This is a genomic window from Ectobacillus funiculus, from assembly GCF_004138295.1.
Taxonomy (GTDB): Bacteria; Bacillota; Bacilli; order Bacillales; family Bacillaceae_G; genus Ectobacillus; species Ectobacillus funiculus.
On record NZ_SCFM01000002.1, the window covers coordinates 57,672 to 115,342 of the forward strand.

47 protein-coding genes and 1 pseudogene (1 of these 48 only partly in view) are annotated in these 57,671 nt (G+C 39.0%); 28 read left to right on the forward strand and 20 right to left on the reverse strand.

Annotation, left to right across the window (positions count from 1 at the left end):
- Positions 1 to 392: 392 nt before the first annotated feature.
- The gene (gene yhfH / locus EP737_RS00570; RefSeq protein ID WP_129725986.1) at positions 393 to 521 is read right to left on the reverse strand and encodes a protein YhfH; all 129 of its coding nucleotides are present in this window, start codon (positions 519 to 521) and stop codon (positions 393 to 395) included.
- A 437-nt stretch (positions 522 to 958) separates the two neighbouring features.
- On the opposite strand from yhfH, the gene EP737_RS25270 reads away from it, so the two are divergent.
- Positions 959 to 1,096 (forward strand): hypothetical protein, encoded by a 138-nt coding sequence (locus tag EP737_RS25270; RefSeq protein WP_165350631.1) that lies wholly within the window; start codon positions 959 to 961, stop codon positions 1,094 to 1,096.
- Between the two features lie 86 nt (positions 1,097 to 1,182).
- Here EP737_RS25270 and EP737_RS00575 read toward each other — a convergent pair whose 3' ends face one another.
- From EP737_RS00575 to EP737_RS00585, 3 genes are all read right to left on the reverse strand, one after another.
- Positions 1,183 to 1,911 (reverse strand): amino acid ABC transporter ATP-binding protein, encoded by a 729-nt coding sequence (locus EP737_RS00575; protein WP_129725987.1) that lies wholly within the window; start codon positions 1,909 to 1,911, stop codon positions 1,183 to 1,185.
- Positions 1,908 to 2,552 carry an amino acid ABC transporter permease gene (locus EP737_RS00580; protein WP_129725988.1) on the reverse strand — a complete coding sequence of 215 codons (645 nt, stop codon included), beginning with the start codon at positions 2,550 to 2,552 and terminating at the stop codon, positions 1,908 to 1,910. The genes EP737_RS00575 and EP737_RS00580 overlap by 4 nt, the downstream gene beginning before the upstream one ends.
- Positions 2,553 to 2,728: 176 nt before the next feature.
- A complete protein-coding gene (locus EP737_RS00585; protein WP_129725989.1) occupies positions 2,729 to 3,514 on the reverse strand; it encodes a transporter substrate-binding domain-containing protein in 786 nt (261 codons plus the stop codon).
- Positions 3,515 to 4,169: 655 nt separating this feature from the next.
- Here EP737_RS00585 and EP737_RS00590 point away from each other — a divergent pair.
- The 5 genes from EP737_RS00590 to EP737_RS00610 all read left to right on the forward strand — a co-directional run bounded on the left by EP737_RS00590 (position 4,170) and on the right by EP737_RS00610 (position 12,075).
- Positions 4,170 to 5,699 (forward strand): Hsp70 family protein, encoded by a 1,530-nt coding sequence (locus EP737_RS00590; protein ID WP_165350632.1) that lies wholly within the window; start codon positions 4,170 to 4,172, stop codon positions 5,697 to 5,699.
- 3 nt (positions 5,700 to 5,702) lie between these two features.
- Complete coding sequence (locus EP737_RS00595; RefSeq protein ID WP_129725991.1) at positions 5,703 to 7,292, forward strand: Hsp70 family protein; 1,590 nt, start codon at positions 5,703 to 5,705, stop codon at positions 7,290 to 7,292.
- Between the two features lie 10 nt (positions 7,293 to 7,302).
- The gene (gene grpE, locus EP737_RS00600) at positions 7,303 to 8,343 is read left to right on the forward strand and encodes a nucleotide exchange factor GrpE (protein ID WP_129725992.1); all 1,041 of its coding nucleotides are present in this window, start codon (positions 7,303 to 7,305) and stop codon (positions 8,341 to 8,343) included.
- The gene (locus EP737_RS00605; protein WP_129725993.1) at positions 8,340 to 9,818 is read left to right on the forward strand and encodes an Hsp70 family protein; all 1,479 of its coding nucleotides are present in this window, start codon (positions 8,340 to 8,342) and stop codon (positions 9,816 to 9,818) included. Before grpE ends, EP737_RS00605 begins: the two co-directional genes overlap by 4 nt.
- Before the next feature lie 166 nt (positions 9,819 to 9,984).
- A complete protein-coding gene (locus EP737_RS00610) occupies positions 9,985 to 12,075 on the forward strand; it encodes a TcaA NTF2-like domain-containing protein (RefSeq protein WP_129725994.1) in 2,091 nt (696 codons plus the stop codon).
- 144 nt (positions 12,076 to 12,219) lie between these two features.
- Here the strand turns inward: EP737_RS00610 and EP737_RS00615 are convergent, their stop codons facing one another.
- Positions 12,220 to 13,122 (reverse strand): N-acetylmuramoyl-L-alanine amidase, encoded by a 903-nt coding sequence (locus tag EP737_RS00615; protein WP_246040127.1) that lies wholly within the window; start codon positions 13,120 to 13,122, stop codon positions 12,220 to 12,222.
- A 10-nt stretch (positions 13,123 to 13,132) separates the two neighbouring features.
- The gene (locus EP737_RS00620) at positions 13,133 to 14,050 is read right to left on the reverse strand and encodes a YARHG domain-containing protein (RefSeq protein ID WP_129725996.1); all 918 of its coding nucleotides are present in this window, start codon (positions 14,048 to 14,050) and stop codon (positions 13,133 to 13,135) included.
- A gap of 549 nt (positions 14,051 to 14,599) precedes the next feature.
- Here EP737_RS00620 and EP737_RS00625 point away from each other — a divergent pair.
- Positions 14,600 to 15,541: a lysozyme inhibitor LprI family protein gene (locus EP737_RS00625; protein WP_129725997.1), complete on the forward strand. Its 942-nt coding sequence runs from the start codon at positions 14,600 to 14,602 to the stop codon at positions 15,539 to 15,541.
- A gap of 787 nt (positions 15,542 to 16,328) precedes the next feature.
- Positions 16,329 to 16,490, forward strand: a complete 162-nt coding sequence (locus tag EP737_RS25275; protein ID WP_165350633.1) for a hypothetical protein — start codon at positions 16,329 to 16,331, stop codon at positions 16,488 to 16,490.
- Between the two features lie 554 nt (positions 16,491 to 17,044).
- Here EP737_RS25275 and EP737_RS00630 read toward each other — a convergent pair.
- Both EP737_RS00630 and EP737_RS00635 read right to left on the reverse strand, forming a co-directional pair.
- Positions 17,045 to 17,887 (reverse strand): cytochrome c oxidase assembly protein, encoded by an 843-nt coding sequence (locus EP737_RS00630; protein ID WP_129725998.1) that lies wholly within the window; start codon positions 17,885 to 17,887, stop codon positions 17,045 to 17,047.
- 15 nt (positions 17,888 to 17,902) lie between these two features.
- Positions 17,903 to 18,397 carry a DUF2243 domain-containing protein gene (locus tag EP737_RS00635; RefSeq protein ID WP_129725999.1) on the reverse strand — a complete coding sequence of 165 codons (495 nt, stop codon included), beginning with the start codon at positions 18,395 to 18,397 and terminating at the stop codon, positions 17,903 to 17,905.
- A 383-nt stretch (positions 18,398 to 18,780) separates the two neighbouring features.
- Between EP737_RS00635 and EP737_RS00640 the strand changes: the two genes are divergently transcribed.
- The 7 genes and pseudogenes from EP737_RS00640 to EP737_RS00670 form a co-directional block, all read left to right on the forward strand.
- Positions 18,781 to 19,866, forward strand: a complete 1,086-nt coding sequence (locus tag EP737_RS00640; RefSeq protein WP_246040130.1) for a sensor histidine kinase — start codon at positions 18,781 to 18,783, stop codon at positions 19,864 to 19,866.
- Positions 19,863 to 20,438: an ANTAR domain-containing response regulator gene (locus EP737_RS00645; protein ID WP_129726000.1), complete on the forward strand. Its 576-nt coding sequence runs from the start codon at positions 19,863 to 19,865 to the stop codon at positions 20,436 to 20,438. The genes EP737_RS00640 and EP737_RS00645 overlap by 4 nt, the downstream gene beginning before the upstream one ends.
- Before the next feature lie 105 nt (positions 20,439 to 20,543).
- Positions 20,544 to 21,989 (forward strand): ethanolamine ammonia-lyase reactivating factor EutA, encoded by a 1,446-nt coding sequence (locus EP737_RS00650; protein WP_129726001.1) that lies wholly within the window; start codon positions 20,544 to 20,546, stop codon positions 21,987 to 21,989.
- 18 nt (positions 21,990 to 22,007) lie between these two features.
- On the forward strand, positions 22,008 to 23,378 hold the full coding sequence (locus EP737_RS00655) for an ethanolamine ammonia-lyase subunit EutB (RefSeq protein ID WP_129726002.1): 1,371 nt from the start codon (positions 22,008 to 22,010) through the stop codon (positions 23,376 to 23,378).
- Between the two features lie 19 nt (positions 23,379 to 23,397).
- Positions 23,398 to 24,102, forward strand: a complete 705-nt coding sequence (eutC, locus tag EP737_RS00660; protein ID WP_129726003.1) for an ethanolamine ammonia-lyase subunit EutC — start codon at positions 23,398 to 23,400, stop codon at positions 24,100 to 24,102.
- A 17-nt stretch (positions 24,103 to 24,119) separates the two neighbouring features.
- Positions 24,120 to 25,484, forward strand: a complete 1,365-nt coding sequence (gene eat / locus EP737_RS00665) for an ethanolamine permease (protein WP_129726004.1) — start codon at positions 24,120 to 24,122, stop codon at positions 25,482 to 25,484.
- Between the two features lie 276 nt (positions 25,485 to 25,760).
- Positions 25,761 to 26,177 (forward strand): annotated as a pseudogene (locus tag EP737_RS00670) (polysaccharide deacetylase family protein); the annotation flags it as partial.
- An 852-nt stretch (positions 26,178 to 27,029) separates the two neighbouring features.
- On the opposite strand, the gene EP737_RS00675 reads toward EP737_RS00670, so the two are convergent.
- The 8 genes from EP737_RS00675 to EP737_RS00710 form a co-directional block, all read right to left on the reverse strand.
- Entirely contained in the window at positions 27,030 to 28,634 is a 1,605-nt protein-coding gene (locus tag EP737_RS00675) for an amidohydrolase (RefSeq protein ID WP_129726006.1), read from the reverse strand.
- Between the two features lie 204 nt (positions 28,635 to 28,838).
- Positions 28,839 to 30,671 carry a hypothetical protein gene (locus EP737_RS00680; protein ID WP_129726007.1) on the reverse strand — a complete coding sequence of 611 codons (1,833 nt, stop codon included), beginning with the start codon at positions 30,669 to 30,671 and terminating at the stop codon, positions 28,839 to 28,841.
- Between the two features lie 391 nt (positions 30,672 to 31,062).
- A complete protein-coding gene (locus EP737_RS00685; RefSeq protein WP_129726008.1) occupies positions 31,063 to 32,238 on the reverse strand; it encodes an acetylornithine transaminase in 1,176 nt (391 codons plus the stop codon).
- Positions 32,235 to 33,008 carry an acetylglutamate kinase gene (gene argB, locus EP737_RS00690; protein WP_129726009.1) on the reverse strand — a complete coding sequence of 258 codons (774 nt, stop codon included), beginning with the start codon at positions 33,006 to 33,008 and terminating at the stop codon, positions 32,235 to 32,237. The genes EP737_RS00685 and argB overlap by 4 nt, the downstream gene beginning before the upstream one ends.
- Before the next feature lie 17 nt (positions 33,009 to 33,025).
- Entirely contained in the window at positions 33,026 to 34,255 is a 1,230-nt protein-coding gene (gene argJ / locus EP737_RS00695) for a bifunctional ornithine acetyltransferase/N-acetylglutamate synthase (protein WP_129726010.1), read from the reverse strand.
- A 12-nt stretch (positions 34,256 to 34,267) separates the two neighbouring features.
- Entirely contained in the window at positions 34,268 to 35,302 is a 1,035-nt protein-coding gene (gene argC, locus EP737_RS00700) for an N-acetyl-gamma-glutamyl-phosphate reductase (RefSeq protein WP_129726011.1), read from the reverse strand.
- A 55-nt stretch (positions 35,303 to 35,357) separates the two neighbouring features.
- Positions 35,358 to 37,352, reverse strand: coding sequence for a hypothetical protein (locus EP737_RS00705; protein ID WP_129726012.1), 1,995 nt, complete (start codon positions 37,350 to 37,352; stop codon positions 35,358 to 35,360).
- Positions 37,353 to 37,370: 18 nt separating this feature from the next.
- Positions 37,371 to 38,591: an ATP-grasp domain-containing protein gene (locus EP737_RS00710; RefSeq protein WP_129726013.1), complete on the reverse strand. Its 1,221-nt coding sequence runs from the start codon at positions 38,589 to 38,591 to the stop codon at positions 37,371 to 37,373.
- 208 nt (positions 38,592 to 38,799) lie between these two features.
- On the opposite strand from EP737_RS00710, the gene EP737_RS00715 reads away from it, so the two are divergent.
- The 3 genes from EP737_RS00715 to EP737_RS25895 all read left to right on the forward strand — a co-directional run bounded on the left by EP737_RS00715 (position 38,800) and on the right by EP737_RS25895 (position 41,823).
- Complete coding sequence (locus EP737_RS00715) at positions 38,800 to 39,357, forward strand: GNAT family N-acetyltransferase (protein WP_165350634.1); 558 nt, start codon at positions 38,800 to 38,802, stop codon at positions 39,355 to 39,357.
- Positions 39,358 to 40,700: 1,343 nt separating this feature from the next.
- Positions 40,701 to 41,588 (forward strand): SDR family oxidoreductase, encoded by an 888-nt coding sequence (locus tag EP737_RS00720; protein WP_129726015.1) that lies wholly within the window; start codon positions 40,701 to 40,703, stop codon positions 41,586 to 41,588.
- A gap of 70 nt (positions 41,589 to 41,658) precedes the next feature.
- Positions 41,659 to 41,823 (forward strand): hypothetical protein, encoded by a 165-nt coding sequence (locus tag EP737_RS25895; protein WP_205650842.1) that lies wholly within the window; start codon positions 41,659 to 41,661, stop codon positions 41,821 to 41,823.
- A gap of 207 nt (positions 41,824 to 42,030) precedes the next feature.
- On the opposite strand, the gene EP737_RS26460 is transcribed toward EP737_RS25895, so the two are convergent.
- The gene (locus EP737_RS26460) at positions 42,031 to 42,162 is read right to left on the reverse strand and encodes a hypothetical protein (RefSeq protein WP_281278862.1); all 132 of its coding nucleotides are present in this window, start codon (positions 42,160 to 42,162) and stop codon (positions 42,031 to 42,033) included.
- Between the two features lie 134 nt (positions 42,163 to 42,296).
- On the opposite strand from EP737_RS26460, the gene EP737_RS26775 reads away from it, so the two are divergent.
- On the forward strand, positions 42,297 to 42,605 hold the full coding sequence (locus EP737_RS26775; RefSeq protein WP_129726016.1) for an IS3 family transposase: 309 nt from the start codon (positions 42,297 to 42,299) through the stop codon (positions 42,603 to 42,605).
- 88 nt (positions 42,606 to 42,693) lie between these two features.
- Here EP737_RS26775 and EP737_RS00730 read toward each other — a convergent pair whose 3' ends face one another.
- Together EP737_RS00730 and EP737_RS00735 are read right to left on the reverse strand one after the other, a co-directional pair.
- Positions 42,694 to 42,861 (reverse strand): helix-turn-helix domain-containing protein, encoded by a 168-nt coding sequence (locus tag EP737_RS00730; protein WP_246040131.1) that lies wholly within the window; start codon positions 42,859 to 42,861, stop codon positions 42,694 to 42,696.
- Entirely contained in the window at positions 42,854 to 43,075 is a 222-nt protein-coding gene (locus EP737_RS00735) for a PAS domain S-box protein (RefSeq protein WP_129726154.1), read from the reverse strand. The genes EP737_RS00730 and EP737_RS00735 overlap by 8 nt, the downstream gene beginning before the upstream one ends.
- 411 nt (positions 43,076 to 43,486) lie before the next feature.
- Between EP737_RS00735 and pruA (EP737_RS00740) the strand changes: the two genes are divergently transcribed.
- The 6 genes from pruA (EP737_RS00740) (at position 43,487) to EP737_RS00760 (ending at position 51,927) form a co-directional block, all read left to right on the forward strand.
- Positions 43,487 to 45,058 (forward strand): L-glutamate gamma-semialdehyde dehydrogenase, encoded by a 1,572-nt coding sequence (gene pruA / locus EP737_RS00740; protein WP_129726017.1) that lies wholly within the window; start codon positions 43,487 to 43,489, stop codon positions 45,056 to 45,058.
- A 268-nt stretch (positions 45,059 to 45,326) separates the two neighbouring features.
- The gene (locus tag EP737_RS00745) at positions 45,327 to 46,607 is read left to right on the forward strand and encodes a Glu/Leu/Phe/Val family dehydrogenase (protein WP_129726155.1); all 1,281 of its coding nucleotides are present in this window, start codon (positions 45,327 to 45,329) and stop codon (positions 46,605 to 46,607) included.
- Positions 46,608 to 47,115: 508 nt separating this feature from the next.
- Positions 47,116 to 48,525 carry an amino acid permease gene (locus tag EP737_RS00750; protein WP_129726018.1) on the forward strand — a complete coding sequence of 470 codons (1,410 nt, stop codon included), beginning with the start codon at positions 47,116 to 47,118 and terminating at the stop codon, positions 48,523 to 48,525.
- A gap of 36 nt (positions 48,526 to 48,561) precedes the next feature.
- Positions 48,562 to 48,723, forward strand: coding sequence for a hypothetical protein (locus tag EP737_RS25280; RefSeq protein ID WP_165350636.1), 162 nt, complete (start codon positions 48,562 to 48,564; stop codon positions 48,721 to 48,723).
- 635 nt (positions 48,724 to 49,358) lie between these two features.
- A complete protein-coding gene (pruA, locus tag EP737_RS00755) occupies positions 49,359 to 50,927 on the forward strand; it encodes an L-glutamate gamma-semialdehyde dehydrogenase (RefSeq protein ID WP_129726019.1) in 1,569 nt (522 codons plus the stop codon).
- An 85-nt stretch (positions 50,928 to 51,012) separates the two neighbouring features.
- Entirely contained in the window at positions 51,013 to 51,927 is a 915-nt protein-coding gene (locus tag EP737_RS00760) for a proline dehydrogenase family protein (RefSeq protein ID WP_129726020.1), read from the forward strand.
- A 215-nt stretch (positions 51,928 to 52,142) separates the two neighbouring features.
- On the opposite strand, the gene EP737_RS00765 is transcribed toward EP737_RS00760, so the two are convergent.
- Positions 52,143 to 53,870, reverse strand: a complete 1,728-nt coding sequence (locus tag EP737_RS00765) for a sigma-54 interaction domain-containing protein (protein ID WP_129726021.1) — start codon at positions 53,868 to 53,870, stop codon at positions 52,143 to 52,145.
- Between the two features lie 369 nt (positions 53,871 to 54,239).
- Between EP737_RS00765 and EP737_RS00770 the strand changes: the two genes are divergently transcribed.
- From EP737_RS00770 to EP737_RS25900, 3 genes are all read left to right on the forward strand, one after another.
- A complete protein-coding gene (locus EP737_RS00770) occupies positions 54,240 to 55,652 on the forward strand; it encodes a sigma-54 interaction domain-containing protein (RefSeq protein ID WP_129726022.1) in 1,413 nt (470 codons plus the stop codon).
- A gap of 405 nt (positions 55,653 to 56,057) precedes the next feature.
- A complete protein-coding gene (locus EP737_RS00775) occupies positions 56,058 to 57,362 on the forward strand; it encodes an aminotransferase family protein (RefSeq protein ID WP_129726023.1) in 1,305 nt (434 codons plus the stop codon).
- 182 nt (positions 57,363 to 57,544) lie between these two features.
- Positions 57,545 to 57,671, forward strand: partial view of a hypothetical protein gene (locus tag EP737_RS25900; RefSeq protein ID WP_205650843.1) — the 5' portion only. The gene runs 113 nt beyond the window's last position; the window shows 127 of its 240 coding nt (coding positions 1-127); its start codon is at positions 57,545 to 57,547; the stop codon falls past the right edge of the window.

A 57,671-nucleotide genomic window follows, 5' to 3' on the forward strand; every position in this document is an offset into this window, starting at 1 on the left:
TTCGCCCAAAAGCAGGGCTCGCCAGTCGGCGAGTTTTCTTTATAGTGGTACAACGAGAATCCTCTAATGCAGATTTGACAATCATGATGAGAAGATTCTTGGAGAATTCAAAAGTAAAAGGGAGCTTGAAAAAGATGAGTCAGAGCTTGCTTTCTATTTACTGTCTGAACAGATGTTGAGGAATAACATTGGTGTGATGAGATGACTATGCATAAGACTAATAAAGGCATCCTTTACTAAAGTCATAATAAAAATCCCCTATCCAACTCTGTTGTAAGAATTGAATAGGGGATTCATACGTCTGTGTCTGGCTCCATTTCTTTACCTCATGTAGTTTAATGACTCACGATTATTCGAGTTTGTTCTGTAATTACCCAGTAACATAGGCTTTCTTATTCTTCATGTTTTCCAATACATCTTTCGCACTCGTATAAATATGATTCATGTTGTTCCTCAATTGTATCTCCACATTCGCGGCAGCTTTTTTCCGGCAAGTTATGATAAAAATCTAAATCTAACATCTTTATTACCCCCTGTTATAGTTTAGTTGTTTGTTAAATTGATTGTATTATAACAGAGAGTCAAAGTCAATATCTGTTATATATATAATTGTAAAAAATTTACATAATATTAAGATTTAGCTTAGAGGACTCATAGAGAATTTTACTTATTACTTGGATAGGTGTTGATATATTGAGCGATATTAGATTGAAGGAAGGGGCGATTATAGGATTTCAAATGTAATTAAAGCCAATGCACATAGTGTCATAGTTTTCTTTATAAACCCCAAAAGCGATTGTATTTACTTATAATCTTAATTTTTTATATTGTGATATACAAAACAGAAAAATAACCAATAATTTAAAAAAAGAGTAATTATCAATAATGAAATTACCGAAAGGATTAGCAAAAGACCTAAAGGAAACAATTAATCTTGAATTATGGGGGGGAGATAGCTATGGATATATTTCGTTCAATTGGAAAAGGAGCTGGAACTGTTGGTGGAGGCTTGATAGGTGGTACGGTACGGTTAAGGTGGCAGGAAAGGCTGTCGGCAGTAAGTGGAAAGGTACTGGTGAATGGTTGGGGGATGTGAGCTTAATGACTAGAGTTTTATCATTTTCCAACAGAAGACCCCCACTTCAAGCACGTGGCGTTAGCGAGTAGGTGGGGGTAGTTCAATTATAGAACTTTGCTTAAAAATGCCTTTGTTCGTTCGTGCTTTGGATGACTAAATAATTCATTTGGCTCATTTTCTTCTACAATATAACCACCATCCATAAAAATAACACGGTTGCTTACTTCACGGGCAAAGCCCATTTCATGTGTGACGATAACCATTGTCATACCTTCGTTAGCCAGTTGTTTCATAACTTCTAGCACATCTCCAACCATTTCCGGATCTAATGCAGAGGTGGGTTCGTCAAAAAGCATGATTTTTGGCTCCATTGCCAATGCTCTAGCGATTGCAACGCGCTGCTTTTGTCCGCCTGATAATTCTCCTGGATAGCTTTGAGCTTTTGCGCGCAAGCCAACTTTATCTAACAGTTCCAATGCTTTTTCTTTGGCAATTTCTTTTGAGACAGAGCGTACCTTCATCGGGGCAATCATAATATTTTCTAATACGGTTTTATGCGGAAATAAATTAAAACTTTGAAAAACCATTCCTACTTCCTGTCTTACCTTATTAATGTCAATCTTTCGATCTGTGATGTCATAATTATTTATGACTACTTGTCCATCTGTAATATCCTCAAGTCGGTTGAGGCAACGAAGAAATGTGCTTTTGCCAGAACCGGAAGGACCTATTACGCAAACAACTTCTTTTTCCTCAATCTCTGCATTTATATCCTTTAGAACTTCAAGTTGTCCGAAGGTCTTTTTTAAATTCTTAACAATGATAATACTCATCTTAGTACAAGTCTCCTTTCAAAGAAATTGCCTAGCAGTGTTAACAAATAAATGAAGATAAAATAAATAACGCCTACTGTAAGCCAAATTTTAAATACTTCAAATGTGGCGGCTGCCTGAATTTGACCTTGTTGTGTTAAGTCGGCAATTCCGATAACCGATAGCAAAGATGTATCCTTTAAGCTAATAATGGACTGATTTGTAATGGTAGGGAGCATTCTTCTAAATGCTTGTGGTAAAACAATATAAATCATATTTTGAAAGCTTGTTAAACCTAGTGATCTGGCAGCTTCTGTTTGTCCCTTATCTACAGATTGGATACCTGCCCGAATAATTTCGGCAAAATAGGCGCCTGCATTAATTGCTACGGTAAAGATACCTGCTGAAGTATTATCTAATGAAATCAAATTTAAAGAGTTGAAACCAAAGTAAATAAAAAATAGTTGCACGATAAAGGGTGTGCCGCGAATTGCGTCAATAAATACTTTTGCAAACCCATTGAGGACTTTTAAAGAAGACAATCGAAATAAAGCTACTATTAAACCGATAAGAAAACCTAATGTAATTGCTACAACAAAAATATAAAGGGTTGTTTGAAGGCCATCCAATAAATAAGGCAAGACATTCTTAATTATATCCACGCTAATCATATCCTTTCAGAAAATAAGGCGTCTTGAGCAGCACGCCTTATTTTTATTTCAATTTAAGAAAGTATAAATTTCCAGCTAGAAGTTAATTCGACACAGCAGGGGATTTTAGGGACAAAGTGCAACTACGCCTCTGCCTTCGCCAATCGGCGAGTTTTCTTTAAAATTGTTTATTTGCTAAGATATTTACTTACAATTTCATCGTATTTTCCATTCTCTTTCAGCTCTTTGAGACCTTTATTAATTTTTTCTAGTAATTCTTGGTTTGTCCCTTTTAAAACAGCAATCCCATATTGATCTCCGTTTAGACGATCTCCAACCATTTTCAGCCCAAGATCTTTTTGAGCAATGGCATATGCAATAACAGGATAATCTTCTATAAGCACATCAGCATTTCCATTTGTTACTTCTTGAAACATTGCAGGGCTATCATTAAATTGAACAACTTTAAATCCTTTTTCACTAGATAGTTTTTGTACATATGTTGCACCAGTCGTCCCTTTTTTTACTGCTACTGTTTTCCCTTTTAGGTCATCAACAGTTTTGATTCTGTCATTTTCTTTTTTTACAACTAATACTAACCCTGCATCAAAATATGGTGTGGAAAAATCAACTACCTTTTTTCGTTCATCTGTAATACTCATACCCGCAATAGCGACATCCAGCTGCTTTGCCTGCATAGCAGGGATAATTCCTCCAAAGTCCATAGGTTTTAATTCGATTTTAAAACCTTGATTTTTAGCTATTTCATTAATTAAATCAATATCAATTCCTTTGTATTGTCCATTTTCTTGATATTCAAATGGAGGATATGTTGTGTCTACACCAACCTTGTAAGTTTTGTTCTCTGTATTACCATTTTCCCTGCCGGTTGCTTGTGTCTGCTTGCTGCTGTTACAAGCGGCTAACAGTAGGCTCAACATCAAACATAAAATAACCATATAAGATTTTTTCATAAAAACTCTCCTTTTCTGTATGTATAACGATAGTTGTCATATTTTATGACGTATATCGTTATTTGATATAACATTATCTTATTTATAAACTACATGAAAAAACAGAAAACTACAGAAATCTACATTTATTAAAAATAAAATAGGTTTTACATGTGTAAAAAATGTATTTGAATGAAAGTGTGTTAGGAAATATGACAAGAAGGTGGAATTGTAAAAGTGATTGCTTATAGCAGCGATTTCTCAAACATTATCTCTTTAAGCCTTCTTATATAGATGTTGGTTTGGATAAAGCTAGGAGAGAAATCTGCATGTTGTACCTCTCGGAGAAAGGAGAGCTCTTTTTAAACGGAATCCTAATATATATCAGTAGCCCACTCCGTAAATGATTGGAGGGTTGTTTGCGTAAATCACCATGCAAAGGAATAAAACAGCTATGATCGTTTTATTTTTCTTGGAATTACAAAGATGGTGTCATTAAAAAACGTAACAAAAAATGGAGTTTTTACCATTTAAAATATGGGATACGCACCCCCAACTTTTCATCAAAGTTTCATTAAAACCCATTAAGTTATTTCGTAGTGAAGCAACACATATGATAAGCAAAGTCATAGTGTGCTCACCTTATTGAAAAAATGGACAAAGGATGAGTGATTACATGGGAACCGCAATTGGAATAGATTTAGGAACGAGCAATTCTACAGCTGCTATTTACCGTAACGGGAAAGTGCAAAGCATTCCGATTGAAGGGAAAAGTATTTTGCCGTCAGTAGTATCTTGCAAAGACGATGGCCAGATCTTAGTAGGAAACTCAGCCAAGTCCCGGTTGTATATGGATCCGCAAAATAGTATGGCCTCCTCTAAACGATTCATCGGTAATCCAAGTAAGGTCTACCATATTCAAAATAAACAAGTAACACCTATTGATATCGCACAGTACATTCTTGAAAAAATAAAAAACGAAGCAAGCAAATATTTGGGAGAAGAGGTGACGGATGCTGTTATTACCATCCCTGCTTACTTTACTGAGGAACAGCGTGAAGCGACGAAACAAGCGGGGGAACGAGCTGGATTGAAGGTTCTTCGTCTTGTTGCGGAGCCAACAGCTGCTGCCATCGCATATGGCCTCGATAGAGAACGTAATCAAACCATTATGGTTTATGACTTGGGAGGCGGAACATTTGATGTTTCCATCTTAAAAGTAGAAAACAATTCGTTTAAAGTCATAGCCGTAGATGGAGATACTAAGCTTGGCGGTGATGATTTTGACGAAATGATTGTGCAGCATTTACTCCATAGCATTCAAACAGAAACAGGATCCAATCAATATACGGAAGGATCCTCGTCGCTGCAACGAATCAAAGAAGCTGCTGAAGAAGCGAAAAAAGAGCTATCGGATAGTGATTTAGTAGACATTGTCGTACCGGATATCTTTGGTACTCATATTGAAATGGAGCTAGATATTGCTACGTTCAATCAAACAGTTCAGCCGCTTATTCAGCGTACCATTGAAAAAATGGAGGAGGTGCTGCAATCAGCCGGTTTAAGCAAAAGGGAGATTAGCAGAGTCATTCTTGTAGGCGGCTCGACTCGAATGAGAGCAGTCCAAGAGGCAGTGACAAAGGAAATCAAAAAACCATATATTGCAGACAATGTTGATGAAGTTGTCGCACACGGTGCGGCCATTATGGCAGCTCATTTGTCGGCGCCTAGCAGGGATTCCCTACCCATTCCAATTGTCGTAGAGGAAGTGACGGCCCATTCATTTGGAGTGGACATGATTGATGTGCAAGACCAACAACTGAAGGTCTTTCATTTGATTAAAAGGAATACGAAACTTCCTTGTGTAGGCGCTACGATTGGTTCAACGCTGCGGCCTTACCAGCCGTCCATTCGGGCGGGAGTATTTCGGACAGAATCACAGGTACCGGCAGAAGAAGCGAAGCTTGGGGAATTAAAGATGCCCGTTAGCATTCGTCCATACTATGTAAATGTTGTATCGCTATTTGAGCTTGATGAAAACGGTATTCTAACATTTTCTACCGCTGAAATTGGGAGACGCTCATTGCTTCTTTCCCGCTACAGGGAAACCAAAGAAGTAGATCTTGATATGCTGAAGCTTATGATTGCTCAAGGAGAGATTACTCCGAAAAAAATTGTAATTGATACGAATAAAGTGGAGGTTTAAAACATGACGATTGTAGAAAAGAATAGCCCATATGTACTAGGAATCGATCTCGGTACTTCAAATTCAGCGGTTTCTATTTATCGAAAAGGAACACCGCATATTATCAGGTTAGGGAAGGAAAGCACGATTCCGTCAGTTGTTAGTTTTCGTTCCGAAGGGGATATCCAAGTTGGTGAAACGGCAAAACGGAGAATCTTAATCGATCCTGAGCATACGATTTCGTTTATTAAGCGTGAAATGGGGACAGAGTGGACGAGAGCATTTTACGGAAGATACTATCGACCTGAGGATATTTCAGCAGAAATTTTAGCGAAAATGAAAGAGTACGTTATGAATCAAGAGGAGATTGATTTAAAAGGGACACCGGCCTATGCAGTCATTTGTGTTCCGGCTAACTTTGATGACAATAAAAAGCGGGCCACAAGAGAAGCCGCGGAGTTAGCAGGATTTCATGTCACATATTTGCTTGAGGAACCGGTTGCTGCAGCGATTGCATATGGCATGGAAACAGGGCGAGATCAAACCATTATGGTGTATGATCTCGGGGGCGGAACATTTGATGTATCCATTTTAAAAGTAGATAGTGTTTCGGAGGAGACGCAAGCCGTATTTACAATCCTTTCAAAGGAAGGTGAACCGAAGCTTGGCGGATATGATATTGATAGAGTCATTATGAAGCTTGTAGCTGAGGACTTTAAACAAAAAAGTAAGTTAGATTTACTCGATCTAGAAGCAGATCAGGGAGTATCGGCTGCTGACTTGTTGGAAGCACAGCAAAAGCTGCAAGAAGCGTGTGAGCAAGCAAAGAAAGAATTATCTGAGACTGATGTAGCAGTGCTTGAGATTGCGAATGTCATTAAGGATGAGTTCGGTGTTATACACCATATCGAGTACGAATTAACAAGAGGAGCGTTCGAAAGAGCGATCGATCCATTAATTGAACAAACCATTCATACGATGAAAAAAGCTATTGAAAACGCAAAGCTTGATATCCGTGATATTTCCAGAGTTATTTTAGCAGGAGGATCTTCCCGTATTCCTTTAGTCAGTCAAAGGATTAAGCAATTATTGAATAAAGAACCGTATGCCAATATTGATCCGGATACAGTAGTAGCGCAAGGGGCAGCTATTTTTGGGGCAAGCCTTGGAGTGCCGACAGACAAACTGGATGAAACAACCGAGGTTGAACAAGAAGACAAACCGAATGCGGAGATTGAAATGAACAATATTGTTACCCATCATCTCGGCATTGAAGTTCGCGGCGGGCGTTTTAATCCAATTATTGAAAAAGGAATTGAACTCACGAAAGAGCATCCTGTCGTATCAATGGAGAAGGTTTATAGTACATCGGAGGATGATATGACAGAAATGAGGATTTCAGTTTTTCAAACCCCTGAGATTGTTGAATATGTGAGCGATCAACAATGTGTTTGTATCGGAGAATTTTTTCTAGTAGGGATTCCGTCGGCACCAAAAGGAACCCATCGGATTACGGTTCGGTTTGAAGTGAATCAGCAAAATGAAGTCATTGTCAACGCTGCCTTGAAAGGTGCAGAAGAAGTTACAAGTCAAATGACTATTCAAAGAGGCTAGGGACTTAAAGATGACAAATTTAAAAAGTTTAATAGAAAATTTTAATGAACTTCAAGCATTATATAAGCTAAAAAGAGAACGATTAGACAATTGGAAATATCAGTTTCAGCAGTTGGAGCAAGAAGTTAAGAGATTAATGATGTCTTTTGAACAGTATTATGAGCAGTGGGGAGTTAGTGAACAGTTTGAGGACGAGATAAAAGAAAAACTAAAAAATCGGCGTGAAGGCATTCGCTTATCTGTCAAAAGCGTAAACCGGCTGTTCCGGAAGCTTAATCCTGAAAAGCCGTTAGAGGCTGGCCATGCAGCATTCATATTCGAGGAAGGTTTGGCAGATAGACTATCAATCAACCAATGGAAGGTGCTAAAGGGGGAAACCTTACAAGAACCTCCATCAAATCCAGAAAAAGATGAGGTATGTAAAGAGTCCGTAGGCGATGTGAAAATTGACAGAGTCGTGGAGAACAAAGCTGCAAAGGTTCCGGTAGATGAACAAGAATATTTCGAGTTTACCCTAGAACAAGGGGACAATACAGTCCACAATATAATAGAAGAAGCTACTCTTTTCAATCGCAGCATAGTGGACGAGTTAGACAGTGCTATTGAAGCAGCTGAAAAAAGATTTGTGACATTCATGGAGAAAGGCGTAGCTCCGATTATGGATGGTTTATACAGCGGAAAGCATTATGCAATGGACTTAACAGCAGAGCTAAGAGAAGCTGGATATGAGCAGATTGAAAAAGTAGAAGCGTGGCTCATGATTTATAATGTATTGCTATCAGAGCTTCAAGTTCTTTTTGATCAATTTGCTGTTACATTATTTGCGCCAGTTGTAGGGGATATATTTGATGAATATCATCATGATCCAATTGGAGTAGTGGAAGACTTTAATTATCAAGACGAACAGATAAAAGAAGTTGTTCGATATGGTTTGCTGTATAAGAAAATGATTTTTAATCAAAACGCCTTTCTCATTCGACCTGCTCAGGTGATTGTTGTTAAAAATAAAGTGCAAAACATATATAGAGGAGCAAAGAGGGACGAGCGATGAGAGTGGACAATGAAAAGAAACCAGTCCTTGGCATTGATTTAGGCACGACCTATTCGGCAATTGCGAGGTGGACGGAGAAAGGTCCAAAAGTATACCAGAATCCAAGAAGAGAATATACATGGGCATCGGCTGTTTACTATGACGAGCGCCAAGATAAGCCATTAGTCGGAAACCTTGCATTAAAACGCGCACTGATCGACCCGGAAAATGCAGTAATCGGCGTGAAGCGAATGATGGATAATGGTACACAAAAAATCCGTCTTGGAAGTAAAGAGTTTACACCGATTGAAATTTCTTCCATGATTTTGCGAGATGTGTATGAGTATGCGGAAAAAACAACACCTGGATTTAATCCTGCAGGTGTTGTTGTAACTGTTCCATACTATTTTACAGCTCTTCAATGTACAAACACATCAGAGGCGGCTTCGTTAGCCGGACTCAATGTGTTAGGCATCATTCAGGAACCTGTTGCAGCAGCACTTGCATACGGAATTCATGAAGAAGAAACCATGCGCGATGAGGTAATTATGGTATTTGATTTAGGCGGAGGCACTTTTGATTTAACGATCTTCCGTTTACTAAACAGTAAAGAAAAATTAACGTTTGAGGTGCTTGCGACAGGGGGAGATGACCGTCTTGGAGGCTTGGATTTTGATAAAAGCTTTGCAGAATTGATTAAAGAGAAGGCGGGAATCGATGTTTCAGGACTTTCTCATGAAAGCAAGATTAAAGTAGAAGCGGCTTTTATGGAAGCGGCAAAAGAGGCAAAGGAAATATTATCTTATGAAGAATACACTGATATTATTAAACCAAATATATTACCGGGACAGCATATTGAAATAGAATTTGAACGAAAAGAGTTTGAGCAGTGTATAGAGAGTTACTTTGCCAAAATGGATGTAATTATCGACAACGTGATTGAGAACGCTTCGTTGTCTAGAAATGATATTAACCGTGTGATAAAAGTTGGAGGATCAAGCCGCATTCCCAAAATTGATGAGCTGCTTTCCAAAAAGATTGGTGCGGATAAAATCTTCGGAAATATCGATCCAGATCTTTGTGTTGCGGAAGGAGCAAGTATTTATGCAGCTTTTTTAGACGAACGGATTCAATGGGCAAAAAAAATTGATATTAAGACGGCCACTGCTCATGCACTTGGCGTAGGGTTAGGGGACGGGCGGTTCAGTGTGTTAATCCCGAGCAATCGGCAAACTCCATGTGAAGCCTCGCGCATATTTACAACGAATGTTGATTATTGTGAGGAAGTAGACATTGATGTGTATCAGGGTTCTTCACAATTTACGAAAAACAACAAAAAAATCGGAACCATTCGTGTTTCCGGGTTAAAGAAATATCCCGCAGGAGAGCTGGACATTCATGTTACGTTTCGGATCAACCAGCAGCAAAGCGTTTCGGTGACTGTTGTACAAAAGGAAAGCAATATTCGGAAGGTTGAAAACGTTAAACTGACATAAATGAATATGAGTGGATCGTGGATGAAAGGCATCAATAATCACACGAGTGTACTAAGCCTTTTATCGAGATACTAGCTATTGTCAGATATATGGAGAAATAGAGAGACAGGTACTTTGAGATGTTCCTTTTCTAAAATGTTCTGCCTAAAAGGTGTGGTGATGCAAGTTGAGAATAGATGATTATAAGCTAGAAAGGGAGATTTTTGCGAATAAACACGGCTTGTCCGTATATGAAGTAACGAGTTTGGCTGATGGACAACGTTATATTTTAAGATTACTAGATGCATCCAGCCAACGAAATGGTTTTCAGCCGGATAATTGGTATAACATTTATGAGCGATACCAATTGACCATTACAAACTTTAAACATCTGCCTCGGGTTTTTTCTATTAATATGATAGATGAGTTTCGGTTATATACCATACTGGAAGGGGAGCAAGGGAACACACTAGAGAGGAAAGGAACCATTGGACGAGATGGAATTCTGCAGCTAATCGATGCTGTGTATCATCTTCATCAAAAGAAAATGGTTCATGGATCGGTTTGTGCTGAGAATATCTGGCTTACGAATAAAGGACGCGTTATTTTGTATGGTGCCGGAGAATCAAAAGCCATTTATGGAAGCGGACAAGCCGATATGATTTCAGATATTAGGCAACTAATCAATGTAATTAATCAATACGCTAGCTTACATCCCGAGATCATGCGAAATCTAAAGACTGAGAATCCAAAAACCATAGAAGAAGTCGAAGCAATAATATGGAAGGAGGAGCAGTCAAGAGCTATAAAGAACGAGCAAGTAAAAGGTGGGCTCGTTGAAAAAGGGGAGCTAAGCTTATCAGAGGAAATATCAAGTCTAGCTTCGAAGGGAGAAAGCGAGCATGTTTGGCAGTCTGAGGAGGTGCGTATGCCTCTTCATAAAACGGGGTCTCCTCAGGCTGCAGGAAAACGAACCAAACCAGAGGAATTATCAGGTCTAGCTTCGGAGAGGAATGAGGAAGTACGTATAGCTCCTAATAAAACAGGACCTTTTCATGATACAAGAAAACAAATCAAACCAGAGGGAATATCGGGTTTGGCTTCGAAGAGGAAAGACGAACAGAGTTGGCAGCCCGAGGAGATACGTAGCCCTTTGAATAAAACGAGCTCCCCCCATGAGGCAAAAACACGGACTAAACAGCGGGTGAAACGGAAAAATCCCTGGTCATGGATTTTTGTTGCCGGTATAGCAGGAGCCCTCGCTTTATTATCAGATCATGGATGGTCCCCTAACTCGATTTTTCCAAGGGTAAAAACTTCAGAGGAACTGCCCGTTGCTGTAGAGTCGTTACCTTCCTTTGAGGAGCAAGAGCAACCAGTTACAATACCGAATGAACAAACAGAGGAAAATGATGATGAGGAACAAACAGATATACAGGAGGAAGAAGCTGAGGAAAAGAGTGCTCCAGTTGTGTATACAAAAAAGGATGTAGAAGCATTTATGCAGGAATATGCTACTTTAAGAATGAAAGCATTAAACGAACACAATTTCTTTATTGTGGAACATTTGCTAGATACAGATGGTCCTGTTTATCAAGAATTGTTCGATGATCAAAATCAGGTCGAAAGCAATGGGATAAAGGAAAAAATGTTGAACTTTGACATAAGTGCTATTTTGCAGATCGATTCGTCAACTTATCAGGTTTCAACATCTGAAAAGTATGATTTTATCGATAGCAATAGTCAAAAAGAAACGAAAGTATTTAATGGTGTTTATATCGTAAAGGTATTAGCGGATGATCGATTAGCTATCAATAAGAGATCATATAAACAGGAGACGGATTCTGTTCAAGACAGCATGGGGGAATCAGAATCCGCCAGTGAGGAAGCTATTACAAAAGAGGCTATTTCTGCGTTTATGGCAGAATATATGAAGACATGGGGAGAAGCGCTTGGGCAGCGTGACTTTTCTTACGTAGAAGAATTACTTGATCCCAATGCAGCAGTCTATCAAAATGTCTCTAACCATATTCAAGCCTTACGCAGTAATGACACTTCGGAAGAGTTGCTGACATATGGAATTGGTGATTTTACCAAGCTAGATGAGACAAGCTATAAAGTGATGGTTTCTGAGAAGTATCGTCTTACGGATAGTGATGGAAAAAAGGAAGTGAAAACCATTAATAATGAATATGTACTCATACAGTCCGATGGTCAGCTGCTCATCCATGAACAGTTGAAAACCGGGCCGGTGGATGAAGAGAGTGCAGATCAGTAGTTTCATTCTGGACCTTCCTACAGCGCCAAAAAGAACTCTCACCAGGAGAGTTCTTATCATTTTAATATATGTTTTGGCGGCTCAAACTTTAGTTACGGACTTGCTTATAGTTTTAAACAGATACCCCGAAAAGAAGCTCTCTTTTTACCTTTGCTTGGATAGTGCATATTCCTCTATTCCTGCTGCCATGAGTTCCATTAAGTTTGTTAAATATTTTGCGTCAGATAGCTTTTGATCTTCCTCAGGATTACTCATAAATCCAATTTCGGGTAAAATCACTGGAACGCGTGACCAGTTAAATCCCGTCATATCGCTTCTTTGAAAAATTCCTCCCTGATGGATAGGAATTTCCTTTGATATATGTGCTAATACAAAGTTGGCAGCTTGATAACTATCATCATAAATTGTTTTTGTATAAGGACTATCTTTTGCCGGAACTAAGATAGAAAATCCCTTTGTGCTAGTGTTTTCTGAACCATCAGCATGTAACCGGATAAATAAATCGGCCCCGGCGCGATTGGCGATTTCGGCACGTTCTAGGTTACTTAAATTAACAGTATGGGATGTACGTGTCATAATTACCTGAAAGCCCTTTTTTTCTAAAATGGTTTTTAATATTTGTGATGCTTCTAGATTCAGCACATATTCAGGCTTGTTTGTCGATACTCCTGTTGTTCCGCCTGTGACTTTATATTTAGTTTGACTTGCCCCTGGAGCGAAAGGCTCTTGTTCCAGGTTTGCTTTTTCCTGATGCCCCGGGTCAATACAGATAATAAAAGAACCTGTTATAGCTGCTGATTGGTTTGGCTGGCTTACTTGCTCCTCATTTGCTGCTGTATTCTTGGTATCTACAGTTGATTCTTCTGCAGCCTCCTCGGTGCTGGCGTGTTGTGCCTCTTCTGTACCGCTCTTAACAAGAGTGCTTTTCTCTGTATTTTTTGTAAATATAGCATTCAGTAATCCCTGCTCAGATTGTGAGTCAAATCGCAGAAGAATAAATGAAGCGATAGAGGTTATTAAAATTGCTACGAATACAAAACGTTTCATCAGTCTACCTCTATTCAGATAATTTCAGAAAATCTACATTAGCCTTTTCTATAGACGATAAATCACTGTCACTGTAATTTGGGTTCGGACTGTACCAGGATTGACTGCTAAAGTAGTTTTGCAGATCTTTTGAATTAAAAATGTAGCCATGGCGAGCGTAAATTTCATTTCTTGCAAGACGAAGCTCCTTTTGGGAAAGTCCGGCAATGTCGTCATAGGTCAAGTATTTATAATCACTGTTCGGAATTAAATAATACGAGGAACTTGGCTGTACCTCTCTAATAACTTCCCTTACAATTGTTTTTTCCTCCGCACCCTCACTGTTGGAGCTTATGGTTTTCAGTGTTGTTTCTGCCGTTGTTTGTGTTCCTGCCAAATCTAGAGTGACTTTATCTTCCTTGGCTCCAGTATTTGTTGTATACACACCCTTAACCGCATAGGAACCTGTTAAGAATGGACCAAATTCTTTTGATGCATCAGCTTTTTCAAGGACACCAATTTCACTTTCACCTAAATAAATTTTTGTCTGCTCTCCTGTGCTTTTTACGCTAATAAAGTAGCCAGATGTGTCTATAACATTTCGATTGAATAAACCAAAATGCTTGCCATCTGTGCGTAGGTAAAATGATTTATTAGCTAGCGATTCATTTCGTAACGAAGCTTCAATTTCTTGAATTAAGGATGGATTTTTGTCAATCAGGGCAAATAATGCATCCAAACTCTGGTTATTCACCTTAATACGTGAATCGCTAGGCTGAATTAATGTTTTTAGTGTTAATTTATCCTTTTGAATAAGCGCTTTTTTAAACTGTTCTATCGTCACTTCCTCACTATACTTTTTGGAGAGCATTTGATAGCTGGTAAACAAACAAATAATCAGAATTACTGCAATGGCTGAAATAATATATAGTCTGTTTTTGCTTTGCATGGTTTTCCCCCTGTAGATTTAGACTAGTATTTTCCTGATAAATTGATATTTAGATAACTAGAGTTTGAATGAAATAAAAGGTTCTATGTACGAGATTAATTATATATCCTGATATTTTTCATCCCCCATATATTGATAGTTTCATATTACTAAATCGCATGCTATTTTACAATGAAATCCTTATTTTCATATAGATATTGTTCAGTATGTACCTTGTTAGTTAGGGATAGATCTGAGTGTACGGATGATATATTGCTATATGGGTTTCTAGCCGAGGTTAGTAAACTGCTTTTAGGGATGAAATAACTGAAAGCTCAATGAGACTTTGATGTTTGGTATTGTGTTTTTTTGCATTAATGTTATTATCTTAATGTGCAAAATCTTAGGTATATAAAATCCGTATAACGCTATGATGAAATGCATATAAAACTACCAAGGAGAAAGTTATAATACTAGATGTTATGTTCTCAAGAATTCAGTTTTTATTGTCATTCTTTCATTGTAGTCAGACAGATTTTATAAGCTAGAATATAAATCTTAGGGGGACATATGAAACAATTATTAGCAGCACTATTCACAATTACACTTTTAGTTGGATGTAACAATGGTACATATGAGAAAGCGATGGAACAGGGCAAGTTGGCTTTAGCAAATAGGGAGTTTGATAAAGCATTGGCATCGTTTGAACTAGCGTTGAAGGAGGAACCAAAGGATAAGGAGGCAAAGGTGCTTTATGAAAGATTAGTAGTACTGAATCAAGTAAAAGAAGCTATAGAAAATGCCAAATGGGATGATGCCTTAACGAAAGCAAATAATCTACTGGGGAATGGAACATTAGAGAGCAGCGTGAAAAAGGAACTAGAGCAGTATGTAAAAACTGCAGAAGCCAGCAAAGCGCAATATAAAACTGTATCAGAAAAGGTAGCATACATAAAGGGATTAGTGAATGAAGGAAAATATGGCGAAGCTCAAACAGCCATGGGCGAGTTAAAGCAAGATGCTAGCCTTAAGCCTGTCTTGGATAACTTTTCTAGTGAAGTGGGTATGATTGAACAAACAGTAAATACAGAAATTATGAAACAAAAAGATGCAGAAGTCGCAGCTGCCAAAAAAGCGGCAGCAGCTGCTGTGACTGCGAGTAAGAGGCAGGAATACTTACAAAAGCTCGATGGAATTGCTCAAAGCTCGGAGCGTCTATTTGATAACGTGATTACAACAGTAGAAATAAGAGAAGCTGCGGGACAAGCTTATACAAGATGGGATGATGCGCTAAACGAAATTTATGGCATCTTGAAGACACAGCTTCCAACTGATGAGCTGGATACATTAAAAGAAGCACAGCGTAAATGGATTACGTATAGGGACAATACTGCAAAGGCTGAGTCAGCAGAATTTGAGGGAGGGACATTTGAATCGGTGCAATACCTAGATTCACTAGGACGCCTCACAAAAGAAAGATGCTATGAGTTAGTTAGATTGTATATGAAGTAGTTGTGGTTTTAGTGTTAGATAAAAGCAGAATAAAGAAGCTTACATGAGGTATACAAAAAAACAAGCTTGCCAAGGGGGGCACTGGGCTTGTTTTTTTGAATTGTATGAGTAGCCGTTTCCTAAAAGCAGTTGAGTATAATGTATGGATGTTAAATTTCGAGGTTATCGTTCACTTGACATAATTTCGATCCGCTAAAGACATATAGTTAAATTCCACAACTAAACCTTCTTTTAGGCTTATTAAATTTCTTCATCGGCTTTTATGTCAATAAAAGAAGTCGATTGGAGACAAATCATATTGACTTTATAAACTAATGTAATTTATAGCTGCGACTTTATATTGTCTGTATATAAATCCAGACTTGCAGCAAATGAACCTCTCTGTTTCTTAACAATCCTGCAAACAGAGTCCCTTTTTAAGGTATGTAAATGAAGTTTTTTTACACTATGGGAAAGTATAAATTTCCAGCTAGAAGGTTACTCGACGTAGTCGGAAATTTTAGGAATACAGTGTAAGTACAACTACACCTCTGTCTTCGCCCAAGAACAGGGCTCAGGGCTCGCCAATCGGCGAGTTTTCTTTAAAATAAGACAAGACCATGTAATTAATTGAAATAAAATTCAGGTTGACAAATATCAGATTAGAGCTATACTGAAATCGTGAGGTAACTTAGTAGACAAGATGACAAGGTTATAAAAAGATAGAGATTCCGTTTTCATTGACTTTTCTTGAACTTATCCAAAGATGTAATAATTAAAAAAACAAATCAAAAGGAGAAAAAACAAAATGGCAAAAATGGTTGCACTTATCACTAACGCTGGAGAAAACAAAATGGCAAAAATAGCTGCATTCATCGCTAATGCAATGGAAGTTTACGGAAAAGCGATGGATAGCTACGGAACAGCAATTATAAAAGTAAAAACGAAGTACAAGGATGATTCTAATTGAAAATCTATATGGAATATCAAACGATCCACTAACCGGTTCTCAGAGATAAAAAGGAGAATCGGTTTTTTGTTTAAACTGTCTACCACAATTAAGTCTGAAGCTGTTAGGGAAGGTAGATATTCTATTGATAGTTATATAATTAATGATGAGTTTGTGCTTTTGTCAAGGAGTCTATACGAGAAAAAGCGTGAGAGTGACCTGATATTGAATATTAGCAGCAATTGAGGGGATAGTTATCGTTCTGGTGAGGACGGGATTTTCCCCCCGTTTAATATAATATATATTATGTAAACTGTTTGTATGGGGTGGTTCTATTAATTTTTTATCCTTAAATGTACTGCTATGATTGGAGTTATCTGTTTTATTTGGCATATATTGCATTTCATAAAGCCAACTCTATAGGGCGTTCAGGTTATTCCATGAAAAGTGATAATAAGTTAACCGTCTTTATTGGAAATGCCACGGGCCCCTTATACAGTACTCCATTCATAAGGGATCCGCGGCATTTCATAGTTCCGTCTTATCTTTAATAGAAGACAATGAAAAAATTAATATCAATCAAGTTGATGCTTGCGAGTGTAATGAGTATTGCCAATGAGCGTTCTAGGCCGGGCAGCCCTGAACCATTGAAAGCAAAAGATAGAAATCAGAACAAGGTCAATAGCATCTCCGCCATAGTACATTAGCATAGCTCCCTTTTCTGCGTGAGCTGCAGGAACCCCGCTGGGCGGATGAGCATAGATATGTTTGGAAAGGATGCTATGGCCAGCCAGCGCCATCACTAATACAATTGCACGGTAAGTGAAGCTCGTACGGTGCGGTGTTGGATCAATGTAAATGATGGACACTGTGAAAAGATAGCCAGCCAAGAATACATGCATATGCAGTACGATATGTACAAACATATTTTGTTGCATTACCATGTATAAGTTCGTCGTATAGAGTATCCATAACCCTCCAATGTTAAGGAGAGAGGCAGTAATGGGATTACTTATAATGCGCACTGGTCTGCTTCTTAAAATACGCGAAAGGTGTCGCGCCGAGGTTACGCTAAGAGTTCGCAGGACGATAGTTACCGGAGCAGCTAACACTATAAGAAGCGGAGCCAGCATACCAAGGAGCAGATGGCTGAGCATATGTACTGTAAAATCCATGTGGGCATCGCTTGCTAAGGGCCCGACAACTGCAAGAGCCGCACAAAAAACGCCGATTATCCAAGAGGCGGTATGGTACGGTGACCATGATTTTCCGCAATAAACGGATATAGCTACACAAACGATATACATAACTAATGCCAGCGCAAATGGTAATGATAAGAGAATTTGAGGAATAGCCTCATTTATATGATGCTGCATGTAGTTTTCAGCATCGTGTTGCATGTGATAATTCGTGTGCATTTGTGGCAGTCCTCCTTATTGTTTTTGTTTGCTTCGTGTACGAACAAGGAGGATAACTCCTATTACAATCATTATAAGAGAGGCTGTGTTCCATACTAAATCGTAGGGTAAGACGTTTACATCATAGCGAATCTGATGTAATCCCATTAGCTTATGTTGTACCGTGCCGTCATATAATTGAAATCCCCCTGCTCCAAGGAATAACCCTCCTATCCACCTCAGAGGCCACCAAGCACTTCGACGACGAAGGTCGGCAACCAAAAATAATGACCCAACCGTTGCAAACCAGCTAAAAGCGTGAAAAAACCCGTCTGAGAGCAGACCGATAGCAACTGTTGATTTGTCGTAGAAGTGATGCCAATGCAGCAGCTGATGAAAAACAGCTTCGTCTATAAAGGCAACTAGACCAAGCCCAAATAGAATTCCTGCCCATAGGTTACGATTTGAATATGCAGAGTCATGTATTGTAGAAATATTCTCATTGTTTGCAGGTTCATTTTTAACAACCATACGATCTCCCTCCGTACACGTGTACTATTTCTTTTTTCGTTTTACCCTAAATGAACAAATTATAATCAAGAGTAAGAGAAAAGCATAAAGAGGCATGGTTTTATTCTGAAGTATGGAGCGGAGAGAATGCCTAGATACAATAAGGTTACAGATTTAAGGTGAATATAAGGTGAGATTTGATTACTAGGATAGAAAAATAATGGTAGATAATCTTACATTTTTACTGTAGGAACTGTTTTTTATGATAGGATATTCACAAGTGTAGTACGAGATATGCTGATTTTGATAACAAATTAAATATTATGAGCTAGAAGGGATTTTCAGATAGTTTTCGAATTCATATATTATATTGACTCGGATACAAAGAGAGGACGATAATCAGCGTGGCAAGTGTTTTACATATAGATCAAGTAACGAGTCTATCCCGCGAACAATGCGCTATCATTCTGGATATGGCGAAGAATCTTCAAGTGATGGCCGATATTTCCCAGGCGGATATGTTTATTGATTGTCTTTTGCCGGAGGGTAATGCAGCTATTGTCGTGGCAGAAGCACATCCCAAAACGACCCAATCTTTGTATAAGAACAGTGTGTTAGGACAAATTGCATTTGAAGAAAATGAACCAGGTGTTCTGTTCAGTTTGAAGACAGGAAAACCTGTTATCGGCTCTAGGGGATTGACGCAGGAGCATATTATGATGCAGCAAGACATTGTTCCGATTGTTGACCCGGCTGGGGTAACAGTTGCTGTTTTGATCAAGGAGCAGGACATTTCCCAAACTATCCAAAATGAGAAGCGGGTTAAAATGCTTACACAGATAAATAACAGCAGGGAAAAGCAGGATGCTATTCAGTCTATGATTATTCAGGAAATTCATCATAGGGTGAAAAATAACTTACAAGTTATTTCAAGCTTGCTTCGATTGCAAATGAGGAGATCTTCTTCTGAAGAGGTAATTGAAGTGTTCCGTGATAGCGTATCCCGCATTTCAAGCATGGCAATGGTTCACGATTATTTAGCTCAAAATGGAATTGAGGAAGTGGATGTTGCATTTGTAATGGGGCAGATTGCAACGCTGCTTGTTTCTTCATCCAGTGTTCCTGACCAGCATATTGATGTTTCTGTTCACGGGGAACAGCTTTTTTTGCCGTCAAACAGGGCGACATCTGTTGTGTTAGTTGTGAACGAGCTCATTCAAAACAGCATTAAGCATGCTTTTCCTTTGCGTGATGAAGGAAAGATTGAAATAAGTGTCAATTGCAGAAAGCACATGGTAACTATTACAGTTAGTGATAATGGTTGCGGAATGGGAGCAGACGTTTCCTCTCATGCAGCATCTTCTTTAGGATTACAGCTTGTCCACATGCTGGTAGAGGAAGAGTTACAGGGTGTTCTCTCATTCTTTCATTCTAATAAAGGTACAAAGGCTTCTATAACTTTTCCGATTACAGGCAGGGTGATGGAATGAAGCGTTCAAGAATTGTCATTGTAGATGACGAACCAATTACAAGAATGGATATTAGGGAAATGCTTGAGGAAAACGGCTATGAGGTAGCAGGCGAGGGGAAAAACGGCGAAGAGGCGGTTGAGAAGGCCTATGCGCTGCAACCGGATTTAATCATTATGGATGTGAAGATGCCGGGGATGAACGGAGTTAAAGCTTCATCCATTATTAAAGGTATTTCGGATTGTGCTATTTTGCTGCTTACCGCATACAGCCATCATGAACTGATAGAAGATGCAAAGAAAGCCGGTATCAATGCATATTTGGTTAAACCGGTGAGGGAAAGAGAATTGCTTCCTGCAATTGAAATCGCGCTAAGCCAGCGTTTGCAGTTCCTTGCCTTGCAAAATAAGGTAGGCAAGCTGGAACAAAAGCTGGCGGAGCGTAAAATCATCGAGAAAGCAAAAGGTATGCTTATGCAGCAGCTCAACTGTACAGAAGAGCAGGCGCACCGTCATATGCAGCAGGAAAGCATGAAACGCCAAACCCCGCTTATTAAACTGGCGGAACAGGTGGTACAACAAATAAGTTCATAGATAATGAAGCAATGGCGCTTTGTGACCGCTCTACTGTATAAAGTAGGGTTGGTTCAAAGCGTTTTTTGTTTACCCATTTGCAAAAAGCAGTGAGGAGGGAGAATGGTGGAGGATAATTGGATTACGAGCATTGGTCTTGATATTGGCACAAGCACGACAAAATTTATTGTAAGCCAGTTGCTTGTGCAGCAAACGGGGGATCGATTCAGTCTCCCAGGCTGCCAAATTACAGATCGTAGAATTGTATATACGAGCCGTATATACACAACACCCTTAAAAAATGATTATGAAATTGATATGAATGCATTGGCTGAGCTACTGGCATATGAGTATGAACAATCGCAAACGAGCTTGCAGCATGTGAAGGCGGGTGCTGTCATTATAACAGGGGAGACGGCCCGCAAGGAAAATGCCCAAACGATTATTCATTATTTAGCAGAACGTGCAGGTGATTTCGTCGTTGCGACAGCAGGAGCGAGCTTAGAAGGTATATTAGCTGGAAAAGGGTCTGGAGCGATGATGCGTTCCCAACATATAAGCGGTGTGGTAGCTAATGTAGATATTGGCGGTGGAACGGCTAATGTTGCGTTATTTCAACAGGGAAAAGCCGTTCAGGCTGTTACGTTTCATGTGGGAGGAAGGCTCATCCGACTAACAGGAAATGGCGAAGCTTTATACATTTCAAAACAAATTCAGCCTTGGCTTCAGGCAAACGGATTTCATATACAGACGGGAGGGATGGTTACATACAAGCAACTTGAGCAGCTTTGCTGCAGGATGAATGAAAGCCTGCTGTCTTATCTCACGGGAGCATCGGCACATCATGCAGAATTACTACTGCTTGAGCCTCCTGCGGCGCCGCTTCTTCCTGTTGACGAAATTATCTTCTCAGGCGGCGTTGGTCAGATGATGCTGAAGCGGCAGCCTCAATTTATGGAGGAAGTTACAGTGCATGGGGATATGGGACCTTTGCTTGCTTCCGCGCTGCGGACCGTTTCTCAGAAATATCCAGTTCGTATCCAGGATGCAGCCGAAACAACGAGAGCGACTGTCATCGGAGCAGGGATGCAGAATACGGAGGTGAGCGGAGCGACTGTTTATATAAATGAATCACTACTGCCAATTAAAAATGTACCTATTATCAACATTCCTGTCGAAGAAGACGGACAATGGCGTATAAATTCATTTCATATGCGTTTACGCGATGCACTGCTGCAAACGAAACAATTATTTGATACCGAACAAGATCCGCCATGTGCCGTAGCGCTCTCATCCATCTCCTATTGCACATATGCAATGCTGCAAAGTTTGGCTGACTTGCTGCATCACGAATTCATGACTCATTTTCCAGAGGCGGCTTGTATGATCGTCATTTGTGAAACTGATATGGCGAAGGCACTTGGGCAAGCATTGGCAAAGCGGTGCAAAAAACACCCTGAGGTTATTTGCATTGACCAGGTAGACTTTACACATGGTGATTATATTGATTTAGGCCTGCCTGTTGCCGGAGAGGCGATTTCCGTTTCGGTTAAGACGTTAGCATTTTTATAAATAAGGAGAGGTGCGGAGATGTATAAGAAAACAACGTTATTAGGAAAAACGTATCAGTTTCATAGTTTAAAAGAGGTTATGGCAAAAGCAAATGAAGAGCGGTCCGGGGATCAGCTTGCAGGCATCAGCGCCGAGAGTATGAAAGAGCGTATGGCCGCAAAGACAGTGCTAGCTGATATTACATTAGGAGATATTCGCAACTACCCGCTCTTACCAGCCGAGGATGATGAGGTTTCAAGAGTGATTGAAGAAAGTGTGAGCGAGAGTGTATACAACGCCGTTAAAAATTGGACAGTTGCTGACTTACGTGAGTATATATTGAGCGATGAGCAGACAGGCAGCGACTTACTGCAGCTTAGCAGCGGCTTAACGAGTGAGATGATTGCAGCCGTGGCTAAAATTATGTCAAATCTCGATCTAATTCAGGCAGCATCAAAGATTGAGGTTATCACGCGCTGTCAAACAGCAATTGGTCAAAAAGGTGTGCTGGCGTCGCGGGCACAGCCGAATCATCCATCCGATCATTTGCAGGGAATGCGCGCGTCGCTCTATGAAGCATTAAGCTACGGAATCGGTGACGCGGTAATTGGAATTAATCCGGTTATTGATACAACGAACAATATTTACGCATTGCTGTGTGAAACAAAAGAAGTGATCGATCAATTTGCGATTCCTACACAGAACTGTGTGTTATCGCATGTAACGAGTCAAATGCGCGCCATTGAAAAAGGGGCTCCTGCTGATTTGATTTTTCAAAGTTTAGCCGGTACACAGGCGGGGAATGAATCGTTTGGCATTTCTGTTTCGCTGCTGGGGGAGGCAACGGCACTCATTAACGAAAAAGGAACGGCACTTGGCCCGAACAGATGGTATTTTGAAACAGGGCAAGGGTCGGAGCTGTCGTCTGAAGCTCATTTTGACATCGATCAGGTGACGTTGGAGGCGAGATGCTATGGATTGGCAAGACGGTATAACCCATTCATGGTTAATACGGTGGTTGGATTTATCGGTCCAGAGTATTTATACGATAGTAAGCAAGTTATACGGGCCGGCTTAGAAGACCACTTTATGGGGAAAATGCACGGTCTGCCGATGGGAGTAGATGTGTGTTATACGAACCATATGCAAGCTGATCAGAATGATATGGACAATTTGAGTATGTTGTTGACAGCAGCTGGTGTGAATTTCGTAATCGGTGTTCCGATGGCGGATGATTGTATGCTGAATTATCAATCCTTAAGCTACCACGATATTGCGACATTGCGCGATGTGCTGCGTGTAAGTCCTACCCCGCAATTTAAGCGCTGGCTGGAAAAGCAGGGGCTTATAGAAAATGGGAAACTTACCAAAGCAGCGGGAGATCCAACCTTGTTTATGGGCAGAGTATAATGTGAAGGAGGAGTAGTGTATGGAAAAGCAAGAGATGTTAGCAAGACTGAAGCGGTTTACGCCGGCCCGTATTGGCGTCGGGCGTGTGGGAACACGACCGTTAACGAAAGAGTATTTGTCGTTTCGGATTGACCATGCGGCAGCAGTTGATGCTGTATACGGAGAGGTATCGAATGAATTACTGCAGCAATTCAACTTATTTACAGTTAAAACACGCTTTGAAACGAAGGAGAGATATTTAAAGCGTCCGGATCAAGGAAGGCTCCTGTCTAAAGAAGCGGAGGCGGACATTCAAAGGAAGTGCATTGCAGCTCCTCAGGTGCAAGTTGTCGTATCGGATGGACTGAGCGCAAACGCGATTCAAGAAAATATAATGGACGTGTATCCGGCATTGCTTGACTCACTGGCCGCTTACGGCTTACAGACAGGGACTCCGTTTTTCGTAAAGGGAGGGAGGGTCGGCTGCATGGACGCGATTGGTGAAATCCTACAGCCAGAAGCGTTTGTGCTCTTAATTGGAGAGCGGCCGGGGCTCATTTGTGCCCATTCCTTAAGTGCCTACATGTGCTATAAGCCGCGTAAAGGGACGAAGGAATCTGACCGTATGGTAATATCCAATATTCATAGAGGAGGAACACCTCCGATTGAGGCAGCTGCTCATATCGGTACTATGCTTCAGCAAATGATTAAGCAAAAAACTAGCGGAGTAAATCTTGTAATTTAAAAGGAGGAATGAATGGTATGAAGGAGACACATGAATTAAAGAAGCATTTAAAGCCGATTCATTTATGGGCCATTGCAGTCGGGATGGTTATTTCCGGTCAATACTTCGGATGGAATTACGGATTTGAGCAAGGAGGAATTATCGGTCTTGCGATTGCGGCTGTGATTGTAACGGTCTTTTATACAGCATTTATTTTTAGTTATTCAGAGCTGGCAACTTCCATTCCAAATGCTGGGGGGCCTTCTGCTTATGCAAGGCGGGCACTAGGACCCTTTGCCGGATTTATGACAGGGGTGGCATGCTTGCTGGAGTTTGTGTTTGCACCCCCAGCCATTGCTGTTTCTACAGGCGCATACATTAACTTTTTGATTCCAAGCGTTTCTCCTGTGTACGCGACAGTCGGTGTGTTTATCTTTTTCATTTTAATTAACTTAATTGGTGTCAAGGAAGCGGCAATTATTGAACTTATCGCAACAATTGTCGCATTGATCGGTCTGGCTGTTTACTATGCTGCGGGTTTGCCTCATATTACAACAGCTAACATTATTAATGAATATTCGTTTGTAAACGGATGGACAGGCATATTGGCAGCTATTCCATTTGGCATTTGGTTTTACTTGGCGATTGAAGGCGGCGCAATGGCGGCGGAGGAAGTGGAAAATCCGCGCAAAGATATCCCGAAAGGATTTATAAGCGGTATTTTAACACTCTCAACTGCAACATTACTTACACTGCTCGTAACGGCTGGTCTTGGCGGGGGAAAAGGGGAACTGGCAGACTATCCGTTACCGCAAGCTTTATCATCCGTGTATGGTGAAGGAAGCGTGCTTCCGACTATTGTCGCTGTCATTGGTTTATTTGGGCTGATCGCGAGCTTACACGGTATTATCATGGGATACTCACGCCAAACATACGCATTGGCAAGGGAAGGTTATTTCCCTCGGGCTTTAGCTAAAGTAAATAAAAAAGGTGTGCCGGTTTGGAGTCTTCTAGTGCCTGGAACCATTGCTGTCATCTGTGCAGGATCCGCAACATTTGCAAATGCGCTCATTATTTTATCTGTCTTCGGAGCTGTTGTTATGTATTGCATTAGTATGGTATCTCTCTTCATTTTGCGCAGAAAGGAACCAAATCTTGAAAGACCATTTAAAGTGACGTATCCAATCGTCCCAGGCATTGCGCTTGCACTTGGTCTAGTATGCTTGTACAGCATTGTAAGGTATAGTGTTTTCACAACATCACTTTCCCTTTTTGGTAGGACAGTGCCATTAACGTATGTCATTAGCTTTATTTTCATAAGTGCCATCTTATATTACGTATTGCGCGGCACAAAGCAAATGCAGTCCACTGCGCAAAAGCTGGATTCCTCTGTTGAGCTATAATTTCCAGCAATTGTCCGTAGTGTGTCGATTAGAATGCAAATATATTGATAGGTAACATTTTTGAGTATATAAAGTAGTAGGATTTTGAGATGTGATGGTATGTTATAGGTTCTAAAACATAATGAAAAATTCAGTGAAGTTGTCCCCTTGGCTAGTGAACAAGGGGATCATTTTTTTTGAAAGAGTAGCTGTTGAATGGGTAATACCCATTATCTGAACAGATGTTGACGTGTTGAAGGAGCAGCATTGTAGTATGTATAGGATCCTGTTTTACAGAAATACGGCATGAAGGCAACTCAGTTCACCGTTTCAGATTGGGTAAATGGTAGTTGGAATATGACAGCAAGTGAGATTTTAACGGTTATGGAGAATGGTATTGATATACAAAATCATTCTGTGACGCATCCCTTCCTAGCTAATTTAAGCAAAGAGGGGCAATACGGAGAAATTAATGACGCAACGATAGCTCTTAAAGAGTTAACAGGCAAGACGACAAATGTGTTTGCTTATCCTTATGGAAACTATAATGCTGATACAATCTCCATTCTTAAGGAATTAGGACTTAAAGGAGCTTTTAAAGTAGGTGGCGGTATAAGTACTGACCAGAGTGACAGATATGAATTGCCTCGTATTATGATTCTCCAAAACCACACTTTAGATGACTTTATCAGGATGGTGGAAACAGGATACTAGATAAATCGCGGAAAAAGGATTAATAAAATAGTTAGATTACTTTGTAAGGATATAAACTTTTAATAAGTAATGAATTGCCGTAGTACTTACCATACTACGGTTTTTTTTATTTATTGGGTTTTGGTCAATGCCCCTCCTTACTTCATCGAAGTTGAAGAATGGGACTTCTTTCGAAAATTAGTTAAAAAGCTGTTTGTTAATACGGATGAAAGAATATAACTTGGAGGTGAATCCCTCCCGGCTTTTTATCATGAGCCTTTTATCTCTATGCTGTCAAAGGTAGACTTTGCCTCGGATTTAAGTGCGGGAGTATTGATATAAAAGGTTTAAATTTTTAGGCCACTAGATTTAGTAGAAGATAATTGGGAGACAGTTTGTTTATGACCATGGTGAGCGGGTAATACCTATTATCCGAACAGATGTTGAAATGTTGAACGAGCAACACTGGGGTGATAAGGTGGCTAAGTACGGGATTCGTGATTTATCTTATCCTTATATCCTTTTTCAGTGTACCTAAATAAATTTGAAAGTAAGAGGAAAATATATAAATTTCACGTCATGTAGTGGTATACTTTTCCTTGTTAACTAACTAATGGAATGCTTGAATAAGGAGCCTAAAAGATGAAACAGAAAGTAAATTGCAGCAGTTATTGTAAGCACAGTAACACTCCTATCAGGATGTGGGACAGAAGGGAAAGAGGAGACAGTAACTATACAACATCAAAGGAAGAAACAACACAATCCATATAAAATAGGAATGCTAACTATCTGAAGGAAGGCAAAGGCATGAAAAGACCTATATAATCATCTCGTATACCTCCGCCTACAGTAATTTGGCATTTCGTAAAAGAATTATCTTTGAAAAACTAAATTTCCACCCATATAAGTTTGTTTAACAAGAACTGTATTGATCTTTTCAAGATTCATTTCAAATATGTCCTGGTCAAGAACGATAAAGTCAGCATGATTGCCTATAGAAAGCTGTCCGATATGAGGAATCCGTGTGATTTCTTGCGCTGCTTTTGTGTAAAGCATGATGGCGGTTGTTAAATCTACCCTTTGATCTTGTCCAGTATCCGAACCATCATACGCTAAGCGTGTGACAAAAGACATGATTCCAACAAATGGATTTACGGGATCAGCCCAAGCGGTCGCAGGTGCATCCGAAGAAAACGCCACTTTTATTCCTGATTTGAGCATAGATCGAATAGGATAAGTTTGTTTTGTACGCTCAGATCCAAGGTTTTTAAGGTAGCTCTCAATTTCTGCAAACACAAAAATTGGCTGAGTAACAAAGGCAATACCCGTTTCAGCTGCCCGCTGGATGGCCCGAGATGTAGGCATTGCCGCATGTTCAATCCGAATAGAAGGACCATCTATAAGCCAGCCTTTTTTGCCATAAAAAGTGTCAACGATTAAGTCAATGGCTTGCTCGCCCATTGCGTGGACAACCAATTGAATACTATTTTGCTCCGCTGCTTTTGCAGCAGCTAATAACTCTTCCTTAGTTGTCATTTGGATACCGTAATTTTCCTCTTCATCAAGGAATGGCGGATTGACCCATGCTGTTTTTCCAGAGATGCTTCCGTCTGAGAATAATTTGATACCGCCAATGTGAATTTGATTTTCTCTTTTAATTTTATCTGGTCCCAATATAGGTTGTTCCTTCAAATCTTCCCAGAGATAATAGAGAACAGTACGTTGTTTTAGTCCCTTTTTGATAGCTGCATGATATATGTCAAAATAATCAATTGGTTTGGATTTGGACATAAGGTCTGTTATTGCTGTAATACCATGTGCAAATAACATAGTACTTAGCTGAGCTAATGATTCTGCGTTCTCTTCCAGAGATTTAGCTGGTAGCATGCGCTGGACGAGATCTTTGGCATTTTCACGTAATATTCCTGTTGGCTCACCATTTGAATCCCGATCAATCTTTCCACCTTGTGGATCCGGTGTATTTTTCGTAATACCTGCTAATTCCAATGCTTTACTGTTTACAACTGCAATATGGGTACATGTCCGGGTAATGAAAATAGGAATGTCTGTGGTGGCTTCGTCTAAATCCCAGCGTGCCGGCGCTCTTCCTTCAGACAATTTCCCTTCATCATAACCCCAACCTTCAATCCATTTATCTGATTTATTGGACGTACTTAAATTCCGAATTTGTTCAATTAAATCTGCTATCGAATTGACAAGTGGAGGGGTGCAGGCGATTTGGGTAGATGCATTAGCAAGCCACAAAGGGTGTAAATGGGCATCGATAAAACCGGGAAGCACTCTGTTGCCACTAAGATCCACACAATCACCCTCTATATTTTCTAAATCTGATTGCTCTCCAATCCACACTATTTTTCCATCCCGTACAATCATGGCGTTTGCATATGGTTGTTCTGGATTAGAGGTGAAAATTTTCCCATTAATAAAGGTCCGAACAGATTGCTTACCAATGGTCATTTTATTTCTACTCCTCTCAATGAATTTGAATGCAGCAAAGTTGAAAATCATTAGATTTAATTTTTTGACAGTATTCAAATCGTTCCATCGTTCACTACGTTAAAGTGGTGAGTGCTGCCCCTCATTTTCAAAGGCCTGGATATAGCTCCTGCTGGAGTAATCCAGGCCTTATACGTAAATGTACATACGGTGGTATGAGAGTTATCAATCCTGCTCTGGAAAGTGAAAAGCATATAAGCAGTACAGAAAATCGTTAAAAGGAAGGGAAGACTCCCCCTCTTGCTCACCATTTCCTGTAACGCTAGTTTTGATGGAGTTTCCCCACACTTGAAGGCTGTCGTTATTTGGATTATAAAAATAAACGCGAATGCAGCCTACAGGGTCAGGGGCTACTCTTTGAATAAGTACTGCATGGGCTCCAAGCGCTTGACCAGAATTGTTGTAAATCGTAATACCAGCTGGTTGAGGGAGCCCTTCATTGATATTCCGATTAATCGAAGGGTAATAGTATTGATGGAATTTGGATTTAAATTCAAAGTCACTGTATGCATCTGAAAACCCGGTCCATATTCCTTTTATATGAAAAGAGGGATTGATCCATTTATGGGGATCTTGCCCGCGTCCTTTGGCGGCCTTTAACATTTCAAAATAGATAGAATCAAGGTGAGGAATCAAGAGTAATGATACGGTATCAATATTGTCTTCATCATCCAGCGAGACATGCGTAAGCGTATCAGAAGAAATGGGTCTTCCTTCAAAATTAATAGTGATTTTTCCATTTTCAAGAAAATGATTAAATAGTTTGAGCAGCATGACAGGCTCCTTTTGTGACCAATAGCTGAGTGCTCTTGTCGATTGGCACGTTGGGTTAAATCCTTGGCCAATCCCAAGCGGCTGCCCTAAAACGCTTATCATTTCCGAGACTAGAAGGGAACGAAGGATATCTGTATCGGTGATTTTGTGAACTGCTGCAAGTCTATTTTTAATATTTTCATGAAGGGGGACTTCTAAAAGCTTCCCTAACTCCCTTATGAATTCTTTAGTAAAAATATCTCGCTCAAGAAGGCGTATTAAACCATAAATACTTCTTCTGGTTTTAATTGTAATGGCTGAATCGATTAGGGAAGAAACAAAAGGCAGATTCAACCGCAGGTTTTCCTTAGCTGTTTCATCCACACTCAGTATGCTCTGAAGCAATTCTGGCTTTTCTTTATTTATATAGTTTAAAAATATCGCATAGAACGGTGAAACAAGCCCTGTATGTTTCACTGATGTACGCAGCTGATGTGCTTCTTGTGTTAATAATAAATCATTACTGGCTTTAAGTTTATTTTCATAACTTTCAACGGAAGCTGCAGCGGCTATACTAGATGGAGAATATACAGCATTTACGTAACGCATCAAGCTTGAATCTGCCTCTTCCATGCTGCCGGCTAACTTTTTTGCGCTGGCAATTAATTTCAGGATTTTGTCCGTTACAATTGGTCTTTGTACGGCTAGATTATCGACTTCCTGATACAGGCTTTGAAAAACAAACGGTGAAAAACAGTGGTCTGAGATAAATCCTAAAACCTCCGATGCTTGTTTATCTTTGTAAAGATGCTTTACCCGATTTTCTTCTGTTTCTTTCATTAAAAGTAGATCTAGATTCAAAGCCAGAACCTTCGTCAAAAATTCAGTTGCTTCAGACGCCGACATTTCTGGATGTATATAATCACCTCTGGCAATGGCGAGAATTCTTAGATTGCTCAATGCCTCGGCTGTTGCCGTGATGCCGCTGGCATGGAAAGTGCCTCTAACAAGAACAGGATTGAGCTTACGGACATTCTCCCATGGCTTCCCCGCAAATACCCCGGCTTCATCAAAAAGATGGGCATATTTAAAAATCTTTGCCAATCCATTTGGTTCCTTTAGAAGTATAGTAGCTTCTGCAAAAACAGCCTGTTGAAATAAACTCTTATTTAAGGCGGAAGTTTTCCATAACTGATTAAAGGCTCTTTGAAACGAATCCTCTGAATTAAAACGAAAAAGTCCCATATATCCATTCCCTTTCCTCCATATTGACTTTACAGTATCATACTGACAAAATACAAAGAGAATTACTTATGAGAAGAAAAATACACAAATACTTCGTTTTGACAGAGAAGTGACGGAGATTTAGCCGCTAGATTACCAATTGAACGAAGTTGGGTATGATAATCTGCTTAATTTTAAGAATATTCTTTAAATTTAAAATTATTATTTGACCAATTTAACACAAAATGGCATATATTTCAAATAAAAATATTTTATTCATTTGGCACGACTTTAGGGCATATGTTTGGGAAACACCGTTCGTTAATATTTAAAATTCAATATTATTGCTTAGCTAAGCTAAAAAAAGGACCACGAAATTATTTCGGGTCCTTTTGGTTTTGATGGTAATCCTTTAATAACCAATCTCCTGCTTTTCAGCTGATATGTATGCTTTTTCCAGAGTTTCTTTTATAATATTAACTCCATTTTCTAGTTCTTCTTTTGATACGGTAAGAGGGGGGAGTAGCCGAATGACCTTTTCTCCTGCTGGCAATACGATAAGCCCCTTATTCCGAAGCTCACTTAATAGTGCCGTTACGGGAACCTTACATTCGATTCCAGCCATCAATCCAATACCTCTTATATCCTGGATAATGCTTAAGTGTTTTAGATTATTTAGTAGTTTCTTAAAGAGAAACTCACTTTTATCAACAACCTCATCTAAAAACTCTTTTTTAAAAATGGTATCCATCGTAGCGATAGCAGCGGCTATCGAGACTGGATTTCCCCCGAAGGTCGAGCCGTGACTTCCCGGACCAAAATATTCCTTAAGTTTTTCTTTCCCAATTACAGCACCGATAGGAAATCCGTTTCCTAAACCTTTTGCAGATGTTATAAGATCTGGATTTAGGTCAAAATGTTGGAAGGCAAAAGGTTTACCTGTTCGGCCAATACCTGTTTGGATTTCATCAATGATGAAAAGTGCACCATGCTGTTTACAAAGCTCCTGAACACCCTGTAAAAAATTCTTATTCCCAACATGAATTCCACCTTCACCCTGTACAGCCTCAATCATAACTGCGGCAATATCATTTCCTATTTCACTCTTAACGGTTTGGATATCATTATATGAAACATATACAAATGTTTCGAGCATTGGCCCAAATCCATGCTTTATTTTATCTTGTCCTGTTGCTGACATCGTCGCAAAGGTTCGGCCGTGAAAGGAATTTTTAAAGGTGATGATTTTCGTTTTTCCTGTTGCTTTACGTGCCAGCTTAATGGCTGCTTCGTTTGCTTCTGCGCCGCTATTGGCAAAGAAAACTCGATTCAGCCCGGCCGCTTCTGCAAGCATTTTTGCGGTTGTCTCTTGGATTTCACTTTGGAATAGGTTCGATACGTGCCAATATTGATTGAGCTGCTTAAGTACCGCCTCCTCTACTTTTTTCGGGCGGTGTCCAAGATTACAGACCCCGATTCCTGAAGTAAAATCAAGATATTTTTTTCCATTCTTATCTGTCAGCGTACTGCCGCTCGCGGATTCAGGTTCAATCTCCCAGCGTGCATAGGTTGGAAATAAGTAATTCAATTTGTGATCGGCTCCTTATGATAAATTCTCGTACCGTTCCATTTGCCATTTTCAAAAAATGTCTTTTGACCGGAAACAATCATGACGCTTTCGACGCCTTTTTCCACAGCATTAAGCGCTGATTGAACTTTCGGAATCATCCCGCCGCTAATTTCACCATTTGCAATATAGGTATTGACCTCTTGTTTTGAAAGGTTTCTGGCGAGCGATCCCTCAATGAATACTCCATCAACATTGGTAACAAATAGGCATTGTTCTGCATGAAGGGCATTAGCCACTTCTGCTGCCGCATAATCTGCATTAATATTAATTTTTTCGCCGTTTTTAGTAATTCCTATCGGGGTAATGACAGGAATATAATTTCCATTAACGACAAGTTCTAAAAATTCTGTATTCACCTTGCTGATTTCTCCAACAAAGCCAAGCTCTTCACGGTTTAAATAATCAGCTTGTAAACAATCCCCATCGCTTCCATTTATCCCAATTGCGGAAAATTGGTGCTGCTGAAGTATTGCCACAAGCTTTCTGTTAGTCTGGCCTGATAGAATCATTTCAGCAATTTTTAGCGTTTGTTCATCTGTTTTACGAAGTCCGTTTACATATTGTGGTTTCAAATTAAACAATTCTAGCATTTCATTAATATCGGGACCACCGCCATGGACAAAGACCAGTTTATAACCTTGCTTTTTCAGTTCGGAAAGACTTGTAAAAAAAGCGGATGTTAATTCGTCTATAATACTGCCGCCGCATTTGATAACGATATATTTCATCCTATTTTCACCGACCCTTACGTGCGATAGCTGGCATTGATTTTGATATAGTCATAAGATAGGTCACAGCCCCATGCCTTACCAGCTCCATTGCCCACGTGCAAATCAACTAAAATCGTAATAAAGGGCTGATTTAAATACTCCCGTGCTTCATCCTCTGAAAAGAAACATGGTACACTATTTTCAAGCATCTTAATATCACCGAGGGTAATATCGACTGTATTAGGGTTAATCACCGCTTTTGTCTGCCCAATCGCGCCGATGATTCGTCCCCAGTTGGCATCGGCACCAAATATGGCGGTTTTCACTAAATTTGACCCAACAATTTGTTTAGCAATGAATCTTGCTTCCTCATGATCCTTTGCTCCTAGTACATTCACCTCAACTAACTTTGTAGCTCCCTCGCCATCCATAGCAATTTGCTTTGCTAAATTTTCACAAGCTTTTGTTAAAAGCTCAATAAATGTTGCCCATTCTGGATGCTCTGGAGTTAACGGATTATTCTCTGCCAGGCCATTTGCCATAACAAGAACCATATCGTTTGTAGAGGTATCTCCATCTACGGTAATTTGATTAAAAGTATTATTAGTTACACTCTTTAAGGCCGTCGATAAATTCTCAGAAGAGATGGCTACATCTGTTGTTAAGAAGCCAAGCATGGTAGCCATGTTTGGATGAATCATTCCTGATCCTTTTGCCGCTCCCCCAATCGTAATGGTTTTGCCGTCGATGACGGTTGAGTATCCACAGCTTTTCATCACAATATCGGTAGTCAGGATAGCAGTTTGAAAATCAACTGCATCACTGTCTAAATTGCCTGGTGATAATGATTGAATGCCATTTGCGATTTTATCCATATCTAAATATTTACCAATAACACCTGTCGATGCGACGGCCACATAATTTTCCTTAATATTAAATTTAACAGCTGTTAAGGAGCGCATTTTTAGTGCATCCTTGTATCCTCTTTCTCCGGTGCAAGCATTGGCGCAGGCACTGTTTGCAACAACAGCCTGTAAGAGACCTTCACTCGCTATGCTTTCTTGAGTTACTTTTAAAGGAGCTGCTTGGAATTGGTTTGTAGTATAAACTGCTGCAGATGAAGCCGGGATTGCACTAATAATGACCCCTAAGTCCTTTCTAGCATAGCGGAGGCCAGCATGTGCCCCTGTTGTTGTAAATCCTTGTGGTGATAATATATTCCCATTTTCAATTTCAACAATTTTATCCTTTAACAATAGTTGCATTCCAAATCCTCCTTAAGGGTACAAGGGAATAAATTCTAATCCCGTTTTCTCATTTAATCCATTCATTAAATTGGCATTTTGAACCGCCTGACCAGCAGCACCTTTCATGAGATTATCGATTACTGAAACGATTGTTAACCTGCCTGTTCTTTCATCAACATGTAAACCAATATCACAATAATTTGAGCCTGATACTTCCTTTACAGATGGGAAATTACCTTTCTGCCTTATCCTCACAAACGGACTTTTCAAATACTGTTCATTATATAATTCAATAAGTCTATCAGTATTAATATTTTCTGTAAGCTTTATATATATGGTAGCCATTATTCCTCTTGTAATTGGCAGCAAATGTGTATTGAAAGTAATAGGTGAAACTGCCGCATTCCAAAGGTTCAATTGCTGTTGAATTTCAGGAATATGCTGATGTTCATTCACCTTATATATTTGGAAATTTTCATTAATTTCCGAGAATAGCAAGTTTTTAGAAATAGATCTTCCAGCTCCGGAAGCACCAGATTTTGCGTCAACTATAATCATATCTGGGTCAATCAGTTTCTCCTTTATTACTGGTGCAAGGCCCAATAGCGTGGCTGTGGGGTAACAGCCAGGATTAGCGATTAATTTAGCATCGATAATTTTTTCTTTATTCCATTCACTTAACCCATAAACAGCTTTTTCCAATAAACTGCTTTTAACGGGTTCATGCTTATACCATTTCCTATACATTTTTCCATCGGTAAGCCGCAGGTCACCGGATAAGTCGATAATTTGAATACCTGTCTCCGCGAAGTCCGGAACAAGCTTACTAGATACCCCTGATGGGGCGGCAATAAAAACGATATCTGAATGCTTTGCTATTTTTCCAGCATCTATATGCTCAAGTTTTAAGCTTGTAATTCCGTTCAGATGTGGAAACTCTTCATATAACGGAAGCTCATCCCTTGTCGTATGCACTGATTGTATCCTAAATACAGGATGATGATGTAATATACGAAAAAGTTCACCACCGCCATATCCAGTAGTGCCAATTATCGATACTTTCATGAAAATCCTCCCACGAGACAGTATTTATAAAGGTTTAAGTTTTCTTACGTTTTGCTTATGCCCATATATAATTTTTGCCCCAGCTTTCTTTTGCCAGTGTTTCCACTTCTTCAACAAGACTGTCTTCAACCATATAGGTATCACCTTGTTCGAATGGATTATAGTGGTATGCATACATTCTTGATACAAATTCGTGGAATGGAAGGGATGCTTCTCCTTCAAATTCACCAAATCCTGAAACACTTGCAATGATGCCTTGCCCCCAATTCTGACCGCTGTCGTTGTTAGGATTGTAAAAATAAATTCGGACATTTCCGTTCTGATCCTTTTTAATTCGTTGAATGGACACAGCATGAAGGCCGAGCAGCTCCCCATGAACGTTTGTGATGAAAATACCAACGGGATTCGGATAAATCAATTCAAATCCTTCATTATAATCAGGATGGTGAGTGGCATAGAATAACTTAACAAATGCAGAGTAGTTGGTAACCTTCAGTGTCATTTGATCAATCGCATTGATAAAGCCCTTTGGAATCCATGCACCGTAAAATTCCGGGTTTACCCACTTATGTCCGTCCTCTCCGCGAAGCAGCGTTCTTTTCATCATTTCGTTATATATTTTGTCAAGGTGTGGTACAAGAACAATAGATATCAGATCCAAATCCTGATCGATTGCATTGGCTACTCCTCCAATAAGGAGGCTTGAGTGAATGGTCTCTCCTTCAAATGTCATATCAATATCATTGTCACGGGCTGCCCGGGCAATATATTCCAACAGTTGACCGATTCCATGCTGAGCCCAGAGGGAAATGGCTCTTGCAGATTGGCAAGTTGGATTGTTCCCTTGTCCCATACCAAGGGGCTGACCAAGAACACTCACAACACCGGCAATAAGAAGACCGTTTAGGCTAATCGCACTTTGTTCATCCTTAAACTTTGTAAGTGTTTGCCGTACTTGAGCATGAATAGGGAGATCAAACAGACGGCGGATGGCAGGAAGTACATGCTCCTGTGTAAGCACTCCCCGATCAAGCATACTTGCAAGTCCGTATACAGCTTGTCGTGTTTCAGGATAAATAGAAATCTGGATAATGTCATGAATCAGTTGTTGATTGGCATTAAAACAAGACATCCCTGTTTTTGATAAATCAAGGGCTGCCTGGATTTTATCAGGGCTTTTCCGGTTAAGGAACCGAAGAAGAACGGCATGATAGGGTGATACAAGACCTATTTCCCTCATCGATTTTGCGAAAATTACAGCCTCTGACTCAAGATCATCTTCATTGGCATTTTCTAGTCTGAGTCTATATTCTCTTTGATCTGCCACATCCTTGCTTAAAGGCGTTGGAGCATTTGCAGCATGTATAAATTTTTCAAGAGCTTCTTTCGTTTCTTCATCAATATTGCTTTTAATTAATTGTTTAGAAAGGTTGATCATGTTTAAAATCCGGCCGGTCATAATAGGACGCTGAACAGACAGGCGTTCTAATTCCTGAACAATTTGATTAGCGATTGCTCTAAAGGAAAGCTGCTGACCTAGATAACGGAACAAGCTTTGAGCCCGAACCATATGATCCTCCAATTGAATCCGTCCTTCTTCTGTTTCCGGTGTAAACAAAAGATCGAGATTGAGGGCCATGACTTCATTTAAAAAGGCATTTGCTTCTTGTTGACTCAAGCCCTCATGTATGTAATTTCCTTTCGCAATCGCAAGCATTCTCATTTCACTTAACAATTCGATAATGGAATTGACACCTTGTTTAGACCTTAATGAACCGCCAACGAATGGAGGCTGCATTTTAGTTGGATCTTCCCATTGACCTCCAAGGAAAACACCAGCCTGGTCAAACCGATGGGCATTTTCATAGATAATATTCATTCCATCGTCGGAGTAAGAAAGCTCAACCGCTAATTGGAATACGTCTGTTTGATACAAGCTTTTTGCGAATGGTTTAGCCTGCTCAAGCTTAGTCAAAGCATCTTCAAATTTGCCTTTTAAGGCTGCTGTTTGTTTATCCAGTCTTTTTCTCTTTTTTGTTATTGTACTCATCCTTTTATTCGCTCCTTGTTATTGGTAGAAATTGTATTTTTCGTAATCTATCAAAAGGGATCTCATTTCATCAGCATCGTTTCCAAAAAAGAAAATGGTTCCATAATGATTCCCAAATCCTACCCGTTCTGCCACTTTGGAAGTAACAGGAATAAACATATTATGTTTTACAAAATAAGGATGGCTCTTGAGCTTATTAGGTATATTCAGCTTTTCAACGATTTTTACATTAGGATAGACCATGAGATTACCAGAATGCCCTTTTGCGGATATCACTTCCTCAGGGAAAAATGCCTCAATTTCTTCTTCGGTAGTATCTGGGTCACAGCAAAGCACTTGGCCTTGATAAGGGCTGAACCCATATGCATTTTCAATATGTTCAAAAATATGACCGCCAGGAATACGATTCGCTACCTCGCCAAAACTTAATGTCCCATCTTGAGTGATGAAAAACTCGGGGTGAATGATGCCATATTTGACTCCAAAGGCATCCACAAGTTTCTCAATAGCTTCCCTGATTTGTGGTCTCCATTTTTCAAGTGAAGGGGAAGCAGGTACGAAGTTAGAATGACCTAACTTTACATATTCAGTAATATTTAGGAACCTTACTTTTCCATTATGGATAAAGGCCTCACAAGAGAATTCTTGACCTTCCAGGTGGCTTTCCATTAGTAAAGGGAATTCTGAATCGTCAATTTGGTCAATCTCTTCCGGTTTTCGAATCATGTAATGTCCGACTGTGCCTGCTTTATCGAATGGTTTAACATGAATAGGAGCATAGTCATCCTCATTTATATTACATAGTGCCTCATTGATTCTTTTTAAGAAATAATGGATATCTTCCTTGTTGTTTGCTTCTTCAAAGACTCCGACACGGATACCTGCCAATTGTGCTCTACGCTTCATCAAGCCTTTGTCTCGAAGCAGCAAAGATTTATGGAAAATGCATGGGTTATTCCAGAGCCTTGCATTCATGGCAGCAGCCCACTCGACGGTTTCTTCGTAGATTGGTACAGCCACTTTTGTATTAAGATCCTTTAATTTTTCATAGAGTTCACCCGACCGCTCCTCTAAATGGTTGAATACCCATGGGACAAATTGGATACCGTGGGTGTCAGCAAAACTTTGAAATTCAGGCGGACCAACAACAACATATGGTCGATCCATTTTGTCAATTGCTTCGATTGCGTTCAGGCTCCAGCCCAACAACGCCGTTATTTTACCCTTGTTCTGTTTCATCTGAATAACTCTCCCTATTTATCAATATGGACTAGATCCTAACAGCCCCTATTTTAGCAAAAAAAATAATTTGAATTTTCGGATTTACAAAAAAAGTAAGAATACTTAAAAATTAGTTAATAAATAATTTACATTTATTAACTAAAATGGGGGGAGACATCAAAAGATGTTAAAATATCAAAAAAAAATTCAGGCAGAGGGGTATTGTATGAGCGATTGGTATACTAGATTGACTGAGTATTTTCCAGAAAAGGAAATGAAATCAAAAAAACATTTTGAAATACTTTTTCAAGAAAAAAAAGGAATGTATCAATTGCTGGAAGGCCCAGATTACGTACTTGTATATTTTGAACAGTCTGATTATATCTTCATTGACTTTATTCTAGTAGGCGGGGGAAGTCGTGGAAAAGGGATAGGCAGCATGGTCCTTGACCATTTGAAAAAAGAGGGGAAAGCAATCATATTGGAGGTTGAGCCAGCTACCGTTAAAGATCCTGACTCAGAAAAAAGAATACGATTTTACGAAATGAATGATTTCTTAAAGATGAATTCTATTCAATACGAAAGAATCCATATGGTTACAAACGAGCTAAATAAAATGGACATTTTTTGCTGGTCACCAGTACATAGAACGGAACAATGGGTGTATGACAAAATGAAAGCTGTATATGATGAGGTACATGCTTTTAAAGCGAGAGAATTGTATGGGCGCAATCCCCAGCCTGTATCAGATGTCCTTTGGATGAGAGAATTAATATATAGTTAAGCTTAGATCATTGAGAATAATGTTTCACCGGTAGACTCGTTACGGTGAAACATATCACAAGGGAATAAAATTTTGATCTTCATGCTAAAGGAGTGGATAGGCTATGCAGAAATCTGTTTTAAAAGGATGTTTATTAGATATTTATTATGTGAGGGCTTAAATCAACTTGCATAATTGGATATGATTTACTTATAAAAAAATCTTCAGGTTATCTTTCCTGTCAAGGATGGTAAGCAGAACGTTTTTTACCTCGCTCTGATATAAACTTTCTAAACTGGAAACAACACAGTGTTCGTCCTGATGAATTTGTTTTAATTCCGTGAAATTATTTTACCTTCCTTAATAATCGTCCTTGGCAAATCGAAAGGCTCTGTTTCCAGTTAGAAGGATGCAGGTGTAAGCGGTTCGTATTTTGGATCCCAAAAAACGAAATTTTTCCATCTGCTTCCTAAACCGCTAAGGTTACTTTCTTCACATTTTCTACTTTTTCCTCCCGTAATTCTTCTATAAAACATCAATGCTTTTTTAATCCTTTGTATTAGAGTTACCGTTTGGAAAAATATGATAAGAAAACTTACTTTCTAAAACATAACGATTATTATATTTGATTGTACTAGTTCCTAAAAATTAAACTTTCAACATAGCTTACCAATGTGTTCAATAGAAATTGATACTCTTTCTTGGAATAACAGAGGTTAGTTTTCATGGATGTTGTAGCCCTTGGGAACAGTAGGATAAGAAAGTGGGAAAATACGGGAAATTATATTGATTTATACCTATTACCCGAACAGATGTTGACATGTTGAATGAGTAACATTGGAGTAAGGGAATGGCTAAGCATAGGACTAGTAAAGGTACCTTATGCTTAGCTTTTTCATTTTTGGGGGATTAGCAGCGTAGTTTTTCCATAGAATAGCAGAGGTTGGTTTTCAGGAAAGTTGCAATCTTTGGTAGCAATGAAGTAAGTCTACAGGAAGATATAGGGGAACTATATTGGTTTATACCTATTATCAGAACGGATGTTGACAGGTTAAATGAGTAACATTAAGTTAAATACTTCAGGGAGGCAATCTAATGTTTTGGATTGCTTTTTAGCCATTGCCCAAGCAAAGAATAATAGCATGGCATTTATGATTAATTAAAGTCGTTCCTTTATTTTTAGGCTCTGTTTAAAGAATGGTGTTGATTTTCTTGTTAAACGTGCAGGTTAGTACAATGGCAATGTTGTATATTTATCTTTCGCTTTTGGTAAGTATTAAGCTGTATGAATAACTAAATGGTAATGAACTAAACTCCTTTTCTAGGCATAAGTTAACAAAGAAGACCTTGAGAGGAGACGAAAAATGAAACAGCAACAATACGTAATAAGAACAGAAGAGATACCTGTTCAATTCCCTCCTCAACATCAGCCATTTCATCCAGGATTTGAATGGTTGATGGTACCAAGACCTATTTCAGAAATCGGAACCTATCGAGCAGCAGGCAAATTACAGGGAAAAGTAGCGATCATTTCGGGTGGAGATAGCGGTATTGGAAGAGCAGTTGCGTATGCATTTGCTAAGGAAGGGGCAAATATTGTTATTGCATACTTAAATGAGCATATTGATGCATTAGAAACGAAACAGCGTGTTGAGCAACTAGGACAACGTTGCCTTGCCATTGCTGGAGACTTAGGACAAGAAAAAACAAGCCATCAAGTGGTCCAGCAAACCTTACATGCGTTTGGTAAAATAGATATTATTGTAAATAACTGCGCGGAATCTTTCCCGAAAGAACGAATAACGGAAATTACCGGTGAGCAGCTTCTACGAGTTTTTCAATCTAATGTTTTTTCTTTTTTTTATTTAACGAAGGCCGCTTTACCCTATTTAAGACAAGGTAGTTCGATTATAAATACGGGATCAGCATCTGCATACGAAGGACAGCGGGGAAATCTTGATTACTCTACATCAAAGGGGGCCGTTATTACATTTACCCGATCACTAGCCCTCGACTTAATTAATGATGGAATTCGTGTAAATGGTGTTTCGCCAGGGCCGGTTTGGACACCAATCATACCTTCAAGTTTTCCTGCTGAACAAATGATGAGTTTTGGGTATGGGGCACCAATGAAGCGAGCTGGTCAGCCGTATGAACTTGCCCCAGCGTATGTGTACTTAGCCAGTGATGATTCGAGTTATGTCACTGGCCAAATAATCCATGTCAATGGGGGGATGAGAACAAGCAGTTAAAGATGCCGGAAAAGGATGATGAAAGCTTTGGATTTGATTCAATAAGTTAGACAAAAAAAGGGGGATTATGTTGCCTTTTGAGTTTGACCAGCGAAAGCTTGGGGAGTCAGCGCTTAGTAAGGGGATAGAGGTTCTAACTGAGATAGGGAGGGAAAACAAAACACAAACGGAGTTTGTCAGGAAGTATTCTGTATTGATTTCGTATCTATGCGGAATTTATCTCGTTATTTTATAGTGAGTAACTATGGAAACGAAGATGTCCATGCGACGAGTACTTGAGCCGCATGGTTTTTTTATGGCAAAAAGTCCGATTTTCCAGGTTGCTTTTTACCTATTAAGCAAACAGATGTTGAAAAGTTGAATAAGTAACATTGGATCGAAAATAAGGGGGATTTAATCAAGTTAGCATAAAGAATAAGAAGCTCCCTAATAAGGAAACTTCTTATTCTTCCTCTTTTGCTACGCGTACTGTAACTACTTGGATTTTTTTAGGTAGCACAGCGGGTTCATCGTCGTTTGCTGGTGCAAAAACAAACAGAATTACAGCTAAAACTGCCGATACGATGGAATGCAAGCATATATCCCCCTTTTCGATACCACGCTAGTCTTTGGAAACTAACGGGTCTGGTAGGTAGGGTTCAACTGAATGCAGAAGTAAATGTTATTTTTTAACACATTCCAAGACCTAACCAGACATTTATACAACATATGAATAGGAATAGCAGGGTGTTCTTCTACATAGCGATCAAGGATTTCGGTACATTTTTCGCTCGTATCTCCACATTCTCCATCAACATTACACCGAGCATATCCAGAAAAGGAAAATGCTTAGATAACGCTTGTGTTGAGAGCTTCTTTGGACACTTCAAGTCAGAACTGTTTCACCTCCGTCATTTTTGTACAAAACGGGAGGTTATTTGTGCTGTTCAAAAATATATCCGATTTTACAATACAGAACGGTTTCAGGTAAAGCTAAATAACCTGACTCCGGTTGAGTACCATCGTCAGGCTGCTTAAACAGTGTAATTGAGCATAGGGCTTTTTTTCTGTGTCTACTTGACAGGGGTAAGATCATAGAACCCAAATGGATCAACCGTAGTTTTCGTTACTCACTATGTGAATCGAGCTTGTATTCCTTAATTTTATTGTATAGGGTTGCCCTGGATATACCGAGCAGCTTGGCCGCTGCACTCTTATTATTTCCATATGTTTTACGTAACGCTTCCTCAATCATGAAAGCTTCTTCATTTGTAGACACACGTTCTTTATGCAATGTCTCGTCCTGGGCAGCCCTCATTTAAAATACGATGTAACACGATATCCTCCACGTGAAAATATTCTCCAATCTTTCGGCCGAGAATATTTTCTCGCTTGATTCCATAAGTCCCTTCGGCAGTAGCATTCCAACAAATTACTTTCCCTTCTTGATCTCCAGCTGTCACGGCATCATTAACTGTTTCTGCTAATGTGTGAAAATAGGCGGTTATTTAATCTGCAAGTTTTGAATCCACTCGTCTAATCTAGTCGTAACAAAAATTAGACACCTTTGTTCTTTGTAATCTAGTTTTTAACTATAAAATGATTTGTTTGTTAGAAAATATAACGAAAAAATGTACAAAAAAATAGTATGTATTATAATTCGATTAAACAGATTCACACATTTGTTTAATTCAAACAATTATTTTTACAATATTGACACTTTTGTAAACGTGGTTGTATAATGATTTTACAAATAAATCTGAAAATTATATCTTATTTAAATTTTCGGAAATACAGGAAAAAGGAGGTTTTAGTGAGAAATATGTTTCAAAATTTAGGAAAGAATCAATCAGCAAATGTTTGGTTTGTAATGAAGAATCTATTAAAAAAATAATTTTATATAAAGGAGTTATATGAATATGATAACTATTAATCAAGTATCCCCTTTTGTTAATGAACCTTTCACTGATTTTACAATCGACACAAACAAACAAGCCATGCAAACAGCTCTCGCAGCAGTGAAAAAAGAGCTTGGTCAACAGTACCCGCTATATATTGGCGGTAAACAGATACTTACGGAGGAGCAAATTACTTCCATTAACCCAGGGAATGTAAATGAGGTGGTCGGTTATGTGAGCAAAGCGACCCAGCCGTTAGCGGAACAAGCTATGCAGGAAGCGTTAAGAACATTTGAAACTTGGAAGAACGTTTCTCCGGCGGAACGTGCAGGGTACTTATTTAGAGCAGCTGATGTAATGCGTCAGCGTAAACATGAATTCTCTGCATTACTTGTATATGAAGCAGGGAAGAATTGGGCTGAGGCAGATGCTGATACAGCTGAAGCTATTGATTTTATGGAATTTTATGCTCGAGAGATGATACGTTTGAGCGAAACTAACATTCACCATCCTCTGACTAAAATTGAAGGGGAAAATAATCAAATTACATATATTCCCCTTGGAGTAGGGATTATCATCTCACCGTTTAACTTTCCACTAGCAATTATGGCTGGAACAACAGTGGCAGCGATTGTTTCAGGAAATACAGTAATCTTAAAGCCAGCAGACTCTACACCAGTCATTGCAGCAAAGTTTGTTCAACTAATGAAAGAAGTAGGCCTTCCAGCAGGGGTGCTGAACTTTATTCCTGGAAACGGGGCAGAAATCGGCGAATACCTTGTTGAACATCCAAAAACCCGCTTTATCTCATTTACAGGCTCTCGTGAAGTTGGATGCCGAATTTATGAGCGTGCGTCAAAAGTTCAACCGGACCAAATCTGGTTAAAGCGTGTCATTGCTGAAATGGGCGGAAAAGACGGCGTTGTGGTTGATGAGACAGCGGATTTAGATGCAGCTGCAGCAGCAATAGTCGCGTCTGCCTTCGGCTTCCAAGGACAAAAGTGCTCGGCTGGTTCTAGAGCGATCATAGTCGCATCTGTTTACGATGAAGTGGTGGCAAAGGTAATAGAATTAACGAAGAAGCTACAGGTAGGACTACCTGAGAATAATGCTCCAATCGGCCCGGTTATTGATCAAAAATCACTAGATAAAATTTTAAAATACATTGAAATCGGCAAGAAAGAAGGAAAACTGCTGGTGGGCGGATCCCGAGCGGAAGGTAATGGCTTCTATATTGAGCCTACTGTTTTTGTAGATGTTGACCCAAAAGCTCGCATTATGCAAGAAGAGGTATTCGGCCCTGTTCTTGCAATAGCTAAAGTAGCAAACTGGAAAACAGCTATTGAGGTTTATAATGATACGGACTATGGCTTAACGGGTGCCTACTTCTCACAAAATGAAGAACGAATTGCCTACACTTTAGAAAACATGCATTGCGGAAACCTTTATATTAATAAAAAGTGTACAGGAGCATTAGTTGGAGCGCATCCATTTGGCGGTTTTAACATGTCTGGAACAGATTCCAAAGCAGGTGGATATGATTACTTACTATTATTCACTCAAGCGAAGCTAACGTCTCGAAAAATATATTAAGATGAAAAGCCCTCTTCAAATGAGGGCTTTCTATAAAAGTTATGAAATGATACCAAGATTTATAATGAGTTTACTTACAATCTATGTCGGTAGTCTTTGAATACCAAAGCCCTGCAGTAATACGGAAAGAAACTTTGAGAAATATAAGTTATTTGCTTAATAGGTGCATAGCACCTATTAAGTCATTCAAAGGTATAAAAAGTAGTATCGCGTAAGTTCTACAAACTAAATTATGCGGGGGATAAATAGAGTGGGATCTATAATGAGCATGACACAATATAAAGTAAGAGAAGAAAATCAGAAAAAGAAGGAACAGTTGAATATTTTAGAAAATACGCAACAAGTGATTCGTACAGCCCTTACAAATATGGGGTATGAACAGGAGGTATATGAGCTATTAAAGGAACCTCTTAGATTGTTGACTGTTCGGATCCCTGTCAGAATGGATGATGGTTCTGTTAAAGTATTTACAGGATACCGTGCGCAGCATAATGATGCAATTGGACCAACAAAAGGAGGGATTCGTTTCCATCCAGCTGTAACAGAGGAGGAAGTAAAAGCTCTTTCTATGTGGATGAGTATTAAATGCGGGATTACCGGTCTTCCTTATGGAGGAGGAAAGGGAGGTATTCAGTGTGATCCGAGAGAGATGTCGCTCCGGGAATTAGAGCGGTTAAGTCGCGGCTACGTTCGTGCTGTCAGTCAAATTGTTGGACCGACGAAGGATATTCCAGCTCCTGATGTATTCACGAATTCACAAATTATGGCATGGATGATGGATGAGTATAGCCGGATCCGTGAATTTGATTCCCCTGGATTTATCACAGGAAAACCACTAGTGTTAGGAGGCTCTGTTGGAAGGGAATCTTCTACTGCTAAAGGTGTGATTATAACGATGAAAGAAGCTGCAAAAGTGAAAGGATTGGAAATAAGGGGATCAAAAGTAATTATCCAAGGATTTGGAAATGCGGGCAGTTTTCTCGCGAAGTTCCTTCATGATGAAGGAGCGAAAGTTGTTGGGATTTCAGATGCGTATGGCGCGTTATATGACCCGGATGGTCTAGATATTGATTACTTATTAGATAAGCGAGATTCATTTGGAACTGTTACAAGGTTGTTTTCAAGTAGAATTACCAATCAAGAGCTATTAATACAACCATGTGATATTTTAGTGCCTGCAGCACTCGAAAACCAAATTACAGAAGAAAATGCGGCAGACATTCAGGCGCAGATTATAGTAGAGGCAGCTAATGGGCCTACAACATTAAAAGCCACTGAAATCTTGACTGAAAGAGGCGTATTAATCGTTCCGGATGTGCTGGCAAACTCCGGTGGTGTCATTGTTTCTTATTTTGAGTGGGTGCAAAATAACCAAGGCTATTACTGGACAGAAGAAGAAGTAGACAACAAACTGAAAGCCATCTTAACTGCGTCTTTTTTACAAGTGCATCAAACAGCAATTACTCAAGCAGCTGATATGAGGTTAGCGGCGTACATTGTTGGATTGAAGAAAATGGTAGAAGCTTCTAAGTATAGAGGGTGGATATAATTCTACTAAGACTAAATTTTTTAATTAGAAAATGTGAGGATATAGCCTGGGATTTGTAAACTCAATCATGTAAGGAAATTCGTTTCCAGTAAAAAGAAGTCCGCGAAGCAGGAAACTTCCATTTCACGCCGTGGGAGCAGGTAAGTGGGAGTTGTTTCATTGGCTGGATATGGAATAGAACCAAGGGCTAACAAAGGTGTACAAATTAATACATTGTATTGACAAAATTGAACAAATTTTTATACAATTTGTTTGCAATATATATTCAAAAGATTTCAAACTTGCAAAATTTAAGGGACATTAAATCTTCTATTCCGTGTTTCAATTGAGTTTATCAGCGATTTATCTAATAAGCGGATTAGACAAAGGAGGAATTTCGATAGCTTTCGGATGTGTTACTTGAAAAAAATGAAAGGGTTTTCACGGTCTTTTTTCCTATGCTAAGCAAATGAAGCAGCTTTGGTTATTGTTTGATATTATGTTTTCTATAATAGAGGAGGGACAGGATATGAATCATCACCAAACGGAATTAAAGAAAGAGTTAAAAGTTCGCCATATTACCATGATTTCTCTGGGAGGAATCATTGGTGCTGGATTATTTGTAGGGAGTGGATCCTTAATAAATATGGCAGGACCGGCTTCTATCTTCTCCTATGCGCTGGCAGGACTACTTGTGGTTTTGGTCATGCGCATGCTGGGGGAAATGTCAATGATCAATCCATCTAGTGGTTCTTTTGCCACGTATGCTCGGGAAGCACTAGGTCCGTGGGCTGGATACACAATCGGCTGGCTATATTGGTTTTTCTGGGTTATTGTCATTGCCGTTGAAGCAATCGCAGGAGCGAACATTATCCAGTACTGGTTTCCTTCCTTGCCTTCTTGGTCGGCTAGTCTTGTCCTTACCTTCTTATTAACTTTGACTAACGTGTATTCTGTTAAATCGTTTGGTGAGTTCGAGTATTGGTTCTCCCTTATTAAAGTGGTAAGCATTGTTTTATTTTTAATTCTGGGAGGGGCCATTATATTCGGCTTCGTACCTGGTACAGAATCACCTGGGACTTCTAATCTTATACATAGAGGAGGATTTTTTCCAAACGGAATCAATTCTATATTGTTGGGAATCACTCTCGTTATGTTCTCGTTTATGGGGAGTGAAATTGTAGCAACTGCAGCAGGAGAAACATCACATCCTGAAAAAGCCATTACTGTTGCGACAAACAGTGTTATTTATCGAATCTTAGTTTTCTATCTAGGTTCCATTTTAGTGTTAGTTACTATTCTTCCATGGGATTCTCATACTCTACTGAAAAATCCTTTTGTTTCCGTACTTGAACTTGTGAACATACCAGCTGCGGCCCAAATCATGAATTTTATTGTTCTAACAGCCGTCCTTTCTTGCTTGAATTCCGGTCTTTACACGAGTTCCCGTATGTTGTTTGCTATGGCACAAAATGGTGATGCTCCCCGTATGTTTTTTAAGGTCAACAAGAAGGGAGTGCCGCTTTATGCTATCCTGGGATGCACTGTGATTTCGTATATTAGCGTGATATTCAATTACCTATCCCCGGATAAGATATTTCTCTTTTTGGTTAATGCTTCCGGAGGAGTAGCGCTTCTTGTTTATCTGGTGATTGCCTTCTCCCAACTCCGTATGAGGAGAAAATATGAAAAAGAAAATCCTGAAGCACTGAAAATAAGAATGTGGTTATTTCCTTACTTGACATATGCCACAATCATTGCGATCACCAGTGTCTTTGTAGCGATGCCATTTATTGATTCAATGCGTTCACAATTCTTTTTAACCCTACTTATCGTTGTATTCGTTTTGGTTACCTACTTTGTCACTAAGAACAAACGATCAACAGATTTATTATCGGAGAAAAAGAAGCAAATGCCTCTTCAGTACAAAGCAAAGTAAAGGGCTAAAATTTATCTTTTCACAGGAGATGTTTTTATGTGGATAATCACTGTCTACTCAAAAGGAAACCACACTACCATGTTTGAATTTGACACAGAAGAAGAAGCGAGAGAAGTTTTTGAAAAACTCCAAGGTTGCAAAATTCTTACGGAAGTTGTTTGTTTTAATGATCCTTGTTTAGCTATAGCTGCTGTTTAAAAGTCATACCATATTTGTTTCCTGGAAAGATAAAATGCTTAAAAATAGTAAAATATCTAGCACGCTGTTTTAAAAAACCCTCGAATGTAATAGTATTCGAGGGTTTTTTGTGTGCACCTGGCATGGATGCAAGTCTATAGGATACAGTTCTTTAATAATGTATTTGAACAATATTTATGTTAGGAAGTTTAATATGAATGTTTAGAAAAATAGTAAATTGTATAGAGTTTCATTGCATGAACAAAATTGTTTATAATTTGTTTTTTAATAAACGATTTTGTTTAAATAATATAAAATTAAACATTTTTTTAAAAAATAATATACAAAAGTGTAAAGAATGTTTATAATAGATTTATAAGGAATCAGAAAATTTAACATATTTAAAATTATGTAATAATTTTAAAGGAGGCGATATTGTGGCAGTACAATATTTTCACTAAAGCAGTATTAAAAATAAAGTAAGGACTAGCACAATGTGGTAAGTGATAGACACTTGTTTATTTTAGAATCATTACTGATTATTTTTAGTAGTTTAAGAAGAAATACTAAAATCGATTTTTTAGCTAGGTCTTTATTAGTTATAAAAATATAACGGGAAACAAAAAACTATTATTTTACATAAGGGAGAGAGCCACATGATTACAGAATATAAGAACACAATTAAACCATACAAACATGAACCGTTTACCAACTTTACACTAGAAGAAAATAAACATGCATTTGAAGAAGCTTTAATGTTAGTACAGTCAAAATTAGGTCAAGAGTACCCGCTTGTCATCGGAGGAGAACATATTAAAACGGGTGAACAAACGATATCGATTAACCCGAGTAATAAGAAGGAAGTTATTGGTATAGTTTCCAAAGCTAATAAAGAATGGGCTGAAAAAGCGATGCAAGCTGCACTTTCTGCTTTTGAAACGTGGAAAAAGCAAGATTCGGAAGAGCGGGCAAACATCTTATTTCGAGCAGCGGCTATCCTTCGCCGTCGTAAACATGAATTCTCGGGCTACCTTGTCAAAGAGGCTGGGAAACCTTGGAAAGAAGCTGATGCGGATACAGCAGAAGCTATTGACTTTCTTGAATTCTACGCCCGTCAGATGATGCAACTAAAAGATGGGGTTCCTGTACAAAGCAGGGAGGGAGAAAGCAACAAGTTTACTTACATACCGCTGGGTGTAGGTGTCATCATTTCACCGTTTAACTTCCCATTAGCAATTATGGCTGGAACGGTAACAGCAGCTATAGTAGCGGGAAACACTGTCCTTCTTAAACCATCTGACAATACGCCGGTAGTAGCAGCCAAGTTTGTGGAAGTCATGGAGGAAGCAGGTCTTCCTCATGGGGTGCTCAACTATATTCCGGGAGAAGGCGCAGAAATAGGTGATTATCTTGTTGATCATCCGAAAACCCGCTTCATCTCCTTTACAGGCTCCCGTGAAGTCGGCTGTCGTATTTATGAACGTGCAGCAAAAGTGCACCCGGGTCAAATTTGGTTAAAGCGTGTCATTGCTGAAATGGGTGGTAAAGATACAGTAGTCGTAGATAAAGACGCGGATTTGGATTTAGCGGCCTCTTCAATTGTTTACTCTGCTTTTGGCTTCTCCGGACAAAAGTGTTCGGCTGGTTCCCGTGCAGTGGTACACCAGGATGTATATGACGAAGTGCTCGAAAAAGCAGTGGCGTTAACAAAAACTTTAACGGTTGGTAATCCAGAAGATGCAAATACCTATATGGGCCCTGTTATCAGTCAGGCTTCTTACGATAAAATCATGAAATATATTGAAATTGGTAAGGAAGAAGGCAAGTTGATGACAGGCGGAGAAGGTGATGACTCCAAAGGGTTCTTTATCCAACCAACTATCATTGCTGATGTAGAAGAAAAAGCACGTCTTATGCAGGAGGAAATCTTCGGTCCGGTTGTTGCTTTTTGTAAGGCCCGTGATTTTGACCACATGATGGAAATCGCGAACAACACGGATTATGGCTTGACAGGTGCATTACTTACTAACAATCGTGATCATATTGAGCGAGCAAAAGAAGAATTCCATGTAGGGAACCTTTATTTCAATCGAGGTTGTACAGGAGCAATCGTCGGGTATCATCCGTTTGGCGGGTTTAACATGTCAGGAACGGATTCGAAGGCAGGAGGACCTGATTATCTTATTCTGCACATGCAGGCGAAAACAACGAGCGAAGCATTTTAAGAAAAAGCGGGCAACTTTAAAAAAGTTGTCCGCTGTAAAACTTTTATATAAAAAACTAAGAATATATCGTTTAGGGGGACAAGCCATGTTAGCAGAGGTTTCAAAAAATGTCTTTCTTTATGCTTCTCAAAGTAAGGGATTAAATAAGGCTGCGAAAAAATGGGGTCTTCGATTTGGGGCTTCTCAAGTTGTAGCGGGAGATACTATCGAGAGTGCCATTAAAAAAGTTCAAGAGCTAAATAAAAAAGGCTTAGTTTGTACATTGGATCATTTAGGGGAATTCGTTTCAAGTAGAGAAGAAGCAATAGAAGCAACAGAATATAACGTAAAAACGTTAGAAGCCATCGCAAAAGCAGGAGTAAATAGTAATTTATCTGTTAAAATGACCCAACTGGGGTTGGATATTGACCGTGATTTTTGTGTTAAAAATATGCGGAAAATTCTTAAGACAGCCAAAAAACATAACAACTTTGTCCGAATCGATATGGAAGATCACGCACATTGTCAAATTACATTAGATATCCTGAGAGAATTACGTCAAACATATGACAATGTAGGAACTGTGATTCAAGCCTACTTATATCGTGCTGAACAGGACGTGAAAGAATTAAAAGGAGTTTCTCTGCGTTTAGTTAAAGGAGCTTATAAGGAGTCTCCTGAAGTTGCTTATCAAGAGAAGGGAGAGGTAGATGAGAATTATATGAGAATCATTGAAGAGCATTTGCTGAGCGGAAGTTATACTGCAATTGCTTCACATGACCACCATATTATTGCCAGAGTAAAAGAATTTGCGCAAAAGCATAATATTCCACGTGACCAATTTGAATTTCAGATGTTATATGGATTTAGAACAGATATACAACTAAGTTTAGTTCAAGAAGGGTACAAAATGCGTGTTTACATTCCTTTTGGAAATGATTGGTTTGGGTACTTTATGCGCCGTTTGGCAGAAAGACCACAAAATGTAGCTTTTGCTCTTAAAGGATTCTTCTCCAAGTAAATGAAGGGGATGCAGAGTTCGGTAGATAAAGCCTTCAGTTATTGGGGGATTATCATTAGGAAGAATAAACAAAGAGACAAGTTTAGCTTACCTGCCATTTATTAGTTAGTTCGTATATTACAATTAGGTTAGCTGTACGAAAAGAGTTCAATCCGAACATGGATCGAACTCTTTTGTTTTATGCTGGATCCCAAATATACCAATAATAGCTTTTGTTACTCACTATGTGAATCGAGCCCATATTCTTTAATCTTATTGTATAGTGTTGCTCTGGATATACCAAGCAACTTGGCTGCTGCACTTTTATTTCCATATGTTTTACGTAACGCTTCTTCAATCATGAAAGCTTCTTCATTTGTAGATACACGCTCCTTATATAATGGCGTGTCTTGGCTAGGGATAGCTATAGGATCAGCATGTATAAACTGACTCGAAGTAACCACCTCTCTTGGAAGGTGTTTGAGTGTAATAACATCCTCATCATTTAGCAAGATAAAGCGTTCCACTACATTTCGAAGCTCCCGGACGTTTCCTGGCCAATCATAGTTTATTAATGCAGTCATAACTGTTGGATCAATATTCGACATGGGCTTCTTATACTTTATGGTAAATTCTTGCATGAATTTTTGAACTAGCTCTACAATGTCCTCTATTCGTTCACGCAATGGAGGAATATCGATTTTGATTACAGCTAACTGGTAATAAAGGTCCTTATGAAAAGTTCCCTCTTTTACCATTGTGTCGATTACAGGCGAAGCAGAGGCGATAATACGTGTTTGGGCTGTAACTAATTCTGTTCCCCCTATACGATGAAAGGATTGGTGTTCCAAATAATTGGAAAGTTTTGCTTGAATATCAAATGGCATTTGATCAATGTCTGTAATGAACAGAGTTCCCTGACTTGCCTGTTCCAATTTACCGGACTGTCCCACTTGTCCTTCATCCATAAAAGCTTTTCTCTGATATCCAAATAATTCTGCTTCTAAAAGCCCTGGAGGAACAGAGATACAGTTAACGGATAAAAAAGGCTCATTCTTCTTTCTTGAACTGCTGTAATGGATCGCCTGTGCCAGCATCTCTTTCCCAGATCCAGGCTCACCAGTTAAGAGGACGGGGATATCAGCGTAAGTAGTTTTCTGTGCAATTTGTAATACTTGTTGAATTTCTGTACCAGTCCCAATGATAGAAGAGAAAGGATTTTCTGGGTGGACAAGCTGAGGCACCGATGAATACAATTCTTCGTTAAGCCGAACAATTCGAGTAATATCTTGCTCTGTTGCAATTCCTCCGATAATAATATTGTCTTGTATAATTGGAGAAGCGTTGATTAAAACGTGGGTATCACTATCAGGGCGGTGATATGCTTTTCGAACCGGGCGGCCCTCATTTAAAATACGATGTAACACGATATCCTCTACATGGAAGTATTCCCCGATTTTTCGGCCGAGAATATTTTCCCGCTTGATTCCATAAGTCCCTTCTGCAGGGGCGTTCCAACAAATTACTTTCCCTTCTTGATCTACAGCTGTAACAGCATCGTTAACTGTTTCTGCTAATGTGTGAAAATAGGCAGTTATCTTTTTATTTTCAATTTGTAAGCTTTGAATCCACTCGCTGGCAGTTAAAACTCCAATAATATTTTCTTTTTCTTCGTTTTTTATTAGAACCGGGCGTCTCCAATCTATGCTCAATTCAAGAATTTCTGACATTGTAAGGACTGTAGAAGGAATCCATTGCATTTCTTCAAGCCAAAGAATTACAGGCTTTGAATCCGCACCTGATAGGATAAAGTTATATTCACTATTTGTAATCGTATGGTGTCTTTCCCCTGTAATCACGGCAAATTGGTACTGTAGGATCTTGTTTTTTAATTCTACTAAAGGAGTGTTTGGTTCAATTAAAATAAAGGAGGTTTCCAGATTGATTTGTTCAGTATTCAACATAGTAAATCCCTTCCATATATAGTAGCTACTTTTTTATAATGTATCATATCTGTATAGTATTAGCTAGTTAAGTGGCAGTGAAATGAACACGTTAAACAAATGTGTCCAAATTGATATTTATATACCGATTTTTAGTAATCAAGTGTGAAATGATAGGACTCTTTCGATTTGATATTGTAAACCGAAAAATTTCTCAACTTTTGGATAGTTAAACAAAAAGTATAATTGAGGGTAGTATAATTGGCTAAGGGATATTGCCTTTTTATTGAGAATGAAGATTCATTGCACCCAAACCGGCTTTATTATCAGCTTGAAGTGTGAGTATGATATTACCTTCAGGTGAGCTCAACGGAAAGAGAAGTGGTTAACATGACAGAAGAATTAGAAATATTGAAGCTGGAATTAGAAGGAATCATAAATGCTTCAAATGATAACATTGTTGTGACAGATGGACAAGGAATCGTTTTGAGGGCAATTAGAAATTCTGAGGAGATATATGGTGAAGTTTCATCAACTTTAGTGGGAAGGTCGGTTTTCGAACTGGAAAAGGAAAATATTTTTTCTCCATCCGTGACTGCCAGGGTTTTAAAGGAGAAAAAGGAAGTTCAAGTGATGCAAAAGACGAGAACAGGGATGGTGATAATGGCTACGGGTATTCCAATTTTTGATAAACAAAAAAATATTATTAGAGTGATTAGCTTTTCTCATAATTTAACCGAGATACAAAAGTTAAAGGAGGATTATGAACAGCTTCAGTCTAAAATGAAACGCTATGAATCAGAAATTGAAGAGTTGAGAGGAAAGGAAACAAAAATTGGGGACATAGTTATAGAGTGTAAAACAATGCAGACGGTTTGGGAGCTTGTAAATCGAGTGGCAAGAAGTGATGCAACGGTTGTTTTACTAGGAGAATCAGGAGTTGGAAAAACTGTTTTTGCCCGTGCTTTACATAATAGAAGCGAGCGAAAAAAGGAGCCTTTTATCGAAATCAATTGCGGGGCTATACCAACAAGCTTGTTTGAATCTGAACTATTTGGATATGAGCCTGGTGCTTTTACAGGAGCAAATCATAAAGGAAAAATAGGAATGATTGAATTGGCGCATAAAGGAACACTGTTTCTTGATGAAATTGGGGAGCTGCCTCTTGATATACAAGTTAAGCTTTTAAAAGTACTACAAGAAAAAAGCATAACCAAAATTGGTGGGGGAAGGAGCAAAAAAGTAGACTTCCGGTTAGTGGCAGCTACTAATCAAGACTTAGAATACATGGTGAAGCAAGGAAAGTTCCGAGAGGATCTTTTTTATAGGTTAAATGTAGTTCCAATTCATATCCCTTCTTTACGGAAGAGAAAAGAGGATATTTATCAACTTATAGAGCATTTTTTATCAAAGTTTAACCGAAAGTATCAAACAAATAAATTTTTTCATTCAGCTGCGATTGATGCATGTTTAGAATATGAATGGCCCGGGAATGTCAGAGAGCTTGAGAATCTTATCGAACGGTTAGTTGTTACTTCGGATACTAATACAATCTATCATGACAATCTTCCCTTTATACAAAAAAATCAGCAGAATAATGATACTGAAGTGGAATGGTCTTCACTAACAGTTTTTGAGGAGCGAGGATTAACGCTGCAGGATGCTTTGGAAGAGGTTGAAAAATGTTGGCTGCTACGTGCTTACCGCCAATGTAAAACAACATATGAAATGGCTGAAACTCTTGGATTAAGTCAAGCAACAGTCGTTCGTCGGTTGAAAAAGTACAATATTAATTCAAAATGAATCAATGAATTCAAAATTGAATTAATTATTGCTAGTTTAATTCAATTTTGAATTCATTTAAATAGATGTAAAGGGAGATTTGCGCTAAAAAAGTTGGCATAGAATTTGCAAGTAATATGAACGAGTAGACTTTTAGAAAGAAGGAGGAATTTTTAAGCTAAAGTTCGTTATAGATGTACATGATCGCGCTTTACCTTATTTAGGAAAATAAAATTAACGAAAAAACGGACAATGTTAATTGCATGCTAGTTTTTACATATTAACTTTATTATTAGACCATTTTACCTGAGTATAATGTCAAGCAAATGAAGCGGGTCTGCAACAGCCAGTACTTTGTTTATATATCATAAAAAACTGAACAAAATACTGGCTTTCTTAATCTTAGAAAAGGAAAGGATGTTTATCATGATAAAAGATTTGGATTTGGTTCAAACATTAGCGGAATTGGATAAAAAGCATTTTCTGCATCCTACGTCTCCTATCAAACAGCAGCAGGAACAAGGACCTGCCTTTATTTTTACTGAAGGAAAAGGAGTTCATCTATATGATGTGATGGGAAAATCTGTGATTGACGGAATGTCTTCTCTTTGGAATGTCAATGTTGGTCATGGTAGAGAAGAGATCGGCAAGGTCGCAATGGAGCAAATGTCGAAATTAGCCTTCACTTCTTGTTTTGCCACATTTAGCAATGAACCAGCAATTCGATTGGCATCTAAACTTTCTCAAATAGCTCCTGGGGACTTAAGTGCTACCTTTTTCACTTCGGGAGGATCAGAGTCTAATGATACTGCTTATAAGCTTGCTCGGCATTATTGGATTCTAAAAGGACAAGCTGGACGAAAAAAGATTATTTCGAGAACGAAGTCGTATCATGGAGTAGCGATAGGGGCAACGAGTGCAACAGGATTGAAGCCTTTCCGGGATTTTACGAATTCATTAGCTCCGGATTTCTGCTACGTAGAAAATTTCTCTGCCCAGTCTCTACGAGAAGTTATTGAAGCGGAGGGTCCAGAGACGGTTGCCGCGTTTATTGCGGAGCCAGTTCAAGGGGCTGGAGGGGTTCATGTAGCCCCAAAAGATTACTTTAAGAAAATTAGAAATATATGTGATGAGTATGGAATCTTATTTATTACAGACGAAGTAATTACTGGGTTTGGAAGAACAGGAAAATACTTTGGGATTGAACATTATGGTGTTGCCCCAGATATGATGTGTTTTGCTAAAGGAGTTACAAGCGGATATGCTCAGTTAGGGGGCGTGATGCTCTCGGAACGAATCCACCAAGAATTAATTGAATTTTCAGAAGGTACACTCTTACACGGTTATACATACAGCGGTCATCCAATGGCTTGCGCCGTTGCCTTGAAAAACCTTGAAATCATTGAACGGGAAAATCTGATTGAAAATGCGGAGATAACAGGGCAAGAAATGCTAAAAGGATTTAAATGGCTGCAGAGTAATCGGAAAATTGTTGGTGAGGTCAGAGGGCTTGGTTTAATGGGGGGCATTGAAATTGTAAAAGAGCAAAAATTTTCAACTCCTATAGCTCCTCTTATTGTTTCAGAAGCTGCAAAACGCGGTCTTATTTGTAGGTCAGTTACGTTTGATGGTCAAGATACGCTTGTATTTGCGCCTCCATTAACAATAAGCAAAACTGAAATAGATCAAATGATTGATATCCTTCATGATTCTATTCTAGCTTTTGAGTAAACATCATCTCTAGTGCAAAAGCATTTAATAGAAACACAGAGTCGTTCATTTATTACAAGTATTTTCAGGCTTTGCCACCCTGAAGAAACCGAAGGCATGAAATTTACTGGTTTTTATGCTATTGTCCTTTACTTTTACATCATTTTTGCTCTAGCAAGGATGCTTACCATTTTATTTCCCACTTGCGATGGCGAAATAAAATGGAAAAGGAAAATCGTCAAGTTTTAAAAATGAAAATGTGGCTGTTTCCTTACTTAACATATGTAACAATCTTTGGAATTGTAGTTTTTCTAATTTCAATGGCTTCTA

Coding starts and splice junctions, on each gene's coding strand:
- yhfH (WP_129725986.1), bottom strand. CDS start 521: ATGTTAGATTTAGATTTTTATCATAACTTGCCGGAAAAAAGCTGCCGC.
- EP737_RS25270 (WP_165350631.1), top strand. CDS start 959: ATGGATATATTTCGTTCAATTGGAAAAGGAGCTGGAACTGTTGGTGGA.
- EP737_RS00575 (WP_129725987.1), bottom strand. CDS start 1,911: ATGAGTATTATCATTGTTAAGAATTTAAAAAAGACCTTCGGACAACTT.
- EP737_RS00585 (WP_129725989.1), bottom strand. CDS start 3,514: ATGAAAAAATCTTATATGGTTATTTTATGTTTGATGTTGAGCCTACTG.
- EP737_RS00590 (WP_165350632.1), top strand. CDS start 4,170: ATGGGAACCGCAATTGGAATAGATTTAGGAACGAGCAATTCTACAGCT.
- EP737_RS00595 (WP_129725991.1), top strand. CDS start 5,703: ATGACGATTGTAGAAAAGAATAGCCCATATGTACTAGGAATCGATCTC.
- grpE (WP_129725992.1), top strand. CDS start 7,303: ATGACAAATTTAAAAAGTTTAATAGAAAATTTTAATGAACTTCAAGCA.
- EP737_RS00605 (WP_129725993.1), top strand. CDS start 8,340: ATGAGAGTGGACAATGAAAAGAAACCAGTCCTTGGCATTGATTTAGGC.
- EP737_RS00615 (WP_246040127.1), bottom strand. CDS start 13,122: ATGAAACGTTTTGTATTCGTAGCAATTTTAATAACCTCTATCGCTTCA.
- EP737_RS00620 (WP_129725996.1), bottom strand. CDS start 14,050: ATGCAAAGCAAAAACAGACTATATATTATTTCAGCCATTGCAGTAATT.
- EP737_RS00625 (WP_129725997.1), top strand. CDS start 14,600: ATGAAACAATTATTAGCAGCACTATTCACAATTACACTTTTAGTTGGA.
- EP737_RS25275 (WP_165350633.1), top strand. CDS start 16,329: ATGGCAAAAATGGTTGCACTTATCACTAACGCTGGAGAAAACAAAATG.
- EP737_RS00630 (WP_129725998.1), bottom strand. CDS start 17,887: ATGCACACGAATTATCACATGCAACACGATGCTGAAAACTACATGCAG.
- EP737_RS00635 (WP_129725999.1), bottom strand. CDS start 18,397: ATGGTTGTTAAAAATGAACCTGCAAACAATGAGAATATTTCTACAATA.
- EP737_RS00645 (WP_129726000.1), top strand. CDS start 19,863: ATGAAGCGTTCAAGAATTGTCATTGTAGATGACGAACCAATTACAAGA.
- EP737_RS00655 (WP_129726002.1), top strand. CDS start 22,008: ATGTATAAGAAAACAACGTTATTAGGAAAAACGTATCAGTTTCATAGT.
- eutC (WP_129726003.1), top strand. CDS start 23,398: ATGGAAAAGCAAGAGATGTTAGCAAGACTGAAGCGGTTTACGCCGGCC.
- eat (WP_129726004.1), top strand. CDS start 24,120: ATGAAGGAGACACATGAATTAAAGAAGCATTTAAAGCCGATTCATTTA.
- EP737_RS00675 (WP_129726006.1), bottom strand. CDS start 28,634: ATGACCATTGGTAAGCAATCTGTTCGGACCTTTATTAATGGGAAAATT.
- EP737_RS00680 (WP_129726007.1), bottom strand. CDS start 30,671: ATGGGACTTTTTCGTTTTAATTCAGAGGATTCGTTTCAAAGAGCCTTT.
- argB (WP_129726009.1), bottom strand. CDS start 33,008: ATGAAATATATCGTTATCAAATGCGGCGGCAGTATTATAGACGAATTA.
- argJ (WP_129726010.1), bottom strand. CDS start 34,255: ATGCAACTATTGTTAAAGGATAAAATTGTTGAAATTGAAAATGGGAAT.
- argC (WP_129726011.1), bottom strand. CDS start 35,302: ATGAAAGTATCGATAATTGGCACTACTGGATATGGCGGTGGTGAACTT.
- EP737_RS00705 (WP_129726012.1), bottom strand. CDS start 37,352: ATGAGTACAATAACAAAAAAGAGAAAAAGACTGGATAAACAAACAGCA.
- EP737_RS00710 (WP_129726013.1), bottom strand. CDS start 38,591: ATGAAACAGAACAAGGGTAAAATAACGGCGTTGTTGGGCTGGAGCCTG.
- EP737_RS00715 (WP_165350634.1), top strand. CDS start 38,800: ATGAGCGATTGGTATACTAGATTGACTGAGTATTTTCCAGAAAAGGAA.
- EP737_RS00720 (WP_129726015.1), top strand. CDS start 40,701: ATGAAACAGCAACAATACGTAATAAGAACAGAAGAGATACCTGTTCAA.
- EP737_RS26775 (WP_129726016.1), top strand. CDS start 42,297: ATGAATAGGAATAGCAGGGTGTTCTTCTACATAGCGATCAAGGATTTC.
- pruA (WP_129726017.1), top strand. CDS start 43,487: ATGATAACTATTAATCAAGTATCCCCTTTTGTTAATGAACCTTTCACT.
- EP737_RS00745 (WP_129726155.1), top strand. CDS start 45,327: ATGACACAATATAAAGTAAGAGAAGAAAATCAGAAAAAGAAGGAACAG.
- EP737_RS00750 (WP_129726018.1), top strand. CDS start 47,116: ATGAATCATCACCAAACGGAATTAAAGAAAGAGTTAAAAGTTCGCCAT.
- EP737_RS25280 (WP_165350636.1), top strand. CDS start 48,562: ATGTGGATAATCACTGTCTACTCAAAAGGAAACCACACTACCATGTTT.
- pruA (WP_129726019.1), top strand. CDS start 49,359: ATGATTACAGAATATAAGAACACAATTAAACCATACAAACATGAACCG.
- EP737_RS00760 (WP_129726020.1), top strand. CDS start 51,013: ATGTTAGCAGAGGTTTCAAAAAATGTCTTTCTTTATGCTTCTCAAAGT.
- EP737_RS00765 (WP_129726021.1), bottom strand. CDS start 53,870: ATGTTGAATACTGAACAAATCAATCTGGAAACCTCCTTTATTTTAATT.
- EP737_RS00770 (WP_129726022.1), top strand. CDS start 54,240: ATGACAGAAGAATTAGAAATATTGAAGCTGGAATTAGAAGGAATCATA.
- EP737_RS00775 (WP_129726023.1), top strand. CDS start 56,058: ATGATAAAAGATTTGGATTTGGTTCAAACATTAGCGGAATTGGATAAA.